The sequence below is a fragment of the Hymenobacter edaphi genome (assembly GCF_003258365.1).
GTDB classification, from domain to species: domain Bacteria; phylum Bacteroidota; class Bacteroidia; order Cytophagales; family Hymenobacteraceae; genus Solirubrum; species Solirubrum edaphi.
In genome coordinates this window covers 1-55,665 of sequence record NZ_QHKM01000007.1, presented here as the reverse complement: position 1 = coordinate 55,665, position 55,665 = coordinate 1, and the positions used below count along the sequence as shown (strand labels likewise).

Sequence of the window (55,665 nt, the reverse complement as noted above, 5' to 3'; positions counted from 1 at the left end):
GGAAATGTGGGTAATGTGAGCATCGATGAACGACATTCTCACATTACCCACATTTCCACATTCAACCACATTTAAAAATCAGTTCCGGCGGGGCTGGCTGGGGTTCTTGGCGTCGGCTTCGCGCTTGTCGAGCTTGTCTTTTTCGTAGATGAGCACGCCGTTGCGGTTGTACTCCTTCAGCAGCACCGGCTCGGTTTCGGGTTCGTAGCCCGATTCACCGTACTCGTACTCGTAGTGGCGGCGGCTGCGAAACCCCCAGTATTTAGTCCACAGGCCTATTTTTTTACCATTCTCGAACTGCCCGTGCCAGTCGGGCTGGCCGTCGTTCTTGAAGCTCATGTACTCGCCTTCGAGCTTGCCGTCGATATAGGGCACCACCTCCTTGACCATGGTGTTGCCGCCGTCGTAGTAGCTGATGTTGGCGTCGCGCGGGAAGCCCTGCTCGTAGTGCACCTTGCTGATCAGGATGTTATCCTTGTTGAACCGCTCCCAGCGCAGGTGGCGCGTGCCCACGTAGTAGAAGCCCGTTTCGATAACCTTACCACCCTGCATCTTCTTGTAGGGGCCATGCAGGATTTTGTACTTCGCCAGGTCGATTTCGGCCAGGGTCGCGGTTTTCTCCAGCCGCTTCTTGACCGGGTTGAACAGCCACTTGGTCGGCGCGTACTGGTTGGGCTGCTTGGGCGTCTTCAGGTAGTAGAACACTTCGATGACCTGGTTCCGCCCCTTGGGTCCCGATTTGGTGTAGCCCTTTTTGATCCGCTCGCCCATGAAGATGCGCTTCTTCTTCTTGGTCAGCGACTTGCGCTGCTCGGCCTTTTCCTTTTCCAGGGCCTTGCGCTGCTCTTCCTTGCTGAGCTTCTTGACCGTGCTCAGCGAGGGCGCGTTGGTGGTGTCGCGGGCGGTGGTGAGGGTATCGGTACGGCCGGCCAGGCTGGCCGTGGCCGCCGCTTCGGGCTTGCTGTTAAAGGAAACCGTTTTTTTGGCGCAGGCGCTGAGCAGCAGGAAAGGCAGCAGCAACAGCGTGGGCGACAGACGGAACAAACGCATCGGCAAAGGCAGGCAGGGGGTTCTGGGGAGCGAAACGTAAATATAGGCGCAGATAGTGCCCGGCTGTGAGTTGGTGAAATAGTGAACTGGTGAGTTTGACGTTCTGACTGTCCCTAAATGCGCAAACGGCCCCGGCAACCGAAGCTGCCGGGGCCGTCTGACCTGATGGTGCCGCGGGGTGCCGCCGGAACGACAACCGCAACAGTTCATCAGCACACTATTTCACCACTTACTCCGCCGCCAGCAGCTCGGCGCTGCGCTTCACGAACTGCGTCAGGGCCTCGCCCTTCAGCATTCCTTGGGCCAGCAAAGCCAGGTCGAAGGCCTGCTTGGCCAGCTTGGTGGCGGCTTCACCTTCCAGCTTGAGCACGCGCTGGGCCACGGCGCTGTTGGCGTTGATGCTGACGGTGTAGCTATCCGGCAAGGAGCCGAACATGGCCATACCACCGCCCCCACCCACGCGCTGCATGTCCTTCATGCGGCGCATGAATTCGGGCAGGGTGATGATAACCGGCGCGTCCTGCGGCGACAGGGCTTCCACCTGCACCTGCATGGCGGGGTTGCTGATGGCCTGCGCAAACAGCTCTTGCAGCTTGGTTTTCTCCTCGTCCGACAGCACGCTCTCGGTCGTCTCCTCCTTCTCGATGAGCTTGCCTACCGTCTCGGCGTCGACGCGCTTGAAGGTGGTTTTCTCCTGCTTCTGCTCCAGCTGGCCGATGAAGTGCGAGTCGAGCGGGCCGTCGAGCTTGAGCACGTCGTAGCCGCGGTCCTGGGCCGCTACCACGTAGGCGTGCTGGGCCTCCGCGTCGGTGGTGTAGAGCAGCACGGTCTGGCCGTTTTTGTCCTGCTGGTTGGCCTGCACCTGCTCCCGGTACTCGTTGATGGTAGCAAACTTGCCGTCGACGTTCTGCAGCAGGGCGAAGTCCTTGGCGCGGTCGTAGAACTTCTCGTCGGAGAGCATGCCGTACTTCACGAACAGGCCGATGTCCGACCACTTCTGCTCGAAGCCCGCGCGGTCTTTGCGGTAGATTTCGGCCAGCTTATCGGCCACCTTCTTGGTCACGTACTGGTTGATTTTCCGCACGTTGGTGTCGGCCTGCAGGAATGAGCGCGACACGTTCAGCGGAATATCGGGCGAGTCCAAGACGCCGTGGAGCAGCATCAGGAACTCGGGCACCACGTCCTTCACCTCATCGGTGATGAACACCTGCCGCGAGTACAGCTGAATCTTGTTGCGCTGCAGCTGCAGCTCGTCCTTCACCTTGGGGAAGTACAGAATACCCGTCAGGTTGAAGGGGTAATCCACGTTGAGGTGAATCCAGAACAGCGGCGGCTCGGAGAAGGGATACAGCGTCTGGTAAAACTGCACGTAGTCCTCGTCGGTGAGGTCGGCGGGCTGCTTGGTCCACAGCGGCTGGGTCTGGTTGATGACCTCGCCCTCGAACTCGATGGGGATGGGCAGGAACTTGCAGTACTTATCTAGAATGCCGCGCAGCCGGGCCGTTTCCAGAAACTCGTCCGAATCCTCGGCTACGTGCAGCACCACGTCGGTGCCGCGCTCCGCTTTGTCGGTGGTTTCGATGGTGTACTCCGTGCTGCCGTCGCAGGTCCAGTGGGCGCCTTCTGAGCCTTCCTTGTAGCTCTTGGAGAAGATTTCAACTTCCTTGGCCACCATAAAGGCCGAGTAGAAGCCCAGGCCGAACTGCCCGATAATCTGGTCTTTGGCCGAGGCGTCCTTGTCCTTATACTTCTCTACGAACTCGGTGGCCCCGGAAAACGCAATCTGGTTGATGTACTTCTTGATTTCCTCGGCCGTCATGCCGATGCCGCGGTCGGAAATGGTGATGGTGCGGGCTTCTTTGTCCACGCTCACCGACACCTTTAGCTCCCCGGCTTCGCCCTGGTACTCGCCCAGCTGCGCCAGGCTCTTGAGCTTCTGCGTAGCGTCGACGGCATTGGAAACCAGCTCCCGAAGGAAGATTTCGTGGTCGGAGTACAGGAATTTCTTGATGATGGGGAAGATATTCTCGGTGTGAATCGAGATGCTGCCGGTTTCCTGCATGGCGGGTAGAAATGGGTTATGGAAAGAAGTCGGAAATGAAACGGCCCGGCCGCCCGCGGGGAGCAGCCGGGCCGAGGGGCCGGTGTCAAATCGTATTCCACATCCACCGGCAGCGCCCCAAAGCTGTCAGCCTGACAGTTGCAGGAGCCGAATTGTGCCGATAGGCCGCCAAAAGAGCCGGGGTCAGCGCCCGCTCACCCTTCAGGCCACCATGCGCGCGGTGGCCGGCACGGCCGGCAGGCCGGTGGGGTTGATCAGCCAGTCCAGGGCCGCCACGGAGTCGGAAAAGAACTGAATGTCGAAGCGCAGGTGCTGCTGCCCCTGGTGCAGCAGCGTTTCGGCCGCCAGTTGGTTGTATACGTTGGGGCTGAGCACCAGTGCCAGCTGGCGCAGGTGAACGAGTGGGGCCAATGTAGGCAGTACTTCGTCGCTCAACCAGATTTGGTCATCGAGGCCCAGGTTGGGCAGCCCGTTCAGGTCAATCACCCACGACTCGATGGCGTGCTGGTGCAACAAGTGCTGCACGTACTCCACGGCGGGCCGGAAGCGGTACATGTTGTGCTGGCCACGCCAGCGGTGGTAAAGCAGGCGCAGCGCGGGGTCGTGAAACAGGACGAGCGAATCGAAATGGAGCGAGTTCATCAGCACAAAGTCAGGCGGTTAGATGACCCGAAATAAGATTCGTGCCAAATCCCGATCTGGGAGACTCGGTTGACAAGTCGATTTGCTCGCTGAACGTAGCCCCGGACTGTGCGAATGCGCCGACGGTGGGTGTTAAGTGAGTTTGGATTTCGCTGTAAACGCCTCCAGAACATCCTGCTGAGCTCCGAGAAGCTTCTCTGCCTGCTGTGTCTGGCTCGTTCAGCGAAGCGGTAGAGAAGCTTCGCGGGGCTCCGCAGGACTAAAGCCTAAAATCCCAAACAAGCCCTTAAACGAACAGCGCCTCGGCCGGCTTGTCGGCGCTGGTGGGGGAATTTTTCTTGGGCCGGATCTGCCGGGCCAACTGCTGCAGGGTACGGAGTAAGATTCGCTTCATGGGTGGGGCGCAGGTAAGATGGGTGGTACAATCGGGTGAATAAGTTACGTAAAATCCAGGGCAGTTTGTTGTCGATTCTGCGTGCAACTTTGCCGGCCAGTTGGTGTTTTTGCACTTCCGTTTGGCCAGTCGCCAGCTTTGTCCGTACTTGGACCGTCCTTTCTCCCCTTCGATGCGCGAAATCCGCTCCCATATAGCCACCCTGCTGCTGCTCTGCTTTGTGCGGGTGCTGCTGCCGGAGTCGGCTATTCTGGCGCTGCACCGCCACGAGCACACGGAGAAGGAAGTAGCCCACCAGCCCGGCCGGCACGACAAAGCCGTGCTGAGCACCAAGCACCAGCACTGCCCCGTCGACCACCTGTTCGACGTACCGTTTCAGCCCGCTGCGGAGCTGACGGTGCCGGTGCCCTTCTACTCCTACGCCCGGCCCGAAGGCACGGCGCAGGAGTCGGTGTGGGCCGATACCACGCCCGCCGCGGCGTGGCTGCGCGGCCCGCCCGCCCAAGCCTAGAATGAGTGTAACCCCGGCTGCGCGGCAGTACGGGGTTGGCGCGTCGTCCTGCCCCGGCCACCAGTAGCCGGGCAGTACCGACGACGGCCCATCAATTCTCAGGCTGTTTCCTCTCATTTTCATGCTTTTCCGCCTTGCGGCGGCTCTGCTGTGGGCGGGGCTGTGCCTGGGCGTAGTCTATCAGGCTACGGCTCAGAGCACCTGCACCCTCCCGCTGGCGGGCCGCGTCACGGACCATGAATCGGGCGAGGGGCTGGCGGGGGCCACGGTAGTACTGCTGCCGGGCCAGGACGCCACCCAGACCGACCCCGAGGGTCATTTTCACTTCCACGTCTGCGCCGGCACCTACCGCGTGCAGGTTCATTTCCTCGGTTACCAGCCCGAGGAAGCGGAGCTGCGCGTGACGGCTGCCGCGGTGCGCAACTTCGCCCTGCACCCCGAAACGATCCGGCTGCAGGGGGCGGTGGTGCGCGGCACGCACGTCGAGGCGCCCACGCCCCAGGCCAGCGGCTCGTTGTCGGGCCAGGCGCTGCAGAGCACCCGGGGCCAGGCCCTGGGCGAGGCGCTGCAGAAACTGGCCGGGGTGACGGCCATTCAGACTGGTCCGAGCATCTTCAAGCCGATGATTCACGGGCTGCACTCCAACCGGGTGGCCATCATGAACAACGGCGTGCGGCAGGAAGGCCAGCAGTGGGGCCAGGAGCACGGCCCGGAAATCGACCCGTTCGTGGCCTCGGAGCTGACCGTGGTGAAGGGCGCCGCCGGCGTCCGCTACGGCTCCGACGCGGTGGGTGGCGTGGTGCTGGTGCAGCCCCGGCCCCTGCGCGACACGGCCGGCACGGGCGCCGAGCTGAACCTGGTGGGCATGTCCAACAACGGCCTGGGTGCGGCCTCGGCCACCGTGGAGGGCAACCTGCGCCGGCTGCCGGCCCTGAGCTGGCGGGTGCAGGGCAGCCTCAAGCAGGCCGGCAACACCCGCACGCCCGACTACTGGCTCGACAACACGGCCTTCCGGGAGCGAAACTTCTCGGCGGCCCTGGGCTGGCGCCGGGAGCGGTACGGCGTAGAGGCCTTCTACAGCCGGTTCAGCTCCCGCCTGGGCATCCTGAGCGCGGCCGTGGTGGGCAATCAGGCCGACCTGCAGGCCGCCATCGACCGGGGCCGGCCGGTGGGCAACGGCTCGTTCAGCTACGAAATCAACCGGCCCTACCAGCAGCTGCGCCACGACCTGGCGAAGCTGACAAGCTTCTGGAAAACCGGCAACGGCGGGCGGCTGACGGCTACCGTGGCCCATCAGCAGGATTTCCGCGACGAGTTTGACGTGGTGCGCGGCAGCAGCGCGGCCGGCAGCCGCAACCTGCCCCAGCTCAGCTACCTGAACTACACCAGCACCGCCGACGTGGTCTGGGAGCATCCGCACTGGGGCAACTTCAGCGGCTCGGTGGGCTTGAGCGGCACGTACCAGCGCAACCGTTATGCCCCGGGCAGCCGGCAGTTTATCCCCTTCTACACCAACCAGGTGGGCGGGGCCTTCCTCATCGAGCGGTGGCAGCAGCAGCGGCTGCTGCTGGAAGCCGGCCTGCGCCTGGACCGCCGCGACCTGCAAACCCGCCGCCTCACCCGGACCGTGCAGGACGATACCCTGCGCTACGGCGTGGAGCAGCAACAGTTCCGGTACTGGACGCCCGCCGCCTCCCTCGGGGCGGTGTACGACGCCAGCACCCACCTGAGTTTGCGCGCCGACGCCGGGCTGGTACGCCGCGCCCCGGCCGCCAACGAGCGGCTGGCCCAGGGCGTGCACAACGCCATCTACGAGGAAGGCTACGACGTGAGCCGCCCGGCCGGAGCAGCCCCGCTCGGGCCCGAAACCTCCTACAACCTGGGTTTGACCGCCACGCTGCACGACAACCCGCGCCTGAACGGGGAGCTGACCCTGTACCAGAACTACATCGACGGGTACATCTATCAGGTGGTGGCCGGCTCCTACCAGACGATTCAGGGCGTGTTTCCGCTCTGGCGCACCCAGCAGACCGACGCCGTGTTCCGCGGCCTCGACGCGCTGCTGACCTACGCCCCGGCCCCGGGCTGGCTGCTCAGCGGCCGGGCCGCCGTGGTGCGCGCCCGCAACCGCCGCCTCAACGACTACCTGGTATTCGTGCCCGCCGACCGGTTTGAGGCCACTGCCCGCCGCCAGTGGAGCACCGGCCCCGCGGCCCGGCTGCAGCGCCCCTTCGCCCAGCTGAGCCTGACGGCCGTGCGCCGGCAGGACCGCACGGCCGGCGCCGAGTACGACCTGCAGGCGGCCCCGGCCGGCTACCAGCTGCTCGGGGCCGAAGTGGGTACGACCATTCGCCTGGGCAACGTGCCGCTGGAGCTGAGCCTGGCCGGCTCGAACCTGCTTAACACCCGCTACCGGGAGTACCTGAACCGCTTCCGGTACTACGCCCAGGACCAGGGCCGCAACCTGACGCTGCGCCTGCGCGCCCCGCTGGAGTTTGGCCGCCGGGCCGGCTCCCGCTAGGGCGCGGGCGGGCTTTTCCCCTGCTTTTTCCACCATCCGGGCCGATTTGCCGCGCCCGACACCTCGCATCAGCGCCGCTGCGGCGCCTCCATTTTTCAATCCTCATTTCTCCCCAACCCATGAAAAAGACCTCGTTCCGCCCCTTCCTGGCCGCTCTGCTGCTGGCCACGCCGCTGCTGGCTACCTCCTGCAAGAACGACGACGACAACCCCACGCCCGACGACGAAAACGAGCTGATTACCACCGTGCGCTACACCCTCACGCCCGCCGGCGGCGGCACGCCCCTGACGGTAGAATACAAGGACCTCGACGGAGCCGGCGGCAACGCCCCCACCATCGGCAACCTCACGCTGACGGCCAACACCACCTACACCGGCGCCCTTACCTTCCTCGACGAATCGAAAAACCCGGCCGGTGATATTACGGCCGAAGTAAATGCCGAAAACGACGAGCACCTGATAGTGTACGTGCCCACCCCGGCCAACCTGGTAACCGTCACCCGCACCGACCGCGACCGGAACAACCTGGAAGTGGGCCTGGCTACCCGCCTGGTGACAACTACGGCCGCCAATGGCACCCTGAAAATCACCCTGCGCCACCAGCCCGGCACCAAAACCGGCCAGCCCGAGCCCGGCTCCACCGACGCCGAAGTGACCTTCCCGGTGACGGTGCGCTAGGCCGCACGCGGCCCGTCGGCGGGGCCTGAACGCCGGGCTCCGCCGGCCCTTCTTTTTCTGGTTTGCTGCTCCCGCTACTTCTGCCTCCAAAAGGCAGAACGCAACCGGTGTTGCCCTACGCAAGCGGCAGACCACAATCACAAGCAGCTGACTTTCAAACAAATAACCCTAAAGCCAGCTACTTCAACTCCTCTCCGACCTCATTTCATGAAATCATACCTCTTCGCCTCCCTGGCCGCCGCAGCTGCCCTTAGCCTGACTTCCTGCGACAAGGAGAAAGACAAGCAGGAGCCGGCGGCTCCCGAAACCGAAAGCGCCCATGTACGCCTGCTCATCACCGACAAAACCAGCTCGGCCGTGACGCTGCTGAACCCGGCCAAGAGCGAGCAGACCACTTTCCAGGCCTCGCACGGCGGCAGCTTGGTGTACCCGGCGGGCACCGGGCGCTGGGCCGTGGTAGCCAATTCCACCAACAGCCTCGTGGAGTTCTTCGACACCGGCATCGAGCGGCACGACGACCACGTGCACGTGGTGGGCACGCCCAAGTGGGGCCTGACCAAGGCCACCGCCCCCACCCCCTCGCACGTGTACAGCTCCCACAACCAGGTGAGCATCTTCCACGACGGCGACGCCTCCATCAGCCACGTGGCCGAAGACCAGCTGCACGCCGCCGCGGCCCCGGGCAACTTCCGCACCGGCACGGCCCACCACGGCGCCATGATCCGGTTCGACAACGGCAGCTACGCCGTGACGCACAAGAACAACACGGTGGCTGGTAGCCTGCCCGAGCAAGTCAAAATCGTGAATACGCAGGGCGCGGTGCTGCACGCGCCGGCCGTGGCCACCCAGGGCATCCACGGCGACGCGGGCGACGGGCAGCAGGCCCTGTTCGGCTCCAGCAGCGGGGTGCTGGTGGTGAAGCAGACCGGGGAGCAGCGCCTGCTGCCCTACCCGGCCGGCGCGGGCGCCAACTGGCTGTCGACCATCTACTACGCCAAGGCGGCCCGCACGTTCCTCGGCTCCCGCAACGGCTACGGCGTGTTCCGCATCGACCCGGCCGCCGGCACCATGACGCAGGTGGGCAGCACGGCGCGCTTCGTGCGGGCCGCCCTGGATGAGGAAGGCACCGCCGTGCTGGTGCTGGGCGAAGACGGCACCCTGACCGTGTACGACGCCGCCACCGGCGCCCGCCGCGCCAGCCGCAGCCTCAGCGGCCTGCTCGACGTGGCCGCCGCCACGCCCTACCTGGTGGCCAGCCGCCACTACGTGTACGTCACCAACGCCCCGCAGGGGAAAGTGCACATGCTCAGGAAGGACGACCTGGCCGACCACGGCACTTTTGCCGTCAACGGCGCCCCGCTGCGCCTGGCCCTGGTCGGGGCCGACGTGGACGCGGAGGGCGGCCACTAGGCCCGCCGCCACCGTTCCGCCCAGAGAAATTGCTATTTCCGACCACCGGCTGAGTCTGAGCTTACTCTGACCCAAGTCCGAGAGAAGTCTATGACTACTGCCGGTCTTCCTGCGCCAGCTCCGCTAGCGACACTAGTAGCAAAGTACCATTCTTCTTATCGGCGCCGACTCAGGCCGCTATCCTATAGTCGGCGGTGCGCCGCCGGCTTGTTTCTCTCCATTAGGTTTGGTTATGGAGAAAAGAGACGGAAAACACCGGTCCCTGGCCGGTGTTTTCCTGCTTCTGGTGCATCTTCCCGGCGCCCGTTCCGTTCATTGCCTTCCCGCTTACTCCCGCTTTTTTATGTCCCGCTTCCTGCTGGCCTCGGTGCTGCTGCTGGCCGCCGAAACCGCCGCGGCCCAGACGACGCCCGCCCCCACTCCCCGCGCCGCCGGCCGCGTCAGCGTCACCGGCCGCGTCGTCGACCAGGCCACGCAGCAGCCGCTGCCCGGCGCCACGCTGCTTTTCCCCGACCTGAAGCAGAGCACCGCCACCGACGCCGACGGGCGCTTCCGCTTCGAGCAGCTGCCCCGGGGCCGCTTTCTGGTGCAGATTCGCTCCCTGGGCTACGGCACGGTGGTGCGCACCGTGGATACCGGCAGCGCCACGGCCCTGGACTTCGCCCTGAGCCCGGCCGTGACCGAGCTGGGCCAGGTGGTGGTGACGGGCGTGTCGGCCTCCACCGAGCTGCGCCGCTCCCCGGTGCCCACCACGGTTATTGACAAAGAGGAGCTTAGCCAGCACGCCAGCACCAACGTCATCGACGCCATTGCCCGCACGCCGGGCGTAAGCCAGATTACCACCGGCGCGGCCATCAGCAAGCCCGTCATCCGCGGGCTCAGCTCCAACCGCGTCATCACCCTGAACAACGGCGCCAAGCAGGAGGGCCAGCAGTGGGGCGACGAGCACGGCATCGAAATCGACGAGTACAGCATCGACCGGGCCGAAGTCATCAAGGGCCCTGGCTCCTTATTATATGGCTCCGACGGCATGGCCGGGGTGGTCAACTTCGTGGCGCCCGACCCGGTGGACAACGGCCGGGTTATCGGCTCGGTGGCGGCCAACTACCAGACCAATAACCGCCTGCAGGGCTACTCGCTGATGAACGCCGGCAACCTGGGCGGCTTCAACTGGCTGGTGCGCGGCTCGGGCAAGGTGGCCGGCGACTACCGCAACCGTTACGACGGGCGCGTCTACAACTCGGGCTTCCGGGAGCTGAACGGCAGCGGCTACGTGGGCCTCAACAAAAGCTGGGGCTACTCGCACCTGACGTTCAGCACCTTCAACCAGCAGCTGGGCCTGATTGAAGGCGTGCGCGACTCGGCCACCGGGCGGTTTGTGCAGGAAGCGGCGGTGGGCGACGACGCGGTAAGCCGCCGCCTCGTCGACCCGAGCGCCTTCCGCGGCTACGGCCTCGACGTGCCCCGGCAGCAGATCAACCACCTGCGCCTCGGCACCGACAACAATTTCATTCTGGGTCAGTCGCGGCTGACCGTGAACGTGGGCTGGCAGCAGAACCTGCGCCGCGAGTTCGGCGACGTGCTGGCCGCCGACGACCCGAGCCTGTACTTCCAGCTGCGCACCCTCGACTACGCGGCCCGCTACTTCCTGCCCGAGCTGCGGGGCTGGAACACCACCGTGGGCGTAAGCGGCATGGCCCAGGAAAACCAGAACCTGGGCGCGGAATTCCTGATTCCGGCCTACCGCCTGTTCGACGGCGGCGTATTTGGCGTGACCAAGCGCACCTTCGGCCGGCTGGATGTGAGCGGCGGCCTGCGCTACGACCAGCGCCGCCTCACCGCCGACGCGCTCTGGCTCGACGGCCGGGAGCAGCCGGTGCCGGCCGGCACGCCGGGGGCCGAGCCGAAGTTTGCCGCGTTTCAGAACACCTACCGCAACTGGTCGGGCAGCCTGGGCGGGGCCTTCAGCCTTACCGACGACCTGGTGCTCAAGGCTAACGTAGCGCGGGGGTTCCGGGCGCCGAACATTGCCGAGCTGGGCTCCAACGGCGTCCACGAAGGCACCACGCGCTTTGAAATCGGCGACCCGGCGCTGCGGGCCGAAACCAGCCTGCAGTCGGACCTGGGCCTGAGCCTGAACACCGAGCACGTCACGTTCAGCGTCGACGCATTCGACAACCGTATCCAGCACTTCATCTTCCCGCGCCGCATCCGCAACGCGGCCGGCGGCGACTCCACCCAGATCAGCCCCGAGGACGGCGAGGAATACCGCGTGTTCGTGTACGGCCAAAGCCCAGCCAACCTGTACGGCGGCGAGGTGACGGTGGACCTGCACCCGCACCCGCTCGACTGGCTGCACTTCGAAAACTCGTTTTCGATGGTCCGCTCCCAGCGCCGCACCGACGAAGGGCGGCAGTGGCTGCCCTTCACTCCCGCCGACCGGCTGCAGTCGGAGCTGCGGGTGAACCTGCGCCAGGTGCCGGGGCTGAACCGGGTGGGCAACGTGTACGCCCGCGCGGGCCTGGAGCACAACTTCGCCCAGCGCCGCATCTTCGGAGCCTTCGACACCGAGACGCCCACCGCGGCCTACACGCTCGTCAACCTGGGCGCCGGCACCGACCTCACCAACGGCAAGGGCCGCACCCTGGCCTCGGTGCTGGTGGCGGTCAACAACGTGTTCGACGTGGCCTACCAGAACCACCTGAGCCGCCTGAAATACACCGACGCGAACAACGTGACCGGCCGCGTGGGCGTGTTCAACCCCGGCCGCAACGTGAGCGTGAAGCTGCTGGTGCCGCTGAGCTTCAATTGAGAAGCAGACCGATTACCGGCAGCGCTTACCTTTAAGCCATGCCGACAATGTACCTCATGCGAAGCACCGTCTGCGGACTGCTGGTTGGCCTCGGAGTCGGCGCGCTGTCGGCTCCCGCTGTGCTGGCGCAGACCAAGGTGCAGGCGGTGACCAATCCGCAGGAAAGGCAGCCTGAGCAGGTTTGGGACTTTACGAAACGCACGCGGGAGGCTTCGTTGCCGCGGATAGTAGCTGGGGTGTGGGTGCCGGATTGGGCTACGCAGCCCGATTCCTGCGTGCTACTGCTGCACTGCCGCCACTCGTTGTCAGCCCCGCAGCCCACACCCTATAAGCAGACTCCATTTCGGTTTACGGCATCCGGAGCCACCGTCACCCTCGACGCCGATAACCGGTTCTTGTTTATTACCCCCTTCGCCGACCCCGTCATCCTGCGGGCATACCGGGGGCGAAAATTGGTGTTCACGTACCGGTTTCGGGTCTTTTTGCTGCCTCCGCCGACTGTAGTGTGTACGCTCAGCAACGCGGATCAACGGCTGGAGCAGCTCCCGCTGACCGACCGGACTGTCTCGCTCAAAGCCCAGCCCAATCAAATGCTGGCCGTGTTTCTGCCCGATGATGCCCGCTACCGGGTTTCACAGGCCGAAATCAGCCTGCGTCGGGCCAATGAGCCGGTGGGTGCGCCGATCCAGGTCGTGGTAGCACCCGACCAGACCACCCATGCCGACATTGGACTTGGGCCGCTCGGAGCGGAGGCCCGGGCCGGTGATGAGCTGCTGATTCGGGTAAGTAAGCTGCAACGCAAGGCAGCCAATGACGAGATAGAAGAGGTCAGCTTCAATCAGCAATACACGATTCCGCTACGGTAGCGCCTTGGCTTTAAGGGTGTGGCACCAACCGGTGTCGCACCCCTAAGTCCTGGCTATACGTTGTAGAATCGTTTCAACGCCTCTGCCGCCATGCCCCACGACCATAACCACAGCCACGCCGGCCACGACCACGGCTCCGGCGGCCACCACCACGGCCCCGCCGACCTCGAAAACGTGGGGCGTTTCTTCGGCTGGGGCATTGCGTTGAACCTGGCTTTCGTGGCGGCCGAGGCCACCGGGGGCTGGTGGGCCAATTCCACGGCGTTGCTTTCCGATGCCGGCCACAACCTGTCGGACGTGCTGAGCCTGGCCCTGGCCTGGGGCGCCTTGCTCCTCGGCAAGCGGCCCGCTTCGGCGCGCTACACCTACGGCTTTAAGGGAATCAGCATTCAGGCGGCGCTGCTGAACGCAGCCCTGCTGTACCTGGCCTTGGGCATCATCCTGTGGGAAACCATCAGCCACCTGCGCCACCCCGAGCCGGTGAACGGGCCGCTGGTGATGCTGCTGGCCGGGGCGGGTATCGTGGTCAACGGCTTCACGGCCTGGCTGTTCAGCCGCGGGCAGAAGGGCGACGTGAACGTGCGCGGCGCCTACCTGCACATGCTCACCGACGCGCTGGTGTCGGTGGGCGTGGTGCTGGGCGGGGCGCTGGTGTACTTCACCGGCTGGCTCTGGCTCGATCCGGCCATCAGCTTCGTCATCCTCATCATCGTGGCCTATAGTTCCTGGGGGCTGCTGCGCGAAACGGTGCAGCTCAGCCTGCAAGCCGTGCCCACCGGCATCGACCCGGTGGCCGTGCGCCGCTTTCTGCTCGCCCAACCCGGCGTGACGGGCGTCCACGACCTGCACGTCTGGCCCCTGAGCACCCGCGACACGGCCCTCACCGCCCACCTCGTGCGCCCCAGCGGCACCGACAGCCGCTTCCTGCACGAGCTGCAACACCGCATCCAGGACGAGTTCAACATCGGCCACATCACCGTGCAGATCGAGCCCGGCGCCTGCACCCACGAAAGCTGCGACGCGGCGCACCCGTAAACCACGAATTACTGCGGCGCCGGCGGATTGCCCGGATTTCACTGGCCCCCTGCTGGCGCGAGTCTGGCGCGCGCAGCGCGTGACTCGTGTCGCCCAATGGAAGGGAGTCTCCGACTCCCGCCCCCGGCGCCTATACCAACGTGACCGGCAAGATTATTTCCGGCCGCCCGGCGTACTGCGCGGCACTGCTGTACACGTATTCTTCGGGCAGAAGGCAGATGCCCGCCCGTACCGGGTTTTCGTGCACGTAGCGCAGCCGTTCCCGCAGCCGCTCGGGCGAAGTCAGGGCCACCGGATGACTGCTGTGCTGCCACACCTGAAAGTCGCGGTTGTGCACGTTTTGCCGGCCATTCTGCTGAAACAGCCAGCGGAGCCAGCCCCGGCGGCTTTCCTGCTCGTGGCTTTCCACCAGCCGCATCAGCGCCACCGCCGTGAATTTCTTGAAGTCGCGCACGAAGGCCGACAGCGTAGCGGGCGTTTCGGACCGGGCAATCAGGTGCAGGTGATTGGACATGATGCAGTACGCAAACAGCTCCACGCCTTTGTGCTGCTGGCAGTAGCGCAGGCTGTCGATAACGACATCCTTGTAACAGCGGCGGCTGAACAGATCGGCCCACTCCACGATGGTAAACGTCAGAAAGTAAGCCTCGTCCGCGGAGCGGATCTTGTATTTCTCACTCATAGCTAGTGGTAGTTGATATCAGGGCTAGGAAGATAAGAAGCCGGGGGCGGGGTTTACGTGTCTGGTGGCTTTTCCGGGCCGGGAGTCGGAGACTCCCCTCCATTGGGCGACACGAGTCACGCGCTGCGCGCGCCAGACTCGCGCCAGCAGGGGCCAGTGACGGGCGGGGCGCCAGTGAGGCGGACTCGCGCCAGCGGGGGCGCTTCGTGCGAAAGCGTGGGCAAATCTTCGTAACCTGCGCCCCTGATTCCGCTTCTGCATGGCCCTGACCTCTACCCCACCCAATTCTGCCCCGCCCAAAACCACCGGCCTGTTCAGCGCCGTCGTCGTCGTGGCCGCCCTCGGCTACTTCGTTGATATCTACGACCTGATTCTGTTCAGCATCGTGCGGGTGGAAAGCCTGACCGACCTCGGCGTCCGCGGCGCCGCCCTCACCAGCCAGGGGCTGTACCTGATCAACATGCAGATGTGGGGCATGCTGCTCGGCGGCATCCTCTGGGGCGTGCTCGGCGACAAGCGCGGGCGGCTGTCGGTGCTGTTCGGCTCGATTCTGCTGTATTCGCTGGCCAACATTGCCAACGGCTTCGTGCAAAGCATCGACCAGTACGCCTGGCTGCGGCTGATTGCCGGCGTCGGGCTGGCCGGGGAGCTGGGCGCGGGCATCACGCTGGTGGCCGAGTCGCTGCCCAAGGAAAAGCGCGGCTACGGCACCATGATCGTGGCCACAGTGGGCGTATCGGGCGCCATGCTGGCCTATTGGGTGGGCGAGGCGCTGGGCTGGCGCAACGCCTATTTCGTGGGCGGCGGGCTGGGTCTGGCGTTGCTGCTGCTGCGGGTGGGCGTGTTCGAGTCGGGCATGTTCGAGCAGGCCAAGCAGCACGGGGTGGACCGCGGCAACTTCTTTGCCCTGTTTACCAACGGCCCGCGGCTGCTGAAGTACCTCAAGTGCCTGCTCATCGGCGTGCCGCTGTGGTTCGTGGTGGGCATTCTGATTACGCTGGCGCCCGAGTTTGGCCGCGCCCTGGGCGTGCAGGGCGAGGTATCGGCCGGGCTGGCGGTGTTCTGGTGCTACTTCGGTCTGGTGTTCGGCGACTTTGCCAGCGGGGCGCTCAGCCAGCTGCTGCGCAGCCGCAAGCGGGCCCTGCAGCTGTTTCTGCTGATGTGCGGCACCGTCGTGGCCGCTTACCTGTTTCTGCAGCGCGGTGCCTCGCCCGAGGGGTTTTACCGGATGTGCTTCGTGCTGGGCATTTCGGTGGGCTTCTGGGCCTTGTTCGTGACGGTGGCGGCCGAGCAGTTTGGCACCAACCTGCGGGCCACCGTGGCCACCACGGCGCCCAACTTTGCCCGCGGCTCGGTGGTGGCGCTGGTGCCCATTTTTCAGGCCACCGCCGCCGCCCTCGGCTCGGCCCAGGCGCCCGACCTGATAGCCAGCGGGGCCGTGGTGGGCGGCGTGTCGCTGCTGATTGCCTTCTGGGCCATCAGCACCCTACCCGAAACCCACGGCAAAGACCTCGACTACGTCGAGGTATCCTGACGGTATTCCCGGGGCCTGCGGGGAACTGCCGGCTGCCCCACCGCGTATTTTACCTGAACGCTGTATCCCCCTTCCCTCATGAACCAGCTATTTCGTCCCATACTGCTGCTCGGCGGCTTTTGCCTGTTTGCCGCGGGAGCCGTGGCCCAGGTGCCGCCGCCCCCGCCGTCGGCTACTTCCCCCTCCACCCCGCAAACGCCGCCGCCCAACCAGCCCTCGGCCATGCCGCAGGTGAGCGGGCCGGTGCAAAACGCCTCGCAGGCCAGCAAGGAGCGCGACAAGGCCCAGGAAAACCTGGCCCGGGAGCGGGAACGGGCCGCCCGCGACGAAGAGCGTAACCGCAAGCGTGGTCAGAACTAACCCCGGCCTGCCGCTGCCCCACGTTTACTTTTCGCTGACCCGCTCTCCGCATGGCCGAAGCCCGCTTCACCCGTAAATACCACGCGCCGCACCACTTTGTAGCTGTGCCGGCCGCCCTTATCATGGCGCTTTATACAGGCCGCCGCTACTGGGCCGTGGCCGGCAACGGCTCCGACGACTCCCGGGTGTGGTTCTGCCTGCTGGCGTTGTCGGTGCTGCTGCTCATCAGCCTGGTGATGCTGCGCCAGCATTACGCCCTCACCCTGCAGGACCGCCTGGCGCGGCTGGAAGTGCGGCAGCGCTACTTCGAGCTGACCGGCCAACGCTTTCAGCCGCTGGAGCAGCAACTGAGCCTGGGCCAGGTATTGTCGCTGCGCTTCGCCGCCGATGCGGAGCTGCCGGCCCTGGCGGCGGCCACCGTGGCCGAAAAGCTGACCCCGGCCGATATTCGCGCCCGAATCCAGAATTTCCAACCCGACCCGATGCGGGTCTGATGGCGAACTGGTGAAATGATGAACTGGTGAGTGTCGTTCCGCTTGCGCAAGCTGCGCGGTTCACCCCACCAGAACATCAAGCTCACCAGTTCACCAGCTCACCAGTTCACCAATGATTCTTTACAACATCACCAGCAGCGTCGACCCGGAAGTGGCCGAGGAATGGGTGGCCTTCATGCGCGACAAGCACATTCCCGACATCATGGCCACGGGCTTTTTCGTCAGGAGCCAGCTGCTGCGCCTGCTCAACGAAGAAGAAGACGGCTGCACCTACGCCGCGCAGTTCTACTGCCTCAGCACCGAGCAGCTCGACGATTACCAGCAGGCCGCGGCCCCCGGCCTGCGCGCCGACCTGGAAACCCGCTTTCCGGGCCAGTACGTGTCGTTTCGCACCGTGCTGGAGGTTATCGAATAACCCCGGCGTTGTCAGCCGCGGCCTCACCGCCGGCGGCTGGCGGCGGTGCCTCAAGCGTCATCCTGCGCCGCGGGCGGGGGATGACGCTTTGCGTTGGGGGCGGCTCTACCGGCCTTACCGGGCCACCGCCGCTTCCACGGCCGGGTCGCAGGCGTAGGCCTGCAGGTCGGCGGCGGTGAGGTTGCCGTTGTGCCACTCGGGGTCGAGGTTGGCCCCGATGCGCTTGTAGAAGCCGATGGCCGGCTCGTTCCACGCCAGCACCTGCCACTTCAGGCGGTGGGCGCCGGTGCGCCGGGCCTCGGCCACCACCGCGTCGAACAGCTTGCGGCCGATGCCGGTGCCGCGGGCGGCTTCGGTCACCACCAGGTCTTCGAGGTAGAGCATGCGGCCCTTCCAGGTGGAGTAGGCGGTATAGAACAGGGCAATGCCCAGAATGCCCTGCTCCACGGTTTCGGCCACGAAAAAGCCGAAGATGGGTGCGGGCCCGAACCCGTCGCGGCGCATGTCGGCCAGGGTGTTGGTGACTTCCTCGGGCGCGCGCTCGTAAACGGCCAGCTCCACAATCAGCTCGTGGACGCGGGGCAGGTCGGCTTCGGTGCCGCGGCGGATGCGCAGGGTGGCGGGAGCAGGCATAGGGCAAAGGGGAAATGGTAGTCGCAAAGCTACGCGCCGGCCGCCGCTCGGTTGCGCCCGGCACCGCCGGCGCCGCACGTCAGCCCCGGGCCCAACGGCTTGCCCACGCGGGCATCGGCACAAACAGAATGCCCGGCTTTCCGAAGAAAACCGGGCATTGCGGGCTCGTAAGGCCAGGCCGCAGCCTACATCACCGGCTGCATCTTCTTGATGGTAGTGGTGGCGTTGACGGCGCTGATTTCCTGGGCGGCCTGCTCGGCGGCCACGGCGGCCGAATCCTTGCCGGCAGCGGTCGGGGGCAGGGCGGGCAGCTCGGCGGCGGCCATCTGGTCTTTCTTCTCGAAGTCGGGGTTGCTGCAGGCCGATACCGACAGCAGGGCGCCGGCCGCAAAGCCGAGCAGGAGCAGGTTTTTCATATCAGAAATGGAAAATGTCGAGTCAGGGCGCCGGAACGCGGCTGCGAAGATACAACCGCAACGTGAACTGACTTCGCTTACGCTGACTTTCAGTGAACTGATGCGGCGGCAGCCGGCTGCGGAGCGGTTTCGGCGCCCCGCAGCCGGCTGGCCACCGGTGTTATTTCAGGTTGCCGTACGGGCTCACGCCCATGTTGTAGTAGGCGAAGCTCCACACGTCGGTCCACTCGTCGATGAGCAGCTTGGTGCTCTTGCCCGCCCCGTGCCCGGCATTCACGTCGATGCGGATCAGCTGGGGGTTGGGGCCGGCGTTGGCCTGCTGCAGGGCGGCGGCAAACTTAAACGAGTGCGCGGGCACCACCCGGTCGTCGTGGTCGGCGGTGGTAATCAGGGTGGCGGGGTAGCTGGTGCCGGCTTTCAGGTTGTGCAGCGGGGAGAATTTCACCAGGTTCTGAAACTGCTGGTAGTTGTCGGCGGTGCCGTACTCGGGCACCCAGTTCCAGCCGATGGTGAACTTCTGGTAGCGTAGCATATCCATCACGCCCACGGCCGGGAAGGCCACTTTGCAGATATCCGGGCGCTGCGTCATGGTGGCGCCGACGAGCAGGCCGCCGTTGGAGCCGCCGGCCACGGCCAAGCGCTCGGTGCTGGTGTAGCCTTGCACCTTCAGGTAGTCGGCAGCGGCGTAGAAGTCGTCGAACACGTTCTGCTTATTCGGGGTCATGCCGGCTTTGTGCCAAGCCTCGCCGTACTCGCCGCCGCCGCGCAGGTTCGGAATAGCCAGCACGCCGCCGTTTTCCAGCCAGAGCATGCGCGCCACCGAGAAGGCCGGCGTCAGGCTCACGTTAAAGCCGCCGTAGGCGTAGAGGTAAGCCGGGTTCTGCCCGTTGAGCTTCAGGCCCTTTTTGTGGGTGATGAACATCGGGATTTTGGTCCCGTCCTTAGAAGCGTAAAACACCTGGGTGGTCACGTAGTCGTCGGGCTTCACGTCCACTTTAGGCGCGCGCCATACCGTGCTCTGCCCGCCGGCCAGGTCGTAGCGGTAGATGGTGGTGGGGTAGGTGAACGAGGTGAAGGCGTAGTACACGGCCTTGGAATCCTTGCGTCCGCCGAAGCCCGAGGCCGTGCCGATGGCCGGCAGCTCCACGTCGCGCAGTGCCTTGCCGGCTTCGTCGTACACCCGGATCAGCGAGCTGGCGTCCTTCAGGTAAGTGGCCACCAGCCGGCCGCCCACCTGGTCGATGCCCTCGAGCTTGTTCTCGGTTTCGGGCAGCAAATCCTTCCAGGCCGTGGGCTCGGGGTGCTTCGGGTCGATGGCGAGGATGCGGTAGCGCGGGGCCTTGTAGTTGGTGTACACCAGCAGCCGGCCGCCCACGTTGCCCACCACGTTCAGGTCCGATTCGTAGTCCTGGCCCAGCGTCACCCACTTGCCGGCCTGTTTGGCGTCGGTCAGGTCGCGCACGGCCAGCTTGTTGCCGTCCGACTTACCGTCGGTGAGGTAGATGACCAGGAACCGCTCGTCCTCCGTGACGGAGGCAATACGGAAGCCCAGGGCCATCTGCTTGTTTTCGTACACCAGCTTATCGGCCGCCTGCGCGGTACCGATTTTGTGGAAGTACACCTTGTGGTACTCGTTTTTGCCGGCCAGCTTGTTTTCGCCGGCCTTGGGCGCGTCGTAGCCGCTGTAGTAGAAGCCGTCCCGGGTCCAGGCCACGCCCGACACTTTCACCCAGTTGACTTCGTCCTTGAGCGGCTGGCGCGTCTTCAGGTCGAGCAACTTGATGGTCTGCCAGTCGGAGCCGCCGCCGGAGGTGGTGTAAGCCAGGTAGCGGTGGTCGTTGGAGAAGTAGGTGCCGCTCAGGGCGGTGGTGCCGTCGGCCGAGAACTTGTTCGGGTCGAGCAGCACGTCGCCGTCGCCCGGCTCGTCGGGGCGCTTCACGTAGAGCACGGCCTGGTTTTGCAGACCGTCGTTTTTCTGGTAGTAGAGGAAGTCGCCCTCCTGCTGGGGCACGCCGTACCGCTCGTAGTTCCAGATCTGGGTGAGCCGCTCCCGAATCCGGTCCCGGTACGGAATCTGGCCGAGGTAGCCGAAGGTCACGTTGTTTTCGGCCGTCACCCAGGCCTTGGTTTCGGGTGCGTCGGGGTTTTCCAGCCAGCGGTAGGGGTCGGCAATGGCGGTGCCGTGGTAGTCGTCGGTCTGCGGGCCTTGGGCGGCCTTGGGGTAGTCCAGCGCGGCGGCTTTGGGCGCCGACTTGGGCGTTGCGTTTTCGGTCACGGGTTTCTCGGTTATCAGCTGCTGCGAGGGGTTCAGCTGCTTGCTCGGGCCGCAGGCGGCCAGCAGCAGCAGCGAGGCGCTCAGCAGGGGTCGGGGGTTGGTCATGGCGCGGAAAGGGAGGAATACGGGAAGCGGCAAAATACGGCGGTTTGGGGGCGCGCTACCGCGCCCGCACCGTTTCCGTGGCCACCTTCCCGATTTTGGGAATGATCTGAATCAGGAAGCGCTTGTTGTCGCCCTCGCGCCGGCCCGCGTAGCGCCCGGTGCCGAAAAAGCCGCTGCCGCCAATGATCAGCTCCACGGTACGGTCCTGGCCGAAGCGCAGGCCGTTCTGCTGCCAGAAGTTCGAGAGGTTGAGGGCCCGGCGGTAGCTGAGCTGGTAGGTGCTCTGCTCCTCGCGCTGGTTGCGCGGGTCGCCCTGGGGGTAGCGGGCGGCCATGCCCTCCACGATGACGAGGTAGCGCACCGGCAGGGTCGTCTGGATGGCGCGCAGACGCTCCTGCAGCAGGCGGCCGGCGCGCAGCAGGGCGGGCTTGTACTGCTCCTGAATCTCGTCGCGCCCGGCCTTGAACTGCACGTCCACGCGCAACTCGTACCGCTCGTTCTGCGGGTCGTAGCGAAAATAGTCGCCCTCCAGCCGCCGGAGCGACTCGCGGATGCGCTGAATCTGCTCCAGCTCCTGGGCTTTCACCTTCAGCTCGCCCAACAGCCGCTTCTGGCTTTCCTCCCGGTCCCGAAACAGCTTGAAGCTGTACACGAACAACACCAGCATGATAATGAACAGGCTGGTCATCAGGTCCACGTAGCTGGGCCAGAAGAAGTCGGAGCGTTGCTGGTCGTCGGAACTGGGCATGTTTGCTGCGTATGCTTAGAAAAGCGGCTTTAAGCCGTCGTCTTCCGTCATTAATGAGAGACCCCACAACATAAAAAGTGGAATCAGAGCAATTGCGAGAAATAGAGTCCATCTAGCCACAACCCAGGCCCACGTCGGATATACTGCTTTGTATATAAGTACACGGTAAGCAGTAAGTACTACCAGCAGGTAGATTGTGGCAGCTACCATGCATTCCACTATCAAAGGCATCGGCATCACAATATCCTACTCCTGCTCCTTCACCCCGCCGAACAGCTTGTCCATGCCGCGCTGCCAGCGGTTTTTGGCGGTGGCCACGCGCAGAATCCTGTTCATCATGGTCAGCTGCTCCAGCAGCTTGGCGTCCACCTGCCCGTCCAGCTCGATCTTGCGCAGCAGCTCCCGCTGGGTGGCCGACACGTCGCGGGCCAGGGCTTCCTGGTTGGTTTTCACGTCCTTGAGAGGGTCGAGCTGGCGCATGATGCGCTCAAAGGCGTTGTCCTGATTGAGCTTCTGGAAGTACTCGCCCCACTTCTCGTAGGCGCGCTGGGCGTCGCGCTCGTGGTGCTCGAGGCGGCGGCGCATCAGCTCCGTCAGGTGCAACGCGGCTTCGTCGAAGTACTGCTCCGAGCGGGCCGCGATGTTGCTCATTTCCGTCTGGTGGCGCTGGAAGAAGTCGAGCTGGCGCTGAATTACGTTGTCGTGCTGGCCGATGTACTGACCCAGGTTGTTGATGCCGCGCTCGAAGCCCGTGAGGCGGTCCAGGATGCCGCCCACCACGCGCCCCGACTCGGCGCCCTTGTCGAGCATCTGGTTGAGCTGCTGCTGGTAGGCCGTGAACTGCCCGAACAGCTCGGCCGACTCGCGCACCTTCTCGAACACGGCCAGGTTGGCCTGGGCCATGCGGTCGAAGCCGATTTCCTCCAGCTTCACCAGAAAGTCGCGCTGCACGCGGATGTTCTCGGTGATGGTGTTCAGGATGGGCTCGAACAGCGTGACCTTGCCCACGAAATCCTGGTTGAACGCGTCGAGCACGCCCTTCAGGGTGCTCAGGCTGGCCGACATGTCGTTGTGCAGGATGGGCAGCAGCCGGGCCTGCAGGAAGGTGAAGTACTGGTTCTGGCGGTAGTCGCGCTGCTGGCGGGCGTTGCGCAGCAGGGTGTTGCCCATCAGGGTGAGCAGCAGGCCCATAAACGAGCCGACCATGGCAATGAGCACGCCGGTCAGAAAGGGTGTGAGCGAGGTATCGTCGGTCACGCCGCGGCGGGCAATGCTGACCAGGCCCAGAATCACGCCCAGAAAGGTACCGAGCAGGCCCAGGTACAGGGGCGTGGCCACGTTGGCCTGCACCGCCGACTCGGGCCCCTGCCCCTGCCGGGCGGCAATGTCCTTGAGGATGTTGAAATCGGCCGCGGCGCCCTTGTTGTGGCGCAGGTAGGCGTTGGTGTCTACCACGATTTCGCGGAAATCGGCCGACACCTCGTCGGTGCGGATGATGTCCACGGCGTAGGCGTCGGCCGGGGCGTCGGCGGCGTAGTCGGGCAGATCCACCGTGCCATCGGGCGTGACGAGGCGGCGCTCCACCCGCAGCGTGTCCTTGGGCGGGTACAGCGCCGCCAGCCGGGCCACCTCGGTGCGCGTGCGCAGAAACGTGCGAATCTGCAGGCCCACGATGATGGCCACCACGGCGACTTCGAGGATTATTTCGAGCATAAGGGAGAGTCAGTGAAAGAGGCCGCTCATCCTAATCAGAAGCCGGCCACATAAGAACGTCATGCTGAGCCCCGCGAAGCATCCCTACCGAACGGTTTCGTCCGAACGAAGCGGTAGAGATGCTTCGACAAGCTCAGCATGACGGCCAAGCGGACCATGTGCCCGCTCAGGATGCCAGACAAAGTACGCTACTCAAACCGAATGGCAGCTTTCTGCTCGATCTGCCAGGCCGGGCCCACCTTGCGCAGCTGCCCCGGCTCCTCGGTGATGATGCGGATGGCCGGCCCGGTCGGCGGCTGGTAGCGGCAGGCCTCGCGCAGGGAGTATTGGGCGCTTTGGATGGCGTAGGGGTGCACCTGCGGGTCGGGGTTGATGCGGAACGAGGCCACGTCGGGCCGCTGCGGGTCGGGCGTGATTTCGTAGATGCTGTCGTGCTGGGCCACGGTGTGCAGGTCGTAGTCGGAGAAGCCCCCGTTGACGGGCACCTTCACGTAGAACTTGCCCAGCGGCATGGGCTCGGGCTGGTGCGGCACGGCAGGCGCGGGCGCCGCCGGTACGGGCGCCGGGGCCACGGGCTGCGGCAGCTGCACCGGCGGCACCAGCGAATCAAACTCGTCTGCCGCCGCAGCCGGGGGCAGCCCGGCCGGAACAGCGACGGACGGCGCGGGCACTTCCGAGACGGGCGGCACCGGGGCCTGAGCCACGGGCGGCACGGCGGGCGCCGGGCGCGGTGCCGGGGCGGCCGGGGGCGCGAGCGGGGCTTTGCGCACGTCGGGGGCCGGCGCGGCGGGTTTGGCGGGCATGGCCGGGGCGGTTTCGGCGGCGGCGCGGCCGTGGGGCTGCTGCCCGGCCAGGCGCTGCTGCACCATCCGCTCCACCAGCTCCTCGATCTGCTTGCGCTGGCTGAAGGTCAGCTCGGCCGCCACCGTTTCGGGCCCCATGCCGCGGCTGCCGTTGTGCTTCATCGAGTCCAGCTCGTTGCGGTGGCGCGAGGCCCGGTTCTTCAGTTCGTCGATGTGGTTGCGCAGCACCCGCCGCTCCAGAAACCAGAGCACCAGGCTCAGCAAAGACAGAATCAGCGCGATGGGGCCGAACAGCCTGGTCATTGGGCTTTCGGCGGAGGCCGTTTGCGCGGGCACCGTTGCGGCCGTTTCAGTATCGCCCGCCTCGGCGGCGGTCAGGCTTTCCGGAGTTTCGGTGGCCGTGCTGTCGTAGGCAGCTTCGGCCGCCTCGGCATTCACCTGCCCGATGTCGCCGGGAATGGGCGTGCCCTGCTCCACGTAGCCCGTCAGGGCCGCCTGCAGGCGGTTGAGCTGGGCCATGCGGGCCGGGTCTTTACGCCGCTGGGGCGAGCCGCCGAGCTTGGTGATGATTTCCTTGGCCAGCCGCTGCAGCCGTGACTGATCCGAGCCCAGGCCCTTGTACATCACGCCCTTGCCTTCCAGCGGCTGGTACACCAGCGAATACACCCGCTGGCTGTCGGCCCGGATGCTGCTTTCGAAGGCTTTCAGCGTGCCGTCGCAGCGCAGAGTATTGTTCAGGTTGGAACGGCCGTTGTCGTTGTAGACGTAGCGCACGGTGGCGCACCAGATCTGCACCTTTTTCTCTTCCAGCGTGGCCTGGCCGGGCGTGGTCTGGGCCTGGGTGGCGGTGGCGGAAAGAAGCAGGCCCGTCAGCAGGGCAGTGAGGCGGGGGGAAATCCTCATGGAATCAAAGTTTGGAAAAGTCACTCGCATCAGCCTTGCGAAAGTGACGAGGTTCTGAGAGAGCGGTGTCGGTGGTCAGTTGCCGTAAACTTTGGTAGCATGTTTGACGGTCGAAAGGCCCCTGCACTAGCTCTGCTGCTTTGAAAGCATCATCTGGATGCACGGAAACAAGGTAGTATTCTCGCTCTACCTGAACGCTCTGGCGGGTCACTACAACTGTTCCCGTTTCAGCAATAATGAAACGGTTATTGAACCGGGCCGACAGTAACTGGTGCGGCAATAGCCGCTCACCGAAACTACCCGGCTTGAATTCATAGCAAAGCTCGGCTTCGCGCCATTCGTCTTCTCCCCACCTTGGCCCCTGCCCTACTACGTAGTAGCGCCCGGTTATCTGCTCTGCATCGAAATCGTCGCCGATAAAACAGGCGGATAGGAATACTGGCAGCAGCAAGAACAACTTGAGCTTCATAAGCTGGCGCACGTTGTGGGTGGTAGCGCCCAGTTGTACTTCGCGCATCGTTGCGGATGCCCGGACGACACAGTTCAACGACACGCGAAGTACAACTTCGCGCTACTAGCCCTGCAGCAAATCCCGGCCGAGGTTGAACAAAGACTGCTTCAGCGGCAGGAAAAACAGCGTTTCGGGCATGGTTTCCTCCGAGCCGAGGGTGCGCTCCAGCTGGTGCAAACCCAGGTTCAGGCTGTCTTCCACCTCGCGCTGCATGAAGTCCAGCACGCGGGCCCGGTCGATGTCCACGCCGACTTCGCGCATGAGCGGGGCCACGTCGTCGTTGACGAGCACCAGCTCCAGGAACTTGCGCATGTTGTCGAGCACGGCCGTGCGCATGTCGGCGTCCACGCCGCGGGCTTTCAGGCGCAGGCCACCGATTTCGGGGCCGGCTTCGGAGCCGAGCAGGCGGATGTTCTTGATGCTGTCCACGTCGGGCACCGACTGGCTTTCCTCGAACAAGACGCCGCCGTTGGTGGTGGCTTCCTTGGGGTTGTCGGCCAGAATGACGCGGAAGTTCTGCGGCGGCTCCACGCCGGTTACGGCTTTGAGCACGGCCTTGGAAATCCGCTCGATGGCGCCCATGCTGCTGCCGCCCGCCAGCAGGCGCAGGTACAGGCTGCCCTTGCCCGAGAAGCACAGGTAGCGCGGCAGCTTCAGGCCCAAGTGCTGGGTGAGCTGGCCTACGTGGTAGATAATGCTGGTGTAGTGCAGGTAGAAGAGCACCCGCAGCTGCCGGCCCTTGCCCAGCGCCAGGCTCTGCGAGAAGCGCAGGGCCTCGTCGTAGAGGAAGAGCAGCGACGTCACGTCGGCCGAGCCGAAGTCGTTGTTGCTGAGCGCGGCGCGCAGGTAGCCCTTGAACTCCTGGTTTTGCTCCGAGTCGGGCAGGCTTTCCACGTGGCCCACGCCGAGGCGCAGCAGGCCGTTTTGCTTGGGCGCGCCCTGCACGCGGGCGTACCCGTCGCCCCACAAATCGTTGCCGGCGAAGCGGAACGACGAACTGTAGGCCGGGCGCGAGTCGGCAAACACCAGCAGGTCGGTGGTGCCGCCGCCGATGTCGATGTTGACCACGTTTTCATCCCGGCTCGGCACGACCTGGTTCGTGGCCGTGAGGTAGTAGTACGGCGCCACCGATTCGGTCAGCGTCAGCGTCTCGCGGCGGGTGCGGAACACCTGCTGGAAGGCTTGGTCCCACTTGTCCTTGAACTGGTTGCGCAGGAAAGCGTCGAAGCTCAGCGGGGCAAACCACACCACGCGGGTGTCTTCCATGATGCCGCCGTTCAGGGCCGTTTTGTGCTTGAGCAGCAGCATCACCTCCCGGAAGAAGGCCTCGATGCGCGTCACGCCGCTGGGGTCCAGCTCGGCCGACCATTTCAGGTTGGTCACGAAGCGGTTCTGGGGCAGCTCGGCGGTGTTTTCGGTGTTGATGCTGAAGCCGATGTTGATGTTGCCCAGCACCCGGGCCGGCTCGTTGGGGAAGGTGCTGGTTTCACAAACCGCCGTGCGTACCGGGAAGGCGTAGGCCGCCCCGCCCTCGCCCACGAAGGAGGGCACGAACTCGCGGTTTTGGAGCTCGGCAATCTGGGCCCACAGCTGCTGGGCGCCCTGGCGGTAGCGCTGGAAGGGCGAAAGGCCCAGGTCGGGCAGCGGGGCGTGCAGCCAGATAACCTGCTGGTCCAGCTCGCCGATGCTGAGCGGGCGCGGGTGGCTGCTTGGCCCGTCGGAGTAGGCAATGTGGGTGTTGGTGGTGCCGAAGTCGACGGCGAAGGTGAAGCGGCGGGTGCCGCGGTCCAGCTCCTTCCAGCGCGGCACCATAAGCCCGCGGGCCGGTGGCAGGCCGGGGCCGGCCGGGCACACCAGCTCGGCCACGTCGAAGTGCGTGCCGGTGACTTCGTAGTAGGTACTGCCGGCGGTGTTGATGCTCTTGCGGGTGCGCTCGTAGCGGGTGGCGCGGCGGGCGGCACCCTGGTCGGTAATCCGCTCCCCGCCCACGAAGAACTCCACCGCGTACTGCTTCTGCAGCTGGGCCGGGCCGTTGTCGGCGTCGACGAGCATCACCTTGTATAGGTCGTTGTACTCGGGCTGCTGGCGGAACTTGTAGAACGGAAACACGCCCAGCCCCACGTTGGCCCGCACGATGCGGCCCTTCTCGGGAATCTCGCGGCCCAGCTCGTCCTTGGGGTTCTGCGGGTTGGTGTAGTAGCTGCGCTCCAGCGTAATAAAGCGCCCCTGCTGCACCGGCACCTTCAAGCTCACGCGCACGTGGTTCAGGTCGATGGTGAAGTGCAGCAGCTCGGCCAGGTCGTGCTCGGTGAAGTACTCGAAGAAGGCCGGCTGCAGGGGCAGCAGGTACGGAAAGCGCGCCCGCCCCTGCGAATCAGCCCCGTACTGGAACGTCACGCGGCCGGTGTGGTAGCGCTCCGAGTTCAGCTCGTAGGGCAGCTCCACCAGCGAATCGGCCAGCAGGTCACCCACGGTCAGGTACGGGTACTTGAAGCCCTTGCCCGGCAGCACGCGGCTGCTCATCGGCTGCTCGTCCACGTAGGGCACGGTGGTGCGGTCGTCCCAGGGCTGCCCGTTCAAGTAGTTCACGCCGCCCATGGCCAGGTTGGGGCGCAGCACCAGCGGCTTCACCACGCCGGGCGCCAGGTCGCGGGTGGGCTGGATGAACAGGTCCGAAGACATGACGGCGGTCTGGTCGGCGCGGCCGGGCAGCGGGATATTGCGCACGTAGGCCGGATTGCCCTGCGCGTCGGTCAGGCCGGGGTAGCGGGTGCTGAACTGCTGCGCGTTCCGGTCGCCGGTCAGCTGCATCTGGCTGATGCGGTTGCGGTCGAGCACGGCAAAAACTCGGTGGGCGAAGTTGCGGTCCTGCAGGCGCGGGAAGGTCAGGAACAGCTCGTAGACGAAGTCCTGAAACTGCGGGTCGCGCTGCTCCAGGCCCACGTACTGCTGGTCGAAGTAGCGGCCCCCGGCGCGGGGGCGCTCCACGTCGAGCACCGGCACGGCGGGGGCGGTAAACAGCAGCGTCAGCGGCGAGGTGCCGCCCAGCAGGCGCGGCCCGCCCGCCAAGCCCGGCGACTCGTAAAACACCAGGTACAGATCGGGCGTCTCGCGGAACCGCTCGTCCTGCCAGAACAGGCGCAGGGTCTCGCCCAGCAGGCGGGTGTTGGGGTCCTGCTGCATGCGGCCCAGCTCGGCCTCGGCGTTCCAGCGGCGCAGCGTGATGCGGCGGCCGGCCTGGGAGTAGAGGTGGTGGTTGTAGAGCAGTTCCAGCAAGTCCCAGTAGTGCGACACCAGCTCGTGGTACACCGAGTTGGGGTTGCGCGAGCCTTCCCGGGCCACGAAGTCAAACGCGGTTTCGAAGAGGTGCATCCGCGCGAAGGGCGTCGGGATGGACACCGCCAGGTTGCGCGTGCGGCCGCCCGTGGGGTCGGTGATGGTGTTGATTTCGGTGCTCGTGAGCGGACCGGTCTGTTGCCAGCCCTGGATTTGCTGCGAGCCGCTGTTGTGCAGGCGAAGGACTTTGGGCATGCGAAGGAGGAAGTCGGTTTAGAAGAACGAACTCCCCTCCTCAGATGAGGAGGGGTGCCCGAAGGGCGGGGTAGTTGACAATCGTTGAACGATTATCGGTGGGCATCAGGACCAAAGGCCGTCGTAGTCGGAGGCCGTCATGCTGAGCTTGTCGAAGCATCTCTACCGCTTCGTTGCTGCTTTAATTCAGGCCAAGCCCCGCAGTATGTCGACTCGGTTTTTGGGTGCATCTGGAGCGAAAAAGGCCGGAATGGTATTCGCATGTCTTCTGGGTCGGCTCAAAAATTCAACGGGCCACTCTGTTAGTCTTTGCGCTTTGATATGAGCAAACTGACCAGGCTCCGGCTCATCGATATACTCCTCTTGAACGATAAGCGCTAGTGGCTGCTCCGCTCCAAGAGTTGCTTCTGAGAATTCTAGCGCCTCTCCATATGTCTCAAAGACATAATAGTAGTCGTTGCCATCCTCAGTGTCAGGGGCTCCGTCATGCGGATGACACCAGACACGATATTCCAGCACATCATCCCAAACATATCCACCGCCTCCTGAAACAAGGGCTGGATAAGTCCCGATCAGGCTTGCGTCTTTAACGTTTGGATATTCTGCCATTACAAAGCGTTTGGGTCGCGGGCCGTTTTTATAGCTCAACGAAGCGGTAGAGATGCTTCGACAAGCTCAGCATGACGTTCTTTTATCAGACGAGCGTCAGGCTCCCCCTCTCCTTTTCGGAGAGGGGGCCGGGGGGTGAGGCGCTACACCACCTTCACCTTATCCTTGAATGCCTCATCCGTCACGTCATACATCAGCGTGATGAGCTTGCGGAAGTTGTCGGCGTCCTGCACCTTCTTTTCGCGGGTGTTCAGCGCGTCGAGCAGGTAGTTGCGGCTGATGCCTTTGCTGAAGAAGCCCGTTTCAATCGGCTTGCCCTGGATCATCAGGTTGAAGTCGTCGGTGTTCAGGTCGAAGGGGCGGAAGGAGCGGCGGTTCTGGCTCAGCTCGGTCAGCCAGGCGTCCACGCCGAAGTCGGGGCTGTGCAGAAACTGCTCCAGCTGCCGGAAGATGGGCTCGTTTTTCTGCGCGTACTGCAGGTTCAGGTTCTTGGCGTAGGGCGCCTCGTCGGTGCCCATGTGCTGCTTGTGGTAGCGCGAGAAGTACAGCAGCTGCGTCAGGTGCTGGGCCACCTGCTCCTTGGTTTCGGTGGGCAGGTGCTGAAACTGCACGTCGGGCGTGTCCGTCTCCAGGCCGAATTCGTGGAACAGCGGGCCGTTGTTCGAGCGGATGTCGGCGGCCGAGTAGCTCATGAAATCCACGATGCTCAGCGCGGCCAGCAGCTCGATGATGTGGGCCTTGTTGCGCTGCCCGGTGCCGCCCGGCTGGTTGTCGTAGGGCGTGTCGGGCGTGTCGGCCAGGTAGTAGAGCGCGTCGAGGCCCTGCAGGTGGTTTTCGTAGTAGCCGAGGGCCGCCTTGGTCTTCGTCAGGAAGTTGTTGGAGTCGATGACCTGGTTGTCCTCGCTCTGCAGGGCGAAGTAGGGCATCACCGTCACGGCCCCGGTGAGGGCGTCGCGCAGGTAGCGGGCATTCGAGAGGCGCGTATTGGGGTCCTTCAGGTTCTTGAGCAGCAGCGGGAAGCCCGAGGCGCCGGTGCCGCCGAAGATGCTGCTGATGAAGAACACCCGGTCGTCCTGCTGGAAGTTGTCGGCGAAAAACCGCATTTCCGGCGACTCCACGATGCGGTTCAGCACCACCGAGCCCACGTTGGGCGAGCCGCGGAAGCCGATGGTCAGCGGGCTTTCCAGGTTATCCTGGGTAAACAGCGCCTCCACCAAGGCCTTCGATTCCACCGGCAGGTTGTTGTAGCCCAGGTAGTCGCGGAAGGAGCGGTTGATGCCGCCGAAATCGAACACGAAAGTGTCCTTCACCGAGCCGTTCACGTCCTGGCTGATGGAGGAGAGCGTGCTGATATCGGTTTTGAAGAAGCCCTCCTCGCGCGGCCCCATCCGCTTATGAATCTGCTGGTAGGTTTGCAGCAGCTGCACGGTGCGGTTCATGTCCGCGTTCTGCGCGTCTGGGTCGATGATGATGGGCACCACCTGCTGGCAGTTGGGCAGGTCGACGCCCGCGGCCAGCAGCATCGTGAGGGAGCGGACCACCCGGGAGCCGGTGCCGCCGATGCCGAAAAGAAAGAGTTTAGCCATTGCGTTCTGTGTTGGGAGCGGCAAGCTGCTTAGTCGCCAAAAATCTGGGCCACGAAGACCAGCACCGCGCCGATGCCTCTAACGAGGTAATAAACCGGTTCGACCAATTCCAGCAGCCCACTTACACCTTCCAGCCAGCCGCTGCGCGCAAAGCGCGTGGGGCCGGGGCGTTCCGAAGTCCGGGGGACGGGGCCGCGGGAGCGGCTGCTAAAACGGCGTGGTGCTGGCATTGACGGACAGCTTGCGGAAAATCAGGGAGAAGAGGAAAAAGAACAGGGCCGCGTACAGGGCATTCAGCAACGCCAGCCAGTACACGTAGGAGTGCGACACCACGTTCTGCCCGTTCACCTGGGCCAGCACAATGACGAAGGCAATGATGACATTCAGCACCAGCATGATGGCCCAGTGGCTGGGCCGGCTGAAGGTGGCTACGCGCATCCAGCGGTTGATGACCAGGTAAAACAGCACCAGCAGGACCAGCGTGATGCCCAGGTTCAGCAGGCCGATGTTGGGGAAGATAACCTCGCGGTACACGGGCACTTCGGAGGAGGGCTGCGGTGAGCCAATGACTTCGTAGAGGGCGCGGAAAAAGCCTTTCATGGAGGAGGGTGGAGTGCTTAGAGCAGGAGTAGTAGAACGGAGAAGTACGAAACGAAGCCGAAAACCGAGCCGAGCGGTGGGGGCTACCGGCACTCAATTCTACGTTCTCTAATCGGGTTGTACGGTCAGCGGCACGCGCAGTACATCGGCAGCATTCGTGCCAGCCTGCCGGCCGGCCAGCAGCTTTTGCAGGCCGTCGAGCTGCCGGCTGAGGGCAAAGGTCTGAGGGCCAGGGCGGCTGTCGTCGGTGGTCGTCCACTTTTCCACCCAAGCGGGGCGGGCGGCGGGTAAGGCCAGCGTCAGCGCCTGCTGGCTGCGGGGCTTGCCGGTCACGCGCACCGTCACAAAGTGCGTATAGGACGCTTCGGGGCCGCCGCTGCGCTTGGTGGCTTCGGTAGCGGCGGCCACTTTCAGCACCTTGGCTTCGGTGGTATTGCCGCGCAGGGCCAGGTTTTTCTGCAGGTAGGCCGGCGTCTGAAACAGCTCGGGCAGCTGGTTCAGGTCCAGCCCGACCACGAACTCAACCGGCTCCTGGGCCGAGGCGTCCTCGATGGCCACCGCGTGGCCGGAGGCGCCGGCCTGCTTGCCCGCGTCGGCCACAAACCAGCTGCCCTTGCGCCCGTAGCGGCTGAGCACCGCGCTGGGCACTTCCAGCGCCGGCAAGCCAAAGTGCGCCTGTTCGCCCGGCAGGCCCTTCATCAGGGAGGCATCGAACTGCCCAACCAGCGCGGCCGGGCCCAGCACCCACATGTAGTAGGGCACGGGCTCGGGGCAGCAGTTGGGCACTTTGCCCACGCGGCCCTTCAAAGCCGGGTAGTAGGTGCCGCGGAAGTCGGAGGTGAAGGCGTAGACCGACACGGCCAGGTCTTTGCGGCTGCGGGCCAGCGCGTCGGCAATGTCGGTGTTGATGTAGGGCACGTCGCCGGCGCGCTCGGGCGAGTAGATGAAGTCGGAGATAATGACGCTGACGGCCCCGTCCTGGAGGTAGCGGTTGGCCACCGTGTCGAGAATGGCCGGAATGCTGGTGCTGCGGGCCGGCTGGCTGATGCCGCGGCGCACGGTTTCGCTCAGGGACTTATAGGAGTCGGTCAGGGGCCGGTCGGCAATGCGGAAGTAGCGGCGCTGCTCCACGCGGGCGTCGCGCTCCAGGCCCGACAGCCACTCCGATACCTGCTGCTGAAACTGCGTGGTGCGGCCATCGGCGCCGGCGGTGGGCATGAAGCCCTGCATGGAGCCGGAAACTTCCAGAAACACGTTGACCTGCGGAAAGCCGGCCGCCGCGGGAGCCGGCGCTTTGGCGGCGGGCTGGCGCGCTTCGGTGGGCGCGGTCGGCGCGGGTTTTTCGGTTTGGGCGGGTGTTTCCGCCTGTTGCTCCTGCTGGATATCGGAGCGGGAATAGCAGCCGGCCAGCAGCAGGGCCGCGGCCGGCAGGGTGTGGCGGACGAAGAAGGGAATGCGCATCGGTCCGAACATACGCACCGCCACGCGGCGGCGCAAAGCAGCGTACTGCTGAGGCGGGAAAGAGGTTGTGCTTTGGAACGAGCGAATCACGAGAAAATTTTATTTCCCGGCGAGTCTTCCCAGAATGAAACAACGATTGGAAACAGCCAGCGCATATTTTCTGCCGCAATAACCCAGCAAAATGATAAAACACCCTTTTATTTACCAATCCAACTACCGAGCCCTTGCGTACACCTTGCTTCACCCCCTTGGGCTGTACTCCACCGATATGATTTACACCGTCAGTGATTTTGTGTGCGTGCAGCACGACTGGGACCGGGGCGTGCTGCGCCACCGCTGGAATGGCGTCGAACGGTTTGCCGGGCTGAGCTTGTTTCAGAGCGTGCACGAGTCGTTGCTGGAGCTGGCCCAGCAGTACCACGCCACCTGCTGGTTGGTGGAACTGAGCGCGGCCCCGCTGGCGGTGGAAGACCAGCTGTGGCTGGAGGAAACCTGGATTCCGGCCCTGGCCGACACCGACGTGCGCCGCATTGCCGTCGTGGCCGACGACCCCTACAACCTGATGGTGCTCGAAGGCCTGCTGCCGGTGGGCCACTCGCTGCAGCGCATCCTGCAGTTCTTCGCCGACCCCATGACCGCCCTCGAATGGCTTACCGGCTCCGACGCCGTGGCCGGGCAGCTGCAGCAGGAATGGGAAGCCAGCGTGGAGCCCGGCATGTTGTCGCCGTGAAACAACGGCTGCCCGCGGAGCGGCACCGGCAGTCATTGCGAGCCAAGCGCGGCAGCCGCAGGAAGACGTAGTCAATCGTTCCTCGCGCGGTACGACGACTCGATACCTACAAACCGAAAAAGCATTAGCCCGAACACGGCCCCGCCCGAAACCTGCAGACGCCAGGTTCGGGCGGGGCCGTGTTCGGTTTCTGCCGGGGGTGGCGGCGTGCCGCGCGAGCAAGGATTGACGCCGCTTGGTGCGCGGAACGTCCTTCGTCCTCGCAATGCCAGCGCGGGGCTACCGCTGCTCGGCTTAGGACTTAGCTGCCCGTCACGGTGTAGTCGATTTCGGTGTTGTCGCCGATGTTCAGGCTGTGGTTCAGGCCGCGGAAGGAGGCGTCGGAACCCACGATGCAGTCGTGCATGACGGCGGAGCGCAGCTCGGAGTAGGCGCCGATGATGCTGTTGCTCAGGATGGTATTCTGAATGATGGTCCGCTCGCCAATGGCCACGTTCGGGCCGATGATGCTGTTGCTGATGGCGCAGTCGCGGGCGATGCTGACGGGCGGGATGATGACCGTGTTCGGGAAGGAGTACTCCTCGGCGGGCTGCAGGTGCTCGGGGCGGTTGAGCAGGCGGGCGTTGGCTTCGAGCAGGGTGTCCTTGCGGCCGCAGTCAAACCAGCTGTCGACCACCCAGGTGGTCATTTCGGCGCCCTGCTCGATCATGAGCATCAGGGCATCGGTGAGGTAGAACTCGTGGTGGGTGCGGCGGTCTTCCTCGATGATGCGCTCCAGGGCCGCGGCCAGCCAGGCGGGGTTGTCGATGCGGTAGAGGCCGACGAGGGCGTAGTTGGACTTCGGAATGCGCGGCTTCTCCACGGCCTTGGTCACGCGGCCGCCGGGGCCGGTTTCCACCACCCCGAAGGCCGAGGGCGTCTTCACTTCCTTCACGGCCAGCACGGTGCCCTGGCGGTTGATGATTTCGCGCAAATCCACGTCGACGATGGTGTCGCCGAGCTGAATGAGGATGGGCTCCGGCTCGTGCTGAAACTTCTCGCGGGCCAGCCACAGCGCGTGGCCGATGCCCTCGCGCGGCTCCTGCACCACGAAATCGACGCGCAGCTGGGGGTAGCAGCGGCGCACGTAGCGCTCCACCTTCTCGCCGAGGTAGCCGACGATGAACACGAAATCCTGAATGCCCGCGGCCACCAGCCGGTCGATGATGTGGCCCAGAATGGGCGTGCCCGCCACCGGCACCAGCGACTTGGGCTGGGTGTGGGTGTGCGGCCGCAAACGCGACCCGATGCCCGCGACGGGGATAATGGCTTTCATGGGGGTGGATGAGTAGATGAGTAGATGAGAGGGCGAGTGGATGGGTAGTGACCGGATCAGATTATCCCGTCAGCTACTCATCGGCTCATCAACTCATCACAAAACCGGCGCTGCAAAATACGGATTCGCGGCCGGAGCGCGCAGATATAACCGCCGGGCTATGAATCCGTACTTTGCAGCGCCGGTCCGGGCGTATAAACCGCCAGCCCGGCATTTGTTCCCGAACCCCGACCTTCTCTCTTCCACATCCCCATTTACTCCAAACAACCCATGAAACGCCTCCTCCTCTACTTCGCCGGCCTGGTTGTGCTGCTCTCGCAGTCGTCGTGCGGCTACAACACCATGGTCGAGCTGGACCAGAAAGTGAAAGGCCAGTGGGCCAACGTGCAGAACAGCTACCAGCGCCGCTCCGACCTGATTCCGAACCTGGTGAATACGGTGAAGGGCGCCGCCAACTTCGAAAAGTCGACGCTGACGCAGGTCATTGAGGCCCGCGCCAAGGCTACCAGCGTGCAGCTCTCGGCCGACCAGCTGACGCCCGAGAACATCAAGAAATTCCAGGAGGCCCAGAGCCAGGTATCGGCCGGGCTGGGCCGGCTGCTGGCCGTATCCGAAAACTACCCCGACCTGAAGGCCAACGCCAACTTCCAGGAGCTGCAGGCCCAGATCGAGGGCACCGAAAACCGCATCAACGTGGAGCGCCAGAAATTTAACGAGGCCACCAACGAGTACAACACCTACGTGCGCTCCTTCCCCAACAACCTGTTTGCGGGCATGTTCGGCTTCGCCCAGAAGCCCTACTTCGAAGCCGATGCCTCGGCCCAGAAAGCCCCGACGGTCAATTTTGAGTAATTCCGGGTTGTCAGTTGTCAGTTGTCAGTTGTCGGTTGTCAGCCTCCCCCTGCTCTGAACGGCCCTGACAACTGACAACTTTCCACTGACAACTACTTCCCACCCTATGATTTCCCCCCTGACGCCCCAGCAGGAAGCCGACCTCGTGGCTGCCATTCAGCAGGCCGAGCTGGCTACTTCGGGCGAAATCCGCGTTCATTTGGAAGAAGAATGCCCCACGCCCGAGCCCATGGACCGGGCTGCGCAGGTCTTCAGCCAGCTGGGCATGCACAAGACGGCCCAGCGCAACGGCGTGCTCTTTTACGTGGCGTGGTCGTCGCGGCAGTTTGCCGTCATCGGCGACGCGGCCATCAACGCGGCCGTGCCCGACGACTTCTGGGAGCGAACCAAGGAGCTGGTGCTCGACGCGTTTCGCCGCCAGCAGTACGTGCTGGGCCTGCAGCAGGGCATTCAGCTGGCCGGTGAGCAGCTGCGCCGCTACTTCCCCTACAACGCCGACACCGACCAGAACGAACTGGACGACACCATCTCCTACGGCGCCCCCAAGCCGCCGCGGCCATGACGCACCGCCTTCTCTCCTCCCCTTTTCGGCCCGCAGCGCTGCTGACGTGGCTGTTGGCCTGCGCCCTGCTGCTGACGACGCTCCTGGCCGCGGCCCAGCAAGTACCGCCGCGCCCTTCGCCCCCGCGCCTCGTCAACGACCTGGCCGACCTGCTCACGCCCGAGCAGGAGCAAGCCCTGGAGCAAAAGCTGGTGGCTTACAACGACAGCACTTCCTCGCAGTTTGCGGTGGTGACGGTCCCGAACCTCGGCGGCGACGAAATTGCCAACTACGCCCAGCGCCTTTTCGAGAGCTGGGGCATCGGGCAGAAAGACAAGAACAACGGCCTGCTCATCCTGGTGGCCCGCGACGAGCGGAAGGTGAACATCCACACCGGCTACGGCCTGGAAGGCGCCATTCCCGACGCGCTGGCCAAGCGCATCATCTCCAACGTGATGGTGCCCGCCTTTAAGGCCGAGCGCTACTACGACGGCATCGACGGGGCCGCAGACCGCCTCTTCGCCCTGGCCGCCGGCGAGTACAAAGCCGAGCCCCGCGCCACCTCCGACGACTACGGCAACGACAGCGGCGGCCACAGCTGGACGTTCTGGGTGGTCATCGGGCTGCTGGTGCTCTTCCTGATCCTGCGCAGCCGCGGCGGCGGCGGCGGGCGCGGCGGACGCCGCAGCGGCGGCTTCGGCGGCGGCTTCTTCCCGCCCATCATCCTCGGCGGGGGCGGGTTTGGCGGCGGGGGCTTCGGGGGCGGCGGTTTCGGCGGCGGGGGCGGCGGCGGGTTTGGCGGCTTCGGCGGCGGCTCTTCCGGCGGCGGCGGCGCCTCCGGCAACTGGTAAGCGGTGAGGTGGGGAGTTTTGCTATTGCACTACATTCTTCTTACACGCTACCCTCTCATTCTAACCGAACGGCCCCGGCAACGATGTTGCCGGGGCCGTTCGGTTAGAACGGGCACTCAACCCTTCGGTAGTCGGCCCACAGTAACCGTAGCCATTTGGCCGTCATGCGGGGTTTGTCGAAGCATGACTGTTCTAGAGTTTTCAGATACCGCCTGCTTGACACCGCTGGTCTAATGGTCGCTCTGCACCCCGGCTTTCACCGCCAGCGGCAGGTGGTTTTCGGGCGGCGGCACCGGGCAGGAATACTGGGTGCTGTAGGCGCAGAAGGGGTTGTAGGCCTGGTTGAAATCGAGACGCATGGTGTCGCCCGGGGGCACGCGCAGGTCGAGGTAGCGGCCACCGCCGTAGCTGCCGCGGCCGTTGGTGAGGTCGGTGAAGGGCAGCAGCAGGTAGTCCTCGAAGCCGGGCTTCTGCTTCAGGTCCAGGCTTTCGTACACCGTCAGCTTCAGCGCCCGGCCCTGCAGCCGGAAGTGCAACTCTCCGAACTTGCGGTACAGGGGCTGCCGCGGCGTGGTGGTTTTCATGGCAAACGGCTGGGCCTTGGCGTCGCGCACCAGGTAGGCCGGCACGTAGTAGGTGTAGTCGACGGGGTAAAACGGCAGACCCTGAAAGGCCGCCTGCGCCGTGGCCGCCAACGGGGAGCGGGCCGGGTCGCGGTACTCGGCGTTCAGCTCGGCCTGAAACGCGGCTACGGTCTGCTGATGCGCGGCGGGGCTGAGGCGCGGGGGCGTCGGCTGGGCAGCGGCCGGCAGGGCAATGCTCAGCATCCCGGCGGCCCCCACTGCCGGGAGTAGGGCTTTCATCATCCGCCAAAGGTAGCGCGCCTACTCCCCTTCCGGCTGCACCTGCTGGTACACCGGCAGCGCGTAGAACGGCCGCAGCAGGCGAATCACGTCCAGGGCGTCGGCCACGGCTTCGTGGGCCACGGTCTGATCCTCGAACCGGGCCCGGGCCTTGCAGATGCTCATGGTCGGCAGCCTTGAGTCCTTGCGCCAGTTCAGGTAGAACGCGGCCGGATCGAGCAGGGCGGGCTCGGCGCGCACCAGCGTGCCCCAGCCGGGCAGCTGGCGCAGAAACAGCAGGTCGAACGAGCCAATGTTCTTGCCAGCCAGCGTCACCGCCACCCGGTCCTTCTTATCCGGTTTGAAGCCTTGCGTCAGCAGCCAGGCGCGCAGCTGGGGCAGCAGATCGACGACGGTGCAGATGTCGGGCTGGTCGGCGGGGGCATCGGCCAGCTCCTGCAGCAGGCGCGCGTTCAGGGCCAGCGCCCCGGCCGTACCGATGTACTCCGCGTGCCGCACCGCCCGCCGAAACGTGGGCAGCTGCTCCAGGGGCCGGAGCCGCTTGGTATCTTCCACCACGGCGGCCAGCTCGATAATCTGGTGCCGTTCGGGCTGATTGCCGGTCATTTCAAGGTCCAGGGAAACGTAGCGCATAAGCCTTAGCCTACGAGCGTTGGGCCCGGGTGTTGGCAGCGACGTTATTTACCTGCGCCCCAAAAGCCGTAAACCAGTTTACCTGAAAGTTTATTTCCCGAAACAGTAAATCCTCTTACTTCTTATAAACTCCTCCCGCCCCCGCTGTTTCAGCAGCAAACATACCGCGCCATCACCTGGCAGTGCTACTCTGGCCACAAAAAAAGCGCCGGCGTACTGCCAGCGCTTCGATTGCCCGGGCCCCGCCGCTTACTCGACGACCACGCGGCGCGTCACCGGGCCCCCGGCGTAGTCGACGCGCAGCAGGTACACGCCGGCGGGCAGGTGGCGCAGGTCCAGGCTCATGGTGGCGGTGGCCGGTTGCTGCCGCACGGCTTTGCCGGCCGCGTCGAGCAGGGTCACGCGCTGCGGGCGCGCGGCGGCGTCCAGCGCCAGGTTGAGCACGTCACGCCCCGGGTTGGGCCAGGCCTGGGTGCGGGCCCGGGTTGGGCCAGCGGCCACGCGCAGCACATTCGGCGCCGACAGGCGCAACAATCCCTCCCGGGCGGTGCCAGCCACGCTGCTGAAATCCCCGGCCACGACCAGCTTCCCATCCAGCTGGCTGATGGTACTATAGGCGGCGCGGGCAATCGGGACGGCGGTAAAGCTGTTGTCGGGGGCGCCATCGGGCAACAAGCGCACGAGGGTGCCGCTGGAGCCGTAGTACGCGTACGTCATGGCCAGTATCCGGTCATTGGGCTGAATGCTCAGGGCCATAGCCCCGTCGTTGGCCTCCCCTACGGGCAGCGGGGTGAAGGTTGGATCGGACTGACCGGTAGCGGGCAGCAGCCGGATCAGGCGGTTGTTACCCGTCGCGGCACTGGCGCTGACCACAATCTTGCCCGTCGACTGAAAGCCGATATCGGTGATGCGGAAGCGGTACGGGTCGGCTAGTTCCGTAAACGAGGCGTCGCGGGTGCCGTTGGGCAGCAGGCGAATCAGGCTGCGCGTGTACAGGGTGCTGACCTGGTCGAGGTCCAGGAGGCCGCCGAGCAGCAGCTTGCCATCGGCCTGCAAACCCAGTACCGAGGGCTGCCCACCGGTGTAGGGCGTGAAGCTGCCGTCGAGCTGGCCATCGGACAGCATCCGGCGCACGGCGCTGGCGCCGGTGATGACGATGATGCGGCCATCGGGCTGCGGCTGCATGCGGTACACACCCGTTTCCGTCGCGTTGGTAGCCGCCGTAAAGCCGGCATCGGGGCCGCCGCCGGACAGAAAGCGCACCAGCCCTTTGCCGTACGGGCTGGCCGCCAGCACCTTGCCGCCAGTGGTCAGCGCTACCTGGCCGACTTCGTAACGCATGCGGCTCAGGCGGCAGAAGGCGGTGTCGAGCGTGCCGTTGGGGTGGAGCCGGGCCAGGTGGCCCACGCGGGCGCCGTTGATTTCATCAAACGCCCCGCCGATCAGCAGCTTTGCGTCGGGCTGCTGCACCACGTTCATCACGTAGCCCGGCCCGAGCAGCGCGGGGGCGAAGGCGGCATCGTGGCTGCCATCGGCGTTGAGTAGGGCCACGTAGCAACGCTGATTGGCCACCAGCTGGTCGTCGCCCGTTACCAGCCACTGCCCGTTGGCCTGGCGAACCAGCGAGTTGATAACGACGCTGCCGCCCGGGTACCGCTCATCGGCCAGGAAGATGTTGTCGAACGAGCGGCTGACCGCGCCGCTGGCCGTGAGGCAGATAAAGCCGTGGGTCGGCACGCGGTAGTACTCCGTGCTGGTGAAGCCGCTCAGCACGATGCGGCCGTCGGGCAGCACCGCCACCTCGGAGGCGTCGTAGGGATTCAGCAAGCTGGCCGAATAATCGGTGGTAGTGGGCGTCTGAAACGTGTTATCCAGGGTGCCGTTGGGCAGCAGCCGGGCAATGCGGCGGGTTACGCCCGCACTCACGCTCATGTTCAGGCCCCCGATGACAATCTTGCCGTCGGGCTGCAGGCCGATAAAATCCAGGCCGGCCACCGGCGAGACGAAGGCGCTGGTCAGCGGGGAGCTGAACGTATTATCGACGGCGCCGGTGGCCTCCAGCCGCACAATGCGGCGCGGGGTGGAAAAGCCCCCGCCCACCAGAATCTTGCCGTCGGGCTGCACCAGGATCTTGAACACGGGGCCGTTCAGGGGCGCCGCGCAGCTAAAAGCAGCGTCGACGGCGCCATCGGGCAGCAGGCGCACCAGCCGGTTGGCCAGCGTGCCGTTAAACACCTGAAAGTCGCCGCCCACCAGGATTTTGCCATCGGGCTGCACGGCCGTGGCCAGGCGCCGCACATTGGTAGGCACCGCAAACACGGCGTCGAAGCCCGGGTCGGGCGTGCCATCCGCGTTCAGGCGCAGCAGGTTGCGGCGGCTCACACTACCGAGGCGCAGGGAGTCGGGCCCGATGAGCAGCAGCTTGCCGGAGGGCAGCTGGCGCACGTTCTGGAGGGTGCCGCGCAACCCGGCCACGTTGGCGTTGAAGGCCTGGTCGGCCGTGTGGTTGGCGTTGTAGCGGGCCAGGCCGCCGCTGGGCTGGCCTTCGGCCGTCGTAAACCCGCCCAGCACCACGTGCTTGCCATCGGCCTGCTGGATAGCCACCCTGATTTCGACGGGCTGCCGCAGGCCGGTAACGGCCAGGGTCGGATCGATAGTTTGGGCCCGCGCACCGAGGCTGCCGACAAACCCAATAAACCAGAAAACGAGTAAACGCTTTATCATAGAATTAATAAGCTGATGCGCTACGAAAATAACTTGGCATCGGCACATTTCGCGCCGGGCCCGGTTTGCCAACCCGGTTAGCACCGAATGCGGTATTCCGCGCCAGCTTCTTGTACTTTCGCCCTTACCATGTCCGACACCGCTGCCCGCCCCAAGCTTTTCCTGCTCGACGCCTTCGCGCTGATTTACCGCTCGCACTTCGCGTTCAGCAAAAACCCGCGCATCAACTCCAAAGGCCTGAACACCGGGGCCATTCTGGGCTTCACCAACACGCTGGTGGAGGTGCTGCAGAAGGAAAAACCCACCCACATCGGCGTGGCCTTCGACGCGGCCAAGAAAACCTTCCGCCACGAGCAGTACGCCGACTACAAGGCCCACCGCCAGGCCATGCCCGAGGACATCGGCGTGGCCATCCCCTACATCAAGCAGATTATCACCGCCTTCCGCATTCCCATCCTGAAAGTGGACGGGTACGAGGCCGACGACGTCATCGGCACGCTCTCGTGCAAGGCCGAGCAGGAGGGCTTCGAGGTGTACATGATGACGCCCGACAAGGACTACTGCCAGCTGGTGACCGAGCACGTGAAGCAGTACCGCCCGGCCTTCATGGGCAACGCGGCCGAAGTGGTGGACGTGGAGCGCGTGAAGGAAAAGTTCGGCGTGGAGCGCGTGGAGCAGGTTATCGACATCCTCGGGCTGATGGGCGACGCCGCCGACAACATTCCGGGCATTCCGGGCATCGGCGAGAAGACGGCCAAGGCGCTGATCGAGAAGTTCGGCTCGGTGGAAAATCTGCTGGCCAACACCGACCAGCTCAAGGGCAAGCAGCGCGAAAACGTGGAGCAGTACGCCCAGCAGGGGCTGATGTCCAAGGAGCTGGCCACCATCCACACCTCGGTCCCCATCGAGTTCCGGGCCGAGGAACTCTCGCTGGAGAAGCCCGACGGCCACGCCCTGAAGGCCCTGTTCGAGGAGCTGGAATTCCGCCAGCTGGCCGCCCGCATCCTGGATGATGCCGGCGCCACCCGCCCCGGCACCGGCGCCGCCGGGGCTACCCGCGGCGCCCGCCGGCCCAAAGCGGCCAGCCCCGGCGGCCCCGGCCTGTTCGACGCGGCCGACGGCTCCGTGCAGCGCGCCGCCGAAGGCGCCGACGGCGACGAAATCGAGCTGGACGAGCCGGAGTTTGTAGGCTCGCGCCGCACCCTGGGCGACGTGCCCCACCAGTACCACCTCGTGGATACGCCCGGGGCGCGCAAGAGTCTGGTGCAGTTTCTGGTGAAGCAAAAGGAAGTCAGCTTCGACACCGAAACCACCGGGCTCGACACCATGACCTCGCGGCTGGTGGGCCTCTCCTTCAGCTGGCACGTGGGCGAGGCCTACTACGTGCCCGTGCCCTGGGGCCCCGACGACCAGGAGGCCGCCCAGGCCATCGTGGATGAGTTCCGGCCCTTTTTCGACGCGGAAAACGTGCGCAAGATCGGGCAGAACATCAAGTACGACCTGAGCATCCTGAAGCACTACGGCGTGACGGTGCGCGGCCCGCTGTTCGACACCATGCTGGCCCACTACCTGCTGGAGCCCGACATGCGCCACAACATGGACGTGTTGGCCGAAACCTACCTGCACTACTCCCCCATCAGCATTCTAGAGCTGATCGGGCCCAAGGGCAAAAACCAGAAAACCATGGGCGACATTCCGCCCGCCGAGGTGAAGGACTACGCCTGCGAAGACGCCGACGTGACCCTGCAGCTCAAGCACGTGTTTGAGCCGCGCCTGGAAGCGCAGGGCCTGCTGCCGCTGCTCAACGACGTGGAAAACCCCTTGGTGCCGGTGCTGGCCGACGTGGAGTACGAAGGCATCCGCATCGACGCCTCGGCCCTGGCCGACTACTCCGTGATTCTGCAGGGCTACATCACGGAGACGGAGGAGCAGATTTTCAACATCAGCGGGGAGCCGTTCAACATCGGTTCGCCCAAGCAGCTCGGCGAAGTGCTCTTCGACAAGCTGCAGGTGGGCGGCAAGCCCAAGAAGACCAAAACCGGCCAGTACGCCACCGGCGAGGAAGTGCTGAGCCTGCTGGCGGCCGAGCACCCTATTGCCGCGCTGATTCTGGAATACCGCCAGCTCACCAAGCTCAAGAGCACCTACGTGGACGCGCTGCCCCAGCTGGTGTGCGAGGTCGACGGGCGCATTCACACCAGCTTCAACCAGGCCGTAGCCGCCACCGGCCGCCTGAGCAGCACCAACCCCAACCTGCAGAACATTCCGATCCGGACGGAGAAAGGCCGCGAAATCCGCCGCGCCTTCGTGCCCCGGGATGCCGACCACCTGCTGGTGGCGGCCGACTACTCCCAGATCGAGCTGCGCATCATGGCCTCGTTTTCGCAGGACCCGACCATGATTGAGTCGTTCCGCCAGGGCCTCGATATTCACCAGAGCACGGCCAGCAAAATCTTCAAGGTGCCGCTGGACCAGGTGGACTCCGACATGCGCCGCAAGGCCAAAACGGCCAATTTCGGCATCATCTACGGCATTTCGGCCTTCGGGCTGGCCCAGCGCCTAAACATCAACCGCAAGGAAGCCACCGAGCTGATTGAGGCCTACTTCCAGGAGTTTCCGGCCGTGAAGCAGTACATGGACGAGAGCATCCGCAAGGCCCGCGACCTGGAGTACGCCGAGACGCTGCTGGGCCGCCGCCGCTACTTGCGTGACATCAACTCGCGCAACGCCACGCTGCGCGGCTACACCGAGCGCAACGCCATCAACGCCCCCATCCAGGGCACGGCGGCCGACATCATCAAGGTGGCCATGATTCACATTCACGACTGGCTGCAGCAGGAAAAGCTGCGCACCCGCATGATTCTGCAGGTGCACGACGAACTGGTGTTCGACGCACCCAAGGACGAGGTGGCCCACATCCAGCCCAAAATCCGGGAGTTGATGGCCAACGCCCTGCCCATGCAGGTGCCGCTGGAAGTGGAAATCGGGACGGGCGCGAACTGGCTGGAAGCGCACTAAGCCCGCCCCCCGCAACGCACAACGCCCCGCTACCACAACCGTGGAGCGGGGCGTTGTCAATGCCGTCAGGTCCTTACTGGGCCGTGAAGGTGGTTTTCGATACCGTGGTGGTGCCGCCCGCCGTTTCCGACTCCGACAGCACGAACTTCGAGGCGCTGATTTCGTCGATGGAACCCGTCAGCTCGAAGCTGGTGAAGGTGGCCTGGTCCACGGCCACGGCCGTCAGGGTCTTGTCGCTGTTGGTCAGCGCCCAGTTGCCCGACACCGACTGCGGATCGGTGGGGTCGCACTTGGTGGTGCCTTCGTCGGTGGTGAATTTGTTGCTGGCTTCGAACTTGTAGATGTTGTCCTTCAGGCAGGCATCGGCAGAGGCGTACTCATCGGTGGCAGCGGCCGAACCCACCTGCTCGGTGTAGGCGGTGATTTTCCAGCTTTTGGCCATCAGCAGCTCGGAGGTCGACTTGGGCTTCTCTTCGTCCTTTTTGCAGGCGGTGAAGACGCAGGCGACGGCGACGGCAGCGAGTAAGGAAATGCGTTTCATGGTAAAGTGGGGGGGGAGGGAGTGAAAAAAAATAAAACACGACGAACTGTGTGCATCTAGCTATGCACCTGTTGGTTAACAGCCATGAATAACCACATAACACAATTCGACCGTCCAAAACTACGCGGTTATAGCTATATCCCGTTCATACTTTCTTCTCGTGCGGGAACTTTTTTTCTGACTTCTCGTTTAAAGCCAATTTTTCAAATCACTCTTATCCAACTAGCCCGCTGAGCGGCTGCGCGGCGGCAACATCTGCGCCGGGTTTGCGCTTATTGTCGTTGTATGCCTATCCCCGTCACCTCCTCCCCCACCGCCCCCGATGCCGTCGTCATCGGGGCCGGGCCCGTGGGCCTGGCTTGCGCCATCGAGCTGCAGCGCCGCGGCCTGCGCGTCACCATCGTCGACAAAGGGGCGCTGGTCAACTCCCTGATCGGCTACCCCACCAACATGGAGTTCTTCTCCACGCCCGAGCTGCTCGAAATCGGCGGCCACCCCTTCGTGACGGCCAACTACAAGCCCCACCGCGAGGAAGGCCTCGACTACTACCAGCGCGTGGCCCGCGCCGAACACCTCTCGCTGCGCCTCTACGAGCGGGTGCTGCGGCTGGAGGGGGAGCCGGGCCGGTACCGCGTCGTCACCGACAAAGGCGACATCAGTACTCGCTACGTGGTGGTGGCCACCGGCTTCTACGACGTGCCGGTGCTGCTGAACGTGCCCGGCGAGGAGTTGCCCCACGTCAGCCACTACTACAAGGAGCCCTACCAGCACGCCGGGCAGCGCGTGGTCGTCATCGGGGCCAAGAACTCGGCGGCCAAGGCCGCGCTGGCCCTCACCCGCGCCGGGGCCCAGGCCACGCTGGTGGTGCGCGGCGCCGAGGTCAGCGCCTCGGTGAAGTACTGGATCCGGCCCGATTTGCTTAACCGCATTGCCGAAGGCCGCATTCAGGCGCACTTCCAGACCACGGTGCAGGCCATCCGCCCCGGCGAGGTGGAGCTGCGCACGCCTGCGGGCCCGCTCACCGTGCCCGCCGACTACGTGTACGCCCTCACCGGCTACCGCCCCGATTACCGCCTGCTGGACGTGCTCGGCATCAGTACCCAGCCCGATGCGGCCTGCACCCCCACCCACAACCCGGACACGTTCGAAACCAACCGGCCCGGCGTGTACCTGGCCGGCACCGTGTGCGGCGGCCTGAACACCAGCCGCTGGTTTATCGAAAACGGCCGGCACCACGCCCGCGTCATTGCCGCCCACGTGGCCCCCGACTAACGGCGCGGCGGCCGCGGGAATTGCGCACCGGCCGTAAACGAAGGCGCCCCTGCCGCGTGGCAGGGGCGCCTTCGTTTACGGCCGGACCGGGCCTTACTGCTTCGTGAACGTGTAGGTGTACGTGTAGCGGGTCGTGCCCTCGGTGCGCGAGCCGGAGGTGCGCAGGGTGTTTTCGCTGAGCTCGACCACGTCGTAGCTGCTGCTGCCCAGCACCTCGGCCTGGGTCCGCAGCACCTTGTCGCCGTCGGTCAACGACCATGTGCCGTTGTAGGCCTGGTGGGTCGTGTTGCCCGGGGCGCGCGTCGGGCCTTCGTCCTGGCGGAAGGTGTTGGGCTTCTCGAAGCGCAGCAGGTCGTCGCGGTCGTAGCTGGGCATGAAGTCGTTGTAGTAGTCCTCCGAGGTGCGGCCGCCGGTGGTGGTTTTGGCCGGGCTCACGGTGCAGGCCGTCAGCTTCCAGTCCTTGCCCACGAGCAGCTCGGCCGGCGCTTTGGGCTTGACGGTTTCCTTGTCCTTATCGGTGCAGGACGGGGCGAACAGGGCGGTACCGGCCAAAGCCAGCAGCAGGGGGAAACGAAGGGTTTTCATAGCGGTTGGGAAGTGGCGTTGAATTGTGATGCAATGTTACGCCGCCCGGCCGGCGCAGCAGCATTTTACCCAGACACGAATAGGTTATACCAAGCATACAACCCTGCTGCCCTTAGCAGAAATTCACCCCCGCCGCATCACATCTACGTGTTAGGCCCCACGGCTTTTCCCGATCAACCACCTCACTACCAAACAACTGATTTGCCCGGCGGCCAACAAAAAGCCCCGCGCTGCTCGGGGCAGCGCGGGGCTCGGATGAGCTAGCCGGCAACGGGCGCTAGGGAATGCGCACGCCGCGGTAGGCGTTGGGGTTGACGAAGGGAATCGACGCGCCGTACTGGGCATTGATGGCCTTGATCATCTCGTTGGCAATGACCGCGTAGCCGCGGGGCGTGGGGTGCACGCCATCGAGCGAGAACAGGTTGCCGGTGATGAAGCTGGCCGTGTTGGTCACGCCGTTGGTGACGAAGCCGGTCTGGGCCACGCCCGAGAAGAACGTGTTCGAGTCGAACACCGCCAGGCCCTTGGCGCCTGCCTTGCTACGCAGCGCGTTGTTGAACTCGGTGGTAGCCGTGCGGGCCACGCCCTGCTCCGTGTCGTCGAGCACCAGGGTGGTCGGGATGGGGTTGCCCCCCGATACGCCGAACGCCTGCAGCGTGTCGATGCCCTGGCTGGTCAGGAAAAGGCCCAGCGTGATGGTGGGCGGGAAGTTGGGGCGCAGCTGGGCGTACACGTCGCGCCAGGCTTTGCCGCCGGGCAGGCCCACCAGCGGCAGGTAGGGCGCCGCCGTGAGCGTGAACAGCTGGTTGCCCCCCAGTGCCGGGTCTTTGATGTCGGTGGTGGCAATGCTGCGGCGCGCAATGGGGCCGGTGAGCGAGAAGCCGCCGGTGGTGATGACCACGCCCGGCACGGTCTTGCGCGTGAGGGAGCGGCGGAACGTGGGGCCCACGGTGGTGAAGAACGGAATCGTCGTCACGTCCGGAATCGTGGCCACCACGCCCTTGGCCCCCCGGGCCGTCAGGTCGTCGAGGAAGCGGCTGTTGAGGTCGGTGAAGGTGGTGGTGGGCGTGATGCCCGATACGCCGCCCGAGGTGGCGTAGCCCAGCACGTCGTTGTTGCCCAGCCAGTAGGTGAAGAACGTCGGGTTGGCCGCCACCACGCGCTGCCGGTAAGTGTCGTTGGTGCTGGCCGGCAGCAGGCGCTCGAAGTAGGGGTTGAAAATCGGCGTCGGGTTCAAAATGGTGCCGCCCGTGCTGGCCACGTTGCCGTAGCCCGCCGTTTCCACGTCGGCCATGCGGATGCCCGGCACGCCGTAGTTGTTGTACGTCTCGGTGGCGCCCACGCGGGTATACACCGGCTGGAGCGGGTTGGTGCGCGTGTTCACCACGCCGCGCACGGCCAGGCCCGTCGTCACGTTGGCCGTGATGGGCGAGGGCTCATCGGGCGGGGCGGGGCTGGTGAAGCCCACCAGGCGCAGGTAGCCCGAGCCGTTCGATTGCGCATCGGAGAAGTAAGCCTGCGGAAACGCACCGCCGCCCACGCGGGCAAACTGCTCCGAGAGAATCTTCGGGTAGGAGTTGACCTGGCCTTCCAGGTACAGGCCCCCGTCGCTGAAGCCGGCGGTGAGCGAGTTGCCGACGGCAATGTATTTGGAGAAGTCGGCCGTGCCCTGGTCGTACTTGGGGGAGTGCATTTCGGGCTGGCAGCCGGCCAGGCCAAGGCCCAGCAGCAGCGCCGACGAGGAATATTTCAGAAACGTGTTCATGGGATGAACGTCGGAAAGTCTGGTATTAGAAGGTGTAGTTCAGCCCGATGCCCGGAATGACGATGTTCGTCTTGTAGGTGCCGGCCACGCGGTCGGTGGTGCCGTTGGCTTCCAGCTCGGCCTGCGTCTGGGTGCGCTTCTTGAGGCTGACGAACTGCGTGGAGAGGTCCACTCCGAAATGCTCCCCGAACTTGTAGCTCAGGCCCGCGGTGGCGCCGAGGCGGTTGGCGTCGGGCGTTTCGGGCGTCACGTAGCCGTCTTTCACCGGCGACTGGTCGAAGCTGCCGCCGGCGCGCACGGTGAAGGCGTCGGTGACCTGGTACTGGCCGCCGAGGCGGAAGGTGAACGAGTTTTTGTAGTCGCGCACCGAGGCGCTGCTCGTCGAGCCGTTAACCGGCTGGTCGAAGGTGAATTCCAGCTTTTCGTACTTGCTCCACTGGGCGTAGTTCACGTCGAAGCCGATGGTCAGCTTCTCGCTGGGCATCACGCCGATGCCGAGGTTGGCGGTAGCCGGCAGCGGCAGCGTCACGTCGAACTTGCTGGCCGTAAAGCGGCTGGCCACCACCGCGCTGTTGGGCAGGTTGGAGAAGGTCACGTCGCCGCCCTTCACCTGCGCGTCGATCTGCGAGCGGTAGCTCAGGCCGATGCTCACCTTGTCGAGGGGCTTGTAGTAAATGCCCACGTTGTAGCCGATTTTCTGGTCGGCCTTGCCGTCGAGCTCGATGTGGCCAAACTGCCCGTCGGTGGCGTTCTGCACCGGAATGTCGCGCTGCAGGTTCACCGCGCCGTAGGCAAACACCACCAGGCCCGCGCCCACGCTGAGCTTATCGGTAATGGCGTAGCTCACGGTGGGCTGCACAAAAACGGATTTCAGGTCGATTTCCGTCAGCGAGAAGCGGCCCTCCCAGTTGTAGCCGTAGTCGAGCTTGGAGCCGAAGGGGGTGTATACGGCAATGCCCGCGCGCCACTTGCCCTCGGTGGGCCCGAAGCCGGCGTACACGTTGAAGGGCGTGGTCACGGTGTTGTCCAGCTGCCGGTCGAAGCTGTTGTACTGCGCGTATTGCGAGCGGAAGACCTGGCGGGCCATCGTCGCGTTTACGCCGACCTGCACGCCCCGCTCGCGCACCATGGCCAGCGCACCCGGGTTGTAGAACATGGAAGCCTGATCCAGCGCCAGGCCGGTGCCGACGCCGCCCATGCCGTTGTTCTTCTGCCCGGCCAGCGTAACCTGGAACCCGCCCGCCTGTGCGACGGTGGTTCCCAGCAGGGCGCCCCCGGCGAGGAGTAGTTGTTTTAGGTTCATACCCAAAGGAAAAAAGGGAAAAGGGGGTTGTGTGAGCTAAATGTAGGAGGTTGCCGTCAACAAACAAGGCGGCATGCCGAGTATTTCGGCTCCCAAAGTGAGTAATTACTATACCGGGCGCAAAGCTGGTGAAAATACCATTATCCGCATGTAAATCATTCGGCTGTGCCCCGGGCCGCTTCCCCGGGCGTTTCGTCGGTTTCGGCGGGCAGCACGCGGTGGGTGCGCAGGTCCAGCCGGCGCCCGGCCACCAGCAGGTGCACGCGCAGGTTTTCGCCCGCCACCGGCTCACCGCGCCCGATGCGGCCCAGGTTGTCGTTGCGCACCTGCCGCCCATCCACCACCATCACCACCCCGTCGCCGAACACCTGCAGGTGCCGCCCGCCCTCAACGATAACGCCCGTTTCCTGGCCCAGTCCCAGCCCGATGGCGGCCGGGTGCTGCAGCACGGCGTGGGCCAGCCGCCCAAAGCGGCCGCGCTCGGCAAAGTGCTGATCGACAATCACGTGGGGCAGCAGACCGAAGCCCGGCGCGGTGTGCATACCGCCCTTGGTGAGCGAGCGGGCCCCGTGCCCGGCCACAATCATGCTGGCCGACACGACCGAGGCACCGGCGCTGGTGCCAGCCAGCACGAAGGCCGGGTCGTGGTAAAAGCGGTGGCGCAGCACCTCCAGGGCGGGCGTGCGCAGCCAGTGCTCGGTGATGAGTTCCTGGTCGCCGCCGGTGAAGAACACGGCGCCGGCGCGGTGCAGGCGCCGCAGGGTGGCGGGCCGGTCGGCGGGGTTGTGCTCGTCGACGCGCAAGTGCTGCGCCCGGCCGCAGCCCAGCTCCAGCAGCCCGTCGACGTAGGCGCGGCCGGTCTTGACGCGGCGGCGGGTGGCGGCGGTGGTTACCACCTCCACCGGGCCGGCGTGGGGCGAGAGCCGCTCGCAGAGCAGGGCCAGCAGCGCGTCGTCGTCGCCGCCGCCGAGGAGCAGGGCGGTGCCTTGGGGCAGGGTACGAACTGGGGGCATAGGCAAAACGCGGAAAGCCAGCCACCGGCTCGGGCATGGCAGCGGCCAAAGCTACGTGGCCGGGCCCAATAAGGCTGCGTATGCCGGCGCGCGGCACCATTCCGCGCCGGCGCAACGCGGAGGGGGGCCGCGGCCCCCCTCCGCGTTGCGCCGGCGGCAAGCCGTTGTCCTGCCGGGCAGCACCCGGCTGAACCAGTGGTTTTTGCGGGGCGGCGGGCGGCCACCCCGCACGTAAATGCGCGGGCTACGGTTGAGTCCGCAGCCGCTGCGCCGCGCCCCGAGCGGTAACCTAAAAAAAATCGGCCGCGGCGGGCCGGAATTCGGCCGGGTCCGTTCCAAATCCGGGAGGCAAAAACTACTTTTGCGCGCCCTTTCACCAAACCCCGTTTTGCCTAGCGAAACACCTTCATTGCCGCCGTTTTATGACCACGCAACAGCAACTGGCCCTGGCCCAAATTCCGGACCTGCTCGAACAGCGCGACTTGTTTCGCCTCAAGAAGCTATTGCGAAGTCTTGACACGCCGGAACTGGTGGAGCTGATCGAGGAGCGGACGGAGCAGGACCAGCTGATCATCTTTCGGCTGCTGCCGCTCACGCGGGCCACGGAAGTATTTGAGTTTCTGGACCTGGAGGTGCAGCGCCACTTCCTCGAAAGCCTCTCGCAGGAGCGCATTGCCGACATCCTCAACGAGATGTCGCCGGACGACCGCACCGCCCTGCTGGAGTTTCTGCCCGACGACCTGGTGCGGGAGCTGATTCAGACCCTCTCGGAAAAGGAGCGGCGCGTGACGCTGGAGCTGCTGGGCTACCCCGAATACTCGGTGGGCCGCCTGATGACGCCCGACTACATCGCCGTGCGCGAGGACTGGACGGTGCAGCAGGTGTTCGGCTACATCCGGGAGCACGGCTCGGGCTCGGAAACGGTGAGCGTGGTGTACGTCATCGACGAGCGCGGCGTGCTCATCGACGACATCCGCATCCGCGAGTTTCTCTTCGCCCAGCCCGAGCAGCGCGTGAGCGAGCTGATGGACCGCCGCTTCGTGCGGCTGCAGGCCATGCAGGACCAGGAAGAGGTTATCGACGTGTTTCGGCGCAACGACCGGACCGCCCTGCCGGTGGTCAACGAGGAAGGCGTGCTCTTCGGCATCGTCACGATTGACGACATCCTGGCCATCCGGGAAGAAGAAGACACCGAGGACATCCAGAAGCTGGGTGGTTCGGAGGCTCTGGACGAGCCCTACCTGGCCACCTCGATCTGGCAGATGGTGCGCAAGCGGGCCGGCTGGCTGGTGATTCTGCTGCTGGGCGAGATGCTCACCACTTCGGCCATGCACCACTTCGAGGACGACTTGCAGCGCGCCGCCGTGCTCGGGCTGTTTATTCCGCTCATCATTTCGGCCGGGGGCAACGCCGGCTCGCAGGCCACCTCGCTGATTATCCGCGCTATGTCGCTGGGCGAGTTTACGCTGAGCGACTGGTGGATGGTGATGCGCCGCGAACTGGCGTCGGGCCTGCTGCTGGGCGCCATTCTGGGCGTGGTCGGCTCGCTGCGCATCGTGCTCTGGGCCACCGTCATCGACCCGGGCTACTTCGGCGAGTACTGGCAACTGATTGCCATCACGGTGGGCATTTCGCTGCTGGGCATCGTGCTCTGGGGTGCCCTCTCCGGGGCCATGCTGCCGATGCTGCTCAAGCGCCTGGGCCTGGACCCGGCCACGGCTTCGGCGCCCTTTGTGGCCACGCTGGTCGACGTGACCGGGCTGATTATTTACTTTTCGGTGGCCACGGCGGTGCTGTCGGGCACGCTGCTGTAGCGGCGGCGCCCCGCGGCTGCCGGGCCTGCCGGTTCTGGTACCACTCCCCTTCCCTGTTCTCGCATGCCGCGCCGCTGCTGGTTTCGTGCCGCCGCCCTGGGCCCCGCCACCGCCGCCCTGCTGAGCGGCTGCGCCACCGTGGGCAACCTCACCCAAGTGACGCAATTGCCGGCGGGCCAGTACACGGTATGGGCCACCGACGACCCCAGCCTGCGCGCCGCCGTGCCGTGGCGGGAGCTGAACCAGGTCTACCAGCTGGGCGACACACTGCGCCTAGACCACCAAACCGCTCCGGACTCGGCCCCGACGCAGCGCTTTTACCAGCTGCCGCTGCGCCGCTACGTCACGCTGCAGGCCCGCCGCTTCGACGTCGACGTGTTTACCATCCCGTTTAAGGTGCGGCCGGCGCGGGCCGGGGTGCCGGTGCAGCTGAATACCAACTTCAACGGGGCGCTGTATTTCGGCCGGCGCCTGGATTTCTACCGCCTCAGCACCTACCGCGGCCCGGGTGGGCGCGTCGTGCCGGCCATTCGGGCTACGGGCTTCGGCTACGGCGGCTTCGTGGGGCTGGGCTCCACCTTCATCACCGGCGACGTGACCCGGCAAACGCCCGGCCCCGAGTACGAAGGCTTTGTAATGCACGCGGGCGCGGCCGGCATTTTCGATGCCCGGGTGTTCAACGTGGGCCTGGCCGTGGGCGTCGACCACCTGCTGGGCCCCGACGGGCAGCGCTGGATTTACCAGCACCGGCCCTGGTTCGGCATCCTGTTCGGGCTTGATCTGAACTAGCCGGCGGCGCGCTAGTAGTCCACCCGGCCGCGGTTCGACTTCTTGTCGCCGTGCTTCTTCTTGCTTTCCAGGCGTTTGCGCACGGCGCCTTTGCTGGGCTTGGTGGCTTTGCGGGGCTTGGGGCGGTGCAGGGCCTTGGTCAGCAGCTCGTAGAACTTCTGCTGGGCCAGCTCCTTGTTGCGGCCCTGGCTGCGGTCTTCCTGCGAAGTCACCAGCAGCTCGCCTTCCAGGGTCAGCTTCGAGGCCAGCTTTTCCAGCAGGCGCTGCTTCTGCTCGTCCGTGAGCACGGCCGAATCGGCCACGCGGAAGCGCAGCTCCACCTTGCTTTCGACCTTGTTCACGTTTTGTCCGCCCGGGCCGCTGCTGCGGGCGGTCTGGTACTGGAGTTCGGGCAAAAAGGCGTCGAGGGGCGGAAGCATACGGAGGCAGGGCGGAGAATGAAGGACGGCTACGCGGCCGGGGCCGCGCCGGGTTGCGCAAGTTCGGGCTTTCCGGGACTTGCTCAGGGCAACAGGTGCAGCAGCACCCAGCCCAGCAGGCCGAGGCGCAGCGTCCAGGCCAGGGTACGCAGCCAGTTGGTGCGCACCAGCCCGTACACGGCGGCGTAGCTCCAGCCGCCGGCGAGCTGCCGGTGCAGCGGCACCGATACCCCAAACGTCACGGCCCAGATAAACCCGACCAGCGCCAGCGCCCCGTACGCCGGCCCGGTGCGCGCCTGCCAGGCCCAGGCGCCCGCCAGCAGCAGCTCGGCCACCATCGGCGCCATCACCACCCAGCCCATGCGCTTCAGATGGGCTTGGTGAAACGCCGGAAAGCCGGCGGCCGGCACCAGCGCAAAGCCGGGGTAATGCACCAGCTGCACCGTCCAGATGACGCCGGTGAGGTAGGCCGTTACGGCCAGGTTGAGTAGCAAAAGCAGCATCATCGGCGAAATACGCAGAACGGCCGGTTGGGTCGGCCGTCAGCGGCAACCGTTGCTACAGGGCGCGCAGCGTGCGAAACTGCAGCAGGCCTTGTTGAGCCTTGGCCCGCACCTGCCGCTGCAGCCACGGCGACCAGCCCAGCAGCCAGCCCACCGGCCCCAGCGCCTGCCGCGACCAGCGCCAGAAGCTGAACTGGTCGTGGTGGGTCAGGATGCGGCCGTCCTGAAAGGTGAAGTGCGCCCGGATGTGGTTGTGCACCCGTCGGCCGGTCTGCGAGAAGGTATAGTGCGCGTCCCAGGTGGCCGAGCCCTGCTGCTCATCGGCCCGGATGTCGTTGTAGCTCAGGCGCAAATCTTTGCCCCGCTCACAGAGCATGCGCCACATCAGCCCGATTTCGGCGCCCTGCAGCCGGAAAGCGGCGTCCTCGAAGGTGGCCTCCGGGTGGTAGCAGGCCGCCATGCCGGCGGCGTCGCGGCGCTGAAACGCCTGGTAGAAGCGGTGCAGCAGTTCTTCGTTGGGCGTCATGGCAGCGGGCTGAGCGTGGGCCCAAAGCTCACGAAAAAACCGCTGCCGCCGGCGCAAACCGGTGCGGGCGGCGCCCGAAGTGGCCCGCTCCGGGCCCACCGCGGGCGCCGCCCGCACCGGCTACCGGTGACGCTATACCAATTACCGGAGCCAGCCAGGCAACGGGTGGCGGTATTGCCAACATCTGCTACCTTGAATATCCCATTCAACCTTTGCCTATGAAAACCTCCCGCCTCCCCCACCTGGCCT

General features: G+C 65.1%; 46 protein-coding genes and 1 pseudogene. 19 read left to right on the top strand and 28 right to left on the bottom strand.

The window, feature by feature from the left end; all coding sequences use genetic code 11:
- Nucleotides 1-78: 78 nt before the first annotated feature.
- The 3 genes from DLM85_RS18950 to DLM85_RS18940 form a co-directional block, all read right to left on the bottom strand.
- Nucleotides 79-1,050, bottom strand: coding sequence for a toxin-antitoxin system YwqK family antitoxin (locus DLM85_RS18950; RefSeq protein ID WP_133257148.1), 972 nt, complete (start codon nt 1,048-1,050; stop codon nt 79-81).
- A gap of 229 nt (nt 1,051-1,279) precedes the next feature.
- On the bottom strand, nt 1,280-3,112 hold the full coding sequence (gene htpG, locus DLM85_RS18945; RefSeq protein WP_111479748.1) for a molecular chaperone HtpG: 1,833 nt from the start codon (nt 3,110-3,112) through the stop codon (nt 1,280-1,282).
- A 201-nt stretch (nt 3,113-3,313) separates the two neighbouring features.
- Nucleotides 3,314-3,754: a hypothetical protein gene (locus DLM85_RS18940; protein WP_111479747.1), complete on the bottom strand. Its 441-nt coding sequence runs from the start codon at nt 3,752-3,754 to the stop codon at nt 3,314-3,316.
- 566 nt (nt 3,755-4,320) lie between these two features.
- Between DLM85_RS18940 and DLM85_RS18935 the strand changes: the two genes are divergently transcribed.
- From DLM85_RS18935 to DLM85_RS18905, 7 genes are all read left to right on the top strand, one after another.
- Nucleotides 4,321-4,659, top strand: coding sequence for a hypothetical protein (locus DLM85_RS18935; RefSeq protein ID WP_111479746.1), 339 nt, complete (start codon nt 4,321-4,323; stop codon nt 4,657-4,659).
- A 121-nt stretch (nt 4,660-4,780) separates the two neighbouring features.
- Nucleotides 4,781-7,180 (top strand): TonB-dependent receptor, encoded by a 2,400-nt coding sequence (locus tag DLM85_RS18930; RefSeq protein WP_111479745.1) that lies wholly within the window; start codon nt 4,781-4,783, stop codon nt 7,178-7,180.
- A gap of 119 nt (nt 7,181-7,299) precedes the next feature.
- Nucleotides 7,300-7,857 carry a hypothetical protein gene (locus DLM85_RS18925; RefSeq protein WP_111479744.1) on the top strand — a complete coding sequence of 186 codons (558 nt, stop codon included), beginning with the start codon at nt 7,300-7,302 and terminating at the stop codon, nt 7,855-7,857.
- A gap of 207 nt (nt 7,858-8,064) precedes the next feature.
- Nucleotides 8,065-9,267, top strand: a complete 1,203-nt coding sequence (locus DLM85_RS18920; RefSeq protein ID WP_111479743.1) for a PQQ-binding-like beta-propeller repeat protein — start codon at nt 8,065-8,067, stop codon at nt 9,265-9,267.
- A 343-nt stretch (nt 9,268-9,610) separates the two neighbouring features.
- Complete coding sequence (locus DLM85_RS18915) at nt 9,611-12,079, top strand: TonB-dependent receptor (protein WP_111479742.1); 2,469 nt, start codon at nt 9,611-9,613, stop codon at nt 12,077-12,079.
- A gap of 47 nt (nt 12,080-12,126) precedes the next feature.
- Nucleotides 12,127-12,945, top strand: a complete 819-nt coding sequence (locus DLM85_RS18910) for a GldM family protein (RefSeq protein ID WP_165822211.1) — start codon at nt 12,127-12,129, stop codon at nt 12,943-12,945.
- Between the two features lie 90 nt (nt 12,946-13,035).
- Entirely contained in the window at nt 13,036-13,980 is a 945-nt protein-coding gene (locus tag DLM85_RS18905; RefSeq protein WP_111479740.1) for a cation diffusion facilitator family transporter, read from the top strand.
- 130 nt (nt 13,981-14,110) lie between these two features.
- Here the strand turns inward: DLM85_RS18905 and DLM85_RS18900 are convergent, their stop codons facing one another.
- On the bottom strand, nt 14,111-14,662 hold the full coding sequence (locus tag DLM85_RS18900; RefSeq protein ID WP_111479739.1) for an REP-associated tyrosine transposase: 552 nt from the start codon (nt 14,660-14,662) through the stop codon (nt 14,111-14,113).
- 259 nt (nt 14,663-14,921) lie between these two features.
- Here DLM85_RS18900 and DLM85_RS18895 point away from each other — a divergent pair, with 259 nt between their 5' ends.
- The 4 genes from DLM85_RS18895 to DLM85_RS18880 all read left to right on the top strand — a co-directional run bounded on the left by DLM85_RS18895 (nt 14,922) and on the right by DLM85_RS18880 (nt 17,465).
- On the top strand, nt 14,922-16,196 hold the full coding sequence (locus DLM85_RS18895; RefSeq protein ID WP_111479738.1) for an MFS transporter: 1,275 nt from the start codon (nt 14,922-14,924) through the stop codon (nt 16,194-16,196).
- Between the two features lie 78 nt (nt 16,197-16,274).
- Nucleotides 16,275-16,556, top strand: coding sequence for a hypothetical protein (locus DLM85_RS18890; RefSeq protein WP_111479737.1), 282 nt, complete (start codon nt 16,275-16,277; stop codon nt 16,554-16,556).
- A 50-nt stretch (nt 16,557-16,606) separates the two neighbouring features.
- A complete protein-coding gene (locus tag DLM85_RS18885) occupies nt 16,607-17,050 on the top strand; it encodes a DUF6526 family protein (protein ID WP_111479736.1) in 444 nt (147 codons plus the stop codon).
- Between the two features lie 112 nt (nt 17,051-17,162).
- Nucleotides 17,163-17,465 carry a DUF4286 family protein gene (locus DLM85_RS18880; RefSeq protein ID WP_111479735.1) on the top strand — a complete coding sequence of 101 codons (303 nt, stop codon included), beginning with the start codon at nt 17,163-17,165 and terminating at the stop codon, nt 17,463-17,465.
- Nucleotides 17,466-17,579: 114 nt separating this feature from the next.
- Here DLM85_RS18880 and DLM85_RS18875 read toward each other — a convergent pair whose 3' ends face one another.
- The 12 genes from DLM85_RS18875 to DLM85_RS18820 all read right to left on the bottom strand — a co-directional run bounded on the left by DLM85_RS18875 (nt 17,580) and on the right by DLM85_RS18820 (nt 33,359).
- Nucleotides 17,580-18,098: a GNAT family N-acetyltransferase gene (locus tag DLM85_RS18875; RefSeq protein WP_165822210.1), complete on the bottom strand. Its 519-nt coding sequence runs from the start codon at nt 18,096-18,098 to the stop codon at nt 17,580-17,582.
- Between the two features lie 185 nt (nt 18,099-18,283).
- On the bottom strand, nt 18,284-18,514 hold the full coding sequence (locus DLM85_RS18870; RefSeq protein WP_111479734.1) for a hypothetical protein: 231 nt from the start codon (nt 18,512-18,514) through the stop codon (nt 18,284-18,286).
- A 160-nt stretch (nt 18,515-18,674) separates the two neighbouring features.
- Nucleotides 18,675-20,894, bottom strand: coding sequence for a prolyl oligopeptidase family serine peptidase (locus DLM85_RS18865; protein ID WP_111479733.1), 2,220 nt, complete (start codon nt 20,892-20,894; stop codon nt 18,675-18,677).
- 55 nt (nt 20,895-20,949) lie between these two features.
- Nucleotides 20,950-21,642, bottom strand: coding sequence for a hypothetical protein (locus tag DLM85_RS18860; RefSeq protein ID WP_111479732.1), 693 nt, complete (start codon nt 21,640-21,642; stop codon nt 20,950-20,952).
- A gap of 246 nt (nt 21,643-21,888) precedes the next feature.
- Nucleotides 21,889-23,355, bottom strand: coding sequence for a hypothetical protein (locus DLM85_RS18855; protein ID WP_111479731.1), 1,467 nt, complete (start codon nt 23,353-23,355; stop codon nt 21,889-21,891).
- A 188-nt stretch (nt 23,356-23,543) separates the two neighbouring features.
- Nucleotides 23,544-25,061, bottom strand: coding sequence for a hypothetical protein (locus DLM85_RS18850; RefSeq protein ID WP_111479730.1), 1,518 nt, complete (start codon nt 25,059-25,061; stop codon nt 23,544-23,546).
- A gap of 4 nt (nt 25,062-25,065) precedes the next feature.
- Nucleotides 25,066-25,578, bottom strand: a complete 513-nt coding sequence (locus DLM85_RS18845) for a hypothetical protein (RefSeq protein WP_111479729.1) — start codon at nt 25,576-25,578, stop codon at nt 25,066-25,068.
- Between the two features lie 57 nt (nt 25,579-25,635).
- Nucleotides 25,636-29,103, bottom strand: coding sequence for an acetate and sugar kinases/Hsc70/actin family protein (locus tag DLM85_RS18840; protein WP_111479728.1), 3,468 nt, complete (start codon nt 29,101-29,103; stop codon nt 25,636-25,638).
- Between the two features lie 186 nt (nt 29,104-29,289).
- On the bottom strand, nt 29,290-29,751 hold the full coding sequence (locus tag DLM85_RS18835) for a hypothetical protein (RefSeq protein ID WP_207891062.1): 462 nt from the start codon (nt 29,749-29,751) through the stop codon (nt 29,290-29,292).
- Nucleotides 29,752-29,855: 104 nt separating this feature from the next.
- The gene (locus DLM85_RS18830) at nt 29,856-31,298 is read right to left on the bottom strand and encodes an FtsZ/tubulin family protein (protein WP_111479726.1); all 1,443 of its coding nucleotides are present in this window, start codon (nt 31,296-31,298) and stop codon (nt 29,856-29,858) included.
- Between the two features lie 207 nt (nt 31,299-31,505).
- Nucleotides 31,506-31,898, bottom strand: a complete 393-nt coding sequence (locus tag DLM85_RS18825; protein ID WP_111479725.1) for a hypothetical protein — start codon at nt 31,896-31,898, stop codon at nt 31,506-31,508.
- 108 nt (nt 31,899-32,006) lie between these two features.
- Nucleotides 32,007-33,359 carry a hypothetical protein gene (locus DLM85_RS18820; protein ID WP_111479724.1) on the bottom strand — a complete coding sequence of 451 codons (1,353 nt, stop codon included), beginning with the start codon at nt 33,357-33,359 and terminating at the stop codon, nt 32,007-32,009.
- A 235-nt stretch (nt 33,360-33,594) separates the two neighbouring features.
- Here DLM85_RS18820 and DLM85_RS18815 point away from each other — a divergent pair, with 235 nt between their 5' ends.
- Entirely contained in the window at nt 33,595-34,089 is a 495-nt protein-coding gene (locus DLM85_RS18815; RefSeq protein ID WP_133257145.1) for a hypothetical protein, read from the top strand.
- Nucleotides 34,090-34,390: 301 nt separating this feature from the next.
- Here DLM85_RS18815 and DLM85_RS18810 read toward each other — a convergent pair whose 3' ends face one another.
- The gene (locus tag DLM85_RS18810; RefSeq protein ID WP_111479722.1) at nt 34,391-35,404 is read right to left on the bottom strand and encodes a sugar phosphate nucleotidyltransferase; all 1,014 of its coding nucleotides are present in this window, start codon (nt 35,402-35,404) and stop codon (nt 34,391-34,393) included.
- A 270-nt stretch (nt 35,405-35,674) separates the two neighbouring features.
- Between DLM85_RS18810 and DLM85_RS18805 the strand changes: the two genes are divergently transcribed.
- The 3 genes from DLM85_RS18805 to DLM85_RS18795 all read left to right on the top strand — a co-directional run bounded on the left by DLM85_RS18805 (nt 35,675) and on the right by DLM85_RS18795 (nt 37,648).
- Complete coding sequence (locus tag DLM85_RS18805; protein ID WP_111479721.1) at nt 35,675-36,256, top strand: LemA family protein; 582 nt, start codon at nt 35,675-35,677, stop codon at nt 36,254-36,256.
- Between the two features lie 106 nt (nt 36,257-36,362).
- Nucleotides 36,363-36,818 carry a TPM domain-containing protein gene (locus tag DLM85_RS18800; protein ID WP_207891061.1) on the top strand — a complete coding sequence of 152 codons (456 nt, stop codon included), beginning with the start codon at nt 36,363-36,365 and terminating at the stop codon, nt 36,816-36,818.
- Nucleotides 36,815-37,648 (top strand): TPM domain-containing protein, encoded by an 834-nt coding sequence (locus DLM85_RS18795; protein ID WP_111479720.1) that lies wholly within the window; start codon nt 36,815-36,817, stop codon nt 37,646-37,648. The genes DLM85_RS18800 and DLM85_RS18795 overlap by 4 nt, the downstream gene beginning before the upstream one ends.
- A gap of 230 nt (nt 37,649-37,878) precedes the next feature.
- Here DLM85_RS18795 and DLM85_RS18790 read toward each other — a convergent pair whose 3' ends face one another.
- From DLM85_RS18790 to DLM85_RS18780, 3 genes are all read right to left on the bottom strand, one after another.
- A complete protein-coding gene (locus DLM85_RS18790; protein WP_165822209.1) occupies nt 37,879-38,511 on the bottom strand; it encodes a DUF1684 domain-containing protein in 633 nt (210 codons plus the stop codon).
- Nucleotides 38,512-38,532: 21 nt separating this feature from the next.
- Nucleotides 38,533-39,144 (bottom strand): exonuclease domain-containing protein, encoded by a 612-nt coding sequence (locus tag DLM85_RS18785; protein ID WP_111479718.1) that lies wholly within the window; start codon nt 39,142-39,144, stop codon nt 38,533-38,535.
- A gap of 249 nt (nt 39,145-39,393) precedes the next feature.
- Nucleotides 39,394-41,868, bottom strand: coding sequence for a T9SS type A sorting domain-containing protein (locus DLM85_RS18780; RefSeq protein WP_165822208.1), 2,475 nt, complete (start codon nt 41,866-41,868; stop codon nt 39,394-39,396).
- A 129-nt stretch (nt 41,869-41,997) separates the two neighbouring features.
- On the opposite strand from DLM85_RS18780, the gene polA reads away from it, so the two are divergent.
- The gene (polA, locus tag DLM85_RS18775) at nt 41,998-44,886 is read left to right on the top strand and encodes a DNA polymerase I (protein WP_111479716.1); all 2,889 of its coding nucleotides are present in this window, start codon (nt 41,998-42,000) and stop codon (nt 44,884-44,886) included.
- Between the two features lie 73 nt (nt 44,887-44,959).
- Here the strand turns inward: polA and DLM85_RS18770 are convergent, their stop codons facing one another.
- Nucleotides 44,960-45,427 (bottom strand): lipocalin family protein, encoded by a 468-nt coding sequence (locus tag DLM85_RS18770; protein ID WP_111479715.1) that lies wholly within the window; start codon nt 45,425-45,427, stop codon nt 44,960-44,962.
- A 285-nt stretch (nt 45,428-45,712) separates the two neighbouring features.
- Here DLM85_RS18770 and DLM85_RS18765 point away from each other — a divergent pair, with 285 nt between their 5' ends.
- Entirely contained in the window at nt 45,713-46,699 is a 987-nt protein-coding gene (locus tag DLM85_RS18765) for a YpdA family putative bacillithiol disulfide reductase (protein WP_111479714.1), read from the top strand.
- 93 nt (nt 46,700-46,792) lie between these two features.
- On the opposite strand, the gene DLM85_RS18760 is transcribed toward DLM85_RS18765, so the two are convergent.
- The 4 genes from DLM85_RS18760 to DLM85_RS18745 form a co-directional block, all read right to left on the bottom strand.
- The gene (locus tag DLM85_RS18760; protein WP_111479713.1) at nt 46,793-47,284 is read right to left on the bottom strand and encodes a hypothetical protein; all 492 of its coding nucleotides are present in this window, start codon (nt 47,282-47,284) and stop codon (nt 46,793-46,795) included.
- 277 nt (nt 47,285-47,561) lie between these two features.
- Nucleotides 47,562-49,049: an SGNH/GDSL hydrolase family protein gene (locus DLM85_RS18755; RefSeq protein ID WP_111479712.1), complete on the bottom strand. Its 1,488-nt coding sequence runs from the start codon at nt 49,047-49,049 to the stop codon at nt 47,562-47,564.
- A gap of 25 nt (nt 49,050-49,074) precedes the next feature.
- Nucleotides 49,075-50,352: an OmpP1/FadL family transporter gene (locus DLM85_RS18750; RefSeq protein WP_111479711.1), complete on the bottom strand. Its 1,278-nt coding sequence runs from the start codon at nt 50,350-50,352 to the stop codon at nt 49,075-49,077.
- Between the two features lie 155 nt (nt 50,353-50,507).
- Nucleotides 50,508-51,365, bottom strand: a complete 858-nt coding sequence (locus DLM85_RS18745) for a cyanophycinase (RefSeq protein WP_111479710.1) — start codon at nt 51,363-51,365, stop codon at nt 50,508-50,510.
- 422 nt (nt 51,366-51,787) lie between these two features.
- On the opposite strand from DLM85_RS18745, the gene mgtE reads away from it, so the two are divergent.
- Nucleotides 51,788-53,179: a magnesium transporter gene (mgtE, locus tag DLM85_RS18740; protein WP_111479709.1), complete on the top strand. Its 1,392-nt coding sequence runs from the start codon at nt 51,788-51,790 to the stop codon at nt 53,177-53,179.
- Between the two features lie 63 nt (nt 53,180-53,242).
- On the top strand, nt 53,243-53,968 hold the full coding sequence (locus DLM85_RS18735) for a hypothetical protein (protein ID WP_111479708.1): 726 nt from the start codon (nt 53,243-53,245) through the stop codon (nt 53,966-53,968).
- 11 nt (nt 53,969-53,979) lie between these two features.
- Here the strand turns inward: DLM85_RS18735 and arfB are convergent, their stop codons facing one another.
- The 3 genes and pseudogenes from arfB to DLM85_RS26355 all read right to left on the bottom strand — a co-directional run.
- Nucleotides 53,980-54,387: an alternative ribosome rescue aminoacyl-tRNA hydrolase ArfB gene (arfB, locus tag DLM85_RS18730; protein ID WP_111479707.1), complete on the bottom strand. Its 408-nt coding sequence runs from the start codon at nt 54,385-54,387 to the stop codon at nt 53,980-53,982.
- A gap of 83 nt (nt 54,388-54,470) precedes the next feature.
- Nucleotides 54,471-54,890 carry a hypothetical protein gene (locus DLM85_RS18725; protein WP_207891060.1) on the bottom strand — a complete coding sequence of 140 codons (420 nt, stop codon included), beginning with the start codon at nt 54,888-54,890 and terminating at the stop codon, nt 54,471-54,473.
- 265 nt (nt 54,891-55,155) lie between these two features.
- A pseudogene (locus tag DLM85_RS26355) lies at nt 55,156-55,350 on the bottom strand (nuclear transport factor 2 family protein); the annotation flags it as partial.
- Nucleotides 55,351-55,665: the final 315 nt, after the last annotated feature.

What these genes read in the sequence shown, in the direction of transcription:
- DLM85_RS18810 (WP_111479722.1), bottom strand. Translation starts at nt 35,404, where the DNA reads ATGAAAGCCATTATCCCCGTCGCGGGCATCGGGTCGCGTTTGCGGCCG.
- DLM85_RS18760 (WP_111479713.1), bottom strand. Translation starts at nt 47,284, where the DNA reads ATGAAAACCCTTCGTTTCCCCCTGCTGCTGGCTTTGGCCGGTACCGCC.
- DLM85_RS18845 (WP_111479729.1), bottom strand. Translation starts at nt 25,578, where the DNA reads ATGCGCGAAGTACAACTGGGCGCTACCACCCACAACGTGCGCCAGCTT.
- DLM85_RS18780 (WP_165822208.1), bottom strand. Translation starts at nt 41,868, where the DNA reads ATGATAAAGCGTTTACTCGTTTTCTGGTTTATTGGGTTTGTCGGCAGC.
- DLM85_RS18745 (WP_111479710.1), bottom strand. Translation starts at nt 51,365, where the DNA reads ATGCCCCCAGTTCGTACCCTGCCCCAAGGCACCGCCCTGCTCCTCGGC.
- DLM85_RS18935 (WP_111479746.1), top strand. Translation starts at nt 4,321, where the DNA reads ATGCGCGAAATCCGCTCCCATATAGCCACCCTGCTGCTGCTCTGCTTT.
- DLM85_RS18735 (WP_111479708.1), top strand. Translation starts at nt 53,243, where the DNA reads ATGCCGCGCCGCTGCTGGTTTCGTGCCGCCGCCCTGGGCCCCGCCACC.
- DLM85_RS18880 (WP_111479735.1), top strand. Translation starts at nt 17,163, where the DNA reads ATGATTCTTTACAACATCACCAGCAGCGTCGACCCGGAAGTGGCCGAG.
- DLM85_RS18865 (WP_111479733.1), bottom strand. Translation starts at nt 20,894, where the DNA reads ATGACCAACCCCCGACCCCTGCTGAGCGCCTCGCTGCTGCTGCTGGCC.
- DLM85_RS18895 (WP_111479738.1), top strand. Translation starts at nt 14,922, where the DNA reads ATGGCCCTGACCTCTACCCCACCCAATTCTGCCCCGCCCAAAACCACC.
- DLM85_RS18915 (WP_111479742.1), top strand. Translation starts at nt 9,611, where the DNA reads ATGTCCCGCTTCCTGCTGGCCTCGGTGCTGCTGCTGGCCGCCGAAACC.
- DLM85_RS18830 (WP_111479726.1), bottom strand. Translation starts at nt 31,298, where the DNA reads ATGGCTAAACTCTTTCTTTTCGGCATCGGCGGCACCGGCTCCCGGGTG.
- DLM85_RS18765 (WP_111479714.1), top strand. Translation starts at nt 45,713, where the DNA reads ATGCCTATCCCCGTCACCTCCTCCCCCACCGCCCCCGATGCCGTCGTC.
- DLM85_RS18820 (WP_111479724.1), bottom strand. Translation starts at nt 33,359, where the DNA reads ATGCGCATTCCCTTCTTCGTCCGCCACACCCTGCCGGCCGCGGCCCTG.
- DLM85_RS18825 (WP_111479725.1), bottom strand. Translation starts at nt 31,898, where the DNA reads ATGAAAGGCTTTTTCCGCGCCCTCTACGAAGTCATTGGCTCACCGCAG.
- DLM85_RS18920 (WP_111479743.1), top strand. Translation starts at nt 8,065, where the DNA reads ATGAAATCATACCTCTTCGCCTCCCTGGCCGCCGCAGCTGCCCTTAGC.
- DLM85_RS18885 (WP_111479736.1), top strand. Translation starts at nt 16,607, where the DNA reads ATGGCCGAAGCCCGCTTCACCCGTAAATACCACGCGCCGCACCACTTT.
- htpG (WP_111479748.1), bottom strand. Translation starts at nt 3,112, where the DNA reads ATGCAGGAAACCGGCAGCATCTCGATTCACACCGAGAATATCTTCCCC.
- mgtE (WP_111479709.1), top strand. Translation starts at nt 51,788, where the DNA reads ATGACCACGCAACAGCAACTGGCCCTGGCCCAAATTCCGGACCTGCTC.
- DLM85_RS18795 (WP_111479720.1), top strand. Translation starts at nt 36,815, where the DNA reads ATGACGCACCGCCTTCTCTCCTCCCCTTTTCGGCCCGCAGCGCTGCTG.
- DLM85_RS18910 (WP_165822211.1), top strand. Translation starts at nt 12,127, where the DNA reads ATGTACCTCATGCGAAGCACCGTCTGCGGACTGCTGGTTGGCCTCGGA.
- DLM85_RS18850 (WP_111479730.1), bottom strand. Translation starts at nt 25,061, where the DNA reads ATGAGGATTTCCCCCCGCCTCACTGCCCTGCTGACGGGCCTGCTTCTT.
- DLM85_RS18800 (WP_207891061.1), top strand. Translation starts at nt 36,363, where the DNA reads ATGATTTCCCCCCTGACGCCCCAGCAGGAAGCCGACCTCGTGGCTGCC.
- DLM85_RS18840 (WP_111479728.1), bottom strand. Translation starts at nt 29,103, where the DNA reads ATGCCCAAAGTCCTTCGCCTGCACAACAGCGGCTCGCAGCAAATCCAG.
- DLM85_RS18805 (WP_111479721.1), top strand. Translation starts at nt 35,675, where the DNA reads ATGAAACGCCTCCTCCTCTACTTCGCCGGCCTGGTTGTGCTGCTCTCG.
- DLM85_RS18905 (WP_111479740.1), top strand. Translation starts at nt 13,036, where the DNA reads ATGCCCCACGACCATAACCACAGCCACGCCGGCCACGACCACGGCTCC.
- DLM85_RS18900 (WP_111479739.1), bottom strand. Translation starts at nt 14,662, where the DNA reads ATGAGTGAGAAATACAAGATCCGCTCCGCGGACGAGGCTTACTTTCTG.
- DLM85_RS18930 (WP_111479745.1), top strand. Translation starts at nt 4,781, where the DNA reads ATGCTTTTCCGCCTTGCGGCGGCTCTGCTGTGGGCGGGGCTGTGCCTG.
- DLM85_RS18770 (WP_111479715.1), bottom strand. Translation starts at nt 45,427, where the DNA reads ATGAAACGCATTTCCTTACTCGCTGCCGTCGCCGTCGCCTGCGTCTTC.
- DLM85_RS18785 (WP_111479718.1), bottom strand. Translation starts at nt 39,144, where the DNA reads ATGCGCTACGTTTCCCTGGACCTTGAAATGACCGGCAATCAGCCCGAA.
- DLM85_RS18725 (WP_207891060.1), bottom strand. Translation starts at nt 54,890, where the DNA reads ATGCTGCTTTTGCTACTCAACCTGGCCGTAACGGCCTACCTCACCGGC.
- arfB (WP_111479707.1), bottom strand. Translation starts at nt 54,387, where the DNA reads ATGCTTCCGCCCCTCGACGCCTTTTTGCCCGAACTCCAGTACCAGACC.
- polA (WP_111479716.1), top strand. Translation starts at nt 41,998, where the DNA reads ATGTCCGACACCGCTGCCCGCCCCAAGCTTTTCCTGCTCGACGCCTTC.
- DLM85_RS18890 (WP_111479737.1), top strand. Translation starts at nt 16,275, where the DNA reads ATGAACCAGCTATTTCGTCCCATACTGCTGCTCGGCGGCTTTTGCCTG.
- DLM85_RS18870 (WP_111479734.1), bottom strand. Translation starts at nt 18,514, where the DNA reads ATGAAAAACCTGCTCCTGCTCGGCTTTGCGGCCGGCGCCCTGCTGTCG.
- DLM85_RS18855 (WP_111479731.1), bottom strand. Translation starts at nt 23,355, where the DNA reads ATGCTCGAAATAATCCTCGAAGTCGCCGTGGTGGCCATCATCGTGGGC.
- DLM85_RS18925 (WP_111479744.1), top strand. Translation starts at nt 7,300, where the DNA reads ATGAAAAAGACCTCGTTCCGCCCCTTCCTGGCCGCTCTGCTGCTGGCC.
- DLM85_RS18860 (WP_111479732.1), bottom strand. Translation starts at nt 21,642, where the DNA reads ATGCCCAGTTCCGACGACCAGCAACGCTCCGACTTCTTCTGGCCCAGC.
- DLM85_RS18755 (WP_111479712.1), bottom strand. Translation starts at nt 49,049, where the DNA reads ATGAACACGTTTCTGAAATATTCCTCGTCGGCGCTGCTGCTGGGCCTT.
- DLM85_RS18750 (WP_111479711.1), bottom strand. Translation starts at nt 50,352, where the DNA reads ATGAACCTAAAACAACTACTCCTCGCCGGGGGCGCCCTGCTGGGAACC.
- DLM85_RS18875 (WP_165822210.1), bottom strand. Translation starts at nt 18,098, where the DNA reads ATGCCTGCTCCCGCCACCCTGCGCATCCGCCGCGGCACCGAAGCCGAC.
- DLM85_RS18790 (WP_165822209.1), bottom strand. Translation starts at nt 38,511, where the DNA reads ATGAAAGCCCTACTCCCGGCAGTGGGGGCCGCCGGGATGCTGAGCATT.
- DLM85_RS18950 (WP_133257148.1), bottom strand. Translation starts at nt 1,050, where the DNA reads ATGCGTTTGTTCCGTCTGTCGCCCACGCTGTTGCTGCTGCCTTTCCTG.
- DLM85_RS18940 (WP_111479747.1), bottom strand. Translation starts at nt 3,754, where the DNA reads ATGAACTCGCTCCATTTCGATTCGCTCGTCCTGTTTCACGACCCCGCG.